Below are 57,671 nucleotides of genomic sequence, written 5' to 3'. Positions count from 1 at the left end.
AAGTCGCGGCCGGCGTCCATGAGACGCAGCACGTTGGCGTGGGTGAGGGCGACGCCCTTGGGACGACCGGTCGAGCCCGAGGTGTAGATGACGTAGACGGTGTTGTCGGGACCGGCCAGCGGGTCGGGGTTGGTGTCCGGGCAGGCGGCCAGCTCCGCACGGTCCCGGTCGAGGACCACCAGGTCCCCGGTGAACACCTCGGCCGGCAGCGGCGCGCCGGCCGACTCGGTCACCACCACCCGCAGCCCGGCGTCGGCCGTCACATGGCCCAGCCGGTCGGCGGGGTTCACCGGGTCCAACGGCACGTATCCTGCGCCCGACTTCAGCACGCCCAGCAGCGTCGGAATCAGGTCGGGTCCACGCTCCAGGCAGACGCCCACCAGCGACTCGGCGCCCACCCCCAGTGACCTCAGGTGATGCGCCAGCCGGTTGGCCCGTGCGTTCACCTCCGCGTAGCTCAGCTCCTGTCCGCCGGCGACGACCGCGACCGCGTCCGGCGCCTCGGCGGCCCGCTCCTCGAACACCTCGTGCACGCACCGCTGCTCGGGCTGCGGAAAGGCCTCGGCCTCGCCCGCGCGCACCAGCAGTTCACGCTCGCCGTCCGGCAGGTACACGGCCCGGGCGTCGCCGTCGGCGTCGGCGGCCATCGCCTCCAGGACCGCGCGGAACATCCCGGCGATCCGGTCGGCGTTGTCCTGGCTCAGGGTGTGCGAGGTGCTGCGAAGGCTGAGGATCCCGGACAGCGAGGTGACGGCGAGGGCGAACTCGTTCGGGGCGTCGTTGAAGCCCCAGCCGTCCTCGGCCACGTCGGAGTCCATGGCGTGGAAGTCCAGGTAGCCGAAGAAGACGTCGATCAGGCGTCCTCCGCCGGGGTGCCGGATCTCCGGCATCGGGAAGTGCCGGTGCGGCCAGGCCTCGATCTCCCGGTCGGACACCTGGCGTACCAGGTCCCGCCAGGTCGCGGCGGTGCGGTCGGCCGGGAACGGCAGTGTGTTGAGGAACGTGCCGTAGAGCCGCTCGGCGCCCGCGGCCTCGGGCCGGCAGTGGGTGACGAGGCCGGTGTGGAACGCGGGCTCGTCGGTGAGCTGGCTCATGACCTTGAGGTGGGCGGCGGTCATCACGCTCTTGAGCGAGACGCCGGCCGTCCTGGCCAGGGCGGACAGGCCCTGCTCCAGGTCCGCGAAGCGCGCCCCGGCCCGGATCGTCTCGGCGGGCCGGTCCCGGTCGCCGTGCCAGTGTGCGGGAAGCGTGAACGTGGCGTGGTCCGCGACGATGCCCTGCCAGTAGGCACGGTCCTCCGCGGAGTCCAGGGAGCCGAGTTCGGCGGCGACGGAATCGGCGAACCGCACCCGGGGCGCGTCGTACGGCTCGGGCTCCAGGCCGTCCCGGATGCGCTCGTAGCAGGCCACCAGGTCGACGAGGAACAGCTGGTTGCTCCAGCCGTCCATGATCGCGTGGCTCTGCGTGAAGGTGCACAGCCAGGAGTCGCCGCCGAGCTGGTGCGCGCACACCCGCAGCGGCGGGCGGGCCGCGGACAGGTCGAAGACGTCGGCGCGTTCGGCGGCCACGAACGCGGTCATGTCACGCCGCTGCGCCTCCTCGTCGAGGTGACCGAGGTCGCGCAGGTCCGTCGGTATGTCGGCCTGCGCGTGCACGAGCTGGAGCGGCACCGAGAATCCGCTCAGGTGCACGGAGGTACGCAGCACCTCGTGCCGTGCCACGACTTCCGCGACGGCCGCGCGGAGGGCGGGCAGATCCACGGGCCGGTCGTCGTGCACCCGGTAGACGTTGACGTTGTGGTAGTTGTTCCACGTGTCGTCGGCGAGGGTCTCCACGAGCATGCCGGTCTGGATCCGCGACAGCGGATACGCGTCGTCCAGCCCCTCGGGCAGCCGCTCCCGGTCCCCGTCCGGCACCAGCGCGAACGGCTCGACGAACGCCCCGTCCCCGTCCGACAGCACCGACCTTCCCGTCAGCGACTCCGCGAGACCCGCCACCGTCCGCCGCTCGAACACGTCCCGCACCGACACGTCGAGACCCTCGGCACGCAACGCACCGATCAACGCCACCGCACGGATCGAGTCCCCGCCCAGATCGAAGAAACCGTCCGTCACACCGACCCGGTCCACGCCGAGGACGCGCGCCCACACCGCGGCCACCCGCTCCTGAAGCGCCGTCCACGGCGCCACGAACTCCCGCCGGGCGAACGAGCCCTCCCCCGGCGCCGGCAGCGCGGCACGGTCCAGCTTCCCGTTCGCCGTCAACGGCAGCGCCGGCAGCACCACGAACGCCGACGGCACCATGTAGTCCGGCAGCGTGCGCGCGAGCACCTCGCGCAGCGGTCCCGGGGCCGGGTCCGCCGCGCCCTCCGGTACGACGTAGGCGACGAGCTGCTTGTCCCCGGCGGTGTCCTCGTGCAGCAGGACCCTGGCGTCCGCGATCTGCTCGTGGCCGCCGAGCGCGGCCTCGATCTCGCCGAGCTCGATCCGGTAGCCGCGGATCTTCACCTGTCCGTCGGCACGGCCCAGGAACTCGACGTCGCCGTCCGCGAGCAGGCGCACCACGTCGCCGGTGCGGTACAGGCGGGCCCCGGGTGTCCCGTACGGGTCGGGCAGGAACCGGTCGGCCGTCAGGGCCGGACGGCCGAGGTACCCGCGCGCCACGCCGGTCCCACCGACGTACAGCTCGCCCGGCACGCCCACGGGCAGCGGCTGGAGCCGTTGGTCCAGCACGTACATCGTCACGTTCGGCAGCGGCCGGCCGATCGGCATGACTTCGGCGGTGGCGTCCCGCGGTACCGGGAACGTGCAGGTTCCCACCGATGCCTCGGTCGGCCCGTACTCGTTCACCAGCCGGGTCGAGGGGGCCAGTGCACGCCAGGCCCGTACGACTCTGCGGGTCAGTGCCTCGCCCGCCACGACCAGGACCGGCGCGAGGGCGGCGGCCTGCTCCGCGGAGAGCTGATGGGTGAGGACCTCCAGGTGGGCGGGGGTCAGCTTCACGAAGCTGTACGGTCCCGCGGCGGCCAGGGTCTCGCCGAGCTCGCCCAGGTCGAGGTCCTGGGGCAGCAGACGGACCGCCTGGCCCGCGAGCAGCGGCGCCCACAGGTTGGGGACGACGAGGTCGAACGCGATGGACGAGAAGAGCGGCGCTCCGGTGCTGCCCTCGGCGGCGAGCTCGTCCACGGCCCAGCGCACGTGGTTGACCAGACCGCGGTGCGGTACGAGCACGCCCTTGGGCAGGCCCGTCGAGCCCGAGGTGTAGATGACGTAGGCGAGGTCGTCGGGGCGGGTCGCCCTGGACGGGGCGGTCCTGGGCAGGCTGCCGAGGGCGAAGCCGTCGCGGTCGGTGAGCAGACGGCGCGTCGTGTCCGACGCGGGCAGCCGGTCCTCGTGGTCCGAGTGCGTCACGACGGCCGCGGCGCGGGCGTCGGTCAGCATGTGCGCGATGCGTTCGGCGGGCAGGACCGGGTCCATCGGCAGGTAGGCCGCCCCGGCCTTCCAGATGCCGAGGAGCGCGGCGACCAGCTCCACGCCGCGGTCCAGGAGCACACCGACGACGGACTCCCGCCCGGCCCCGAGGGAGCGCAGGTGATGGGCGTAGCGGTTGGCGCGGGCGTCGAGGTCCGCGTACGACATCCGGGTGCGCGCGTGGACGACGGCGGTGGCGTCGGGGGTCCGCGCGACCTGCTCCTCGAACAGGTCGAGCACGGTCCGGTTCTCGGCCTCACCGGGGTTGACCGCCCAGTCCCGGAGCTGGCGGATCAGTTCGTCGGCCGCCACGAAAGTGCCCCGGGCGTCCGCGGCGGGGTCGGCCGCCATCGACTCCAGTACCGCCCGGTACATGGCGCCGACGCGCTCGGCGTGGGGACGGCTGAGCGCCCAGGAGTCGGCCGTCAGGAAGACGTGGCCGTTGCGGGAGGAGACGGTCAGCGGGAACTCGGTCGGGCTGTCGTCGATGCCCACGGCGGCGTCGACCAGGTCCGTGTCGACCTGCCGGAAATCCTGGTAGTTGAAGAACACGTCGATGAGCCGCTGGGTACCGCCGACGGCCCGTTGGACCGCGGGCAGCGGGTGCCTGCGGTGCGGCCAGGAGGCGACCTCACGGGCGAAGACCTGCCGTACCAGCTCCAGCCACGTGCCGGCCGACCGGTCGACCGGGAGCGGCAGGGTGTTGAGGTACATGCCGTACACACGGTCGGCGCCCAGGACTTCGGGGCGCACGTCGTACACGAGTCCCGTGTGGAAGGCCGGGGCGTCGGTGAGCTGGCTCAGCACCTTGGTGTGGGCGGCGACCATGACGCTCTTGAGCGAGGCGCCCGCCCTGGTGGCGAGGGCGCGCAGGCCGGGCTCCAGGTCGCCCCAGGGCACCATCACGTGGTGGGCCCGGCGCGGGGTGCCCGGGTCCTCGCCCCACCCGGCCGGCAGGGTGAACTTCGCGTACTCGTCGACGACGTCCCGCCAGTACGCGCGGTCCTCCTCCGAGGCCAGCGAGCCGAGTTCGGCGGCGATGGAGTCCGCGAAGCGCACCTCGGGCGGGTCGAACGCGCCGGGCCCGTCGCCGTCCCTGATCTCCCGGTAGCAGTCGAGGAGTTCCATCAGCATCGAGTGATGGCTCCAGCCCTCCAGGATGGGATGGCACTCGGTGGCCGAGATCCACAGGCCCTCGCCGGCCGTGGGATGGGCGTGGAAGCGCATCAGTGAGGGCGTGCCCAGGTCGAAGAGGGTGAGCCGTTCACGGGCCACGAACGCGCGCAACGCCGCGTCGGCCGCCTCGGCGTCCAGACCCGTCAGATCGTGTACGCCGACGACGATCTCCGCGGCGGCGTGGACGAGCTGCATCGGCACCGAGTAGTCGGTCAGGTGCAGCGAGGTGCGCAGCACTTCGTGGCGCTCCACCAGGGTCCTGGCCGCCGCTTCGAAGGCGGCGGCGGAGAACGGCCGGTCGTCGCGGATCCGGAACGAGGAGACGTTGTGGTAGTTGTTGCGGCCCTCGTCGGCCAGCATCTCGATGACCATGCCGGTCTGGATCTGCGAGAGCGGGTAGGCGTCGACGACCCCCTCGGGAAGCCGCTCGCGGTCCTCGGCGCCGATCAGCTCGAAGGGTTTGACGAAGGTCTGCGCCTCCGCGGAGAGGGCCGGCCTGCCGGTGACGAGCTCGCACAGCTCGGCCACCGAGCGCCGGTCGAAGACGTCGCTCACCGACACGTCGATGCCCTCGGCGCGCAGGGCACCCACGAGTGCCACGGCGCGGATGGAGTCGCCGCCGAGGTCGAAGAAGCTGTCGTGCACCCCGACCCGGTCAGCCTCCAGCACCCCGGCCCACACCGCGGCGACCCGCTCCTCGGTGGGGGTGCGCGGAGCGACGTACATCCTCTGGAGGAAGGCATCGGCGCCGGGCGCGGGCAGGGCACGCTGGTCGAGCTTGCCGTTGGCGGTGAGCGGCAGGACGTCCAGAGCCACGAACGCCGCGGGAACCATGTACTCGGGCAGATCACGGCCCAGCAGCTCACGCAGCTCCCGAGCACCGGGAACCACCGCGCCGCCCACGGGGACCAGATAGGCCGCCAGCCGCCGGTCCCCGGGAGTGTCCTCACGCACGACGACGACAGCCTCACGAACATCCGGGTGCGCGGCCAGCGCGGCCTCGATCTCCCCGAGTTCGACACGGTAGCCGCGGATCTTGACCTGATGGTCGATACGGCCCACGTAGTCCAGACCACCGTCGGGCCGGCGCCTGGCGAGGTCCCCACTGCGATACAGACGCGAACCCGCCGGCCCGAACGGATCCGGAACGAACCGCTCCGCCGTCAGCCCCGCACGCCCGAGATAGCCACGCGCCACACCAGGACCACCCACAAAGATCTCACCAGGCACCCCGACCGGCACCAACTGACCGTCACCGTCGAGGAGATGCACCGACAGATCACTCAAAGGCACACCCACCGGATTACCGACGGCAGCCCGCACATCCTCCTCGGTGACCCGGTAGAACGTCGTGTGCACGGTCGTCTCAGTGATGCCGTACATGTTGACCAGAACCGGGCTGTCCAGACCCAACCGGTCCGTCCACGGCCGCAGCTCACGAAACTCCAGCCGCTCCCCCGCGAAAATCACATACCGCAAGGCGAGCCGGTCGACACGCGGATCACCCTCACCCGCCGCAGCCACCAGCGCACGGAACGCCGACGGCGTCTGACTCAGAACCGTCACCCGCCGCTCCACCAGCAGATCCAGGAACTCCTCCGGAGCACGCGCCACATCCCGCGGCACCACCACCAACGTGCCCCCGTGCAGCAACGCACCCCACATCTCGAACACCGACACATCGAACGCGAACGAATGGAACAGACTCCACACATCCGACGCGCCGAACGAGTAGTGCACCTGAGCGGTACGCACCAGCCGGAGCACATTCGCGTGCGTGAGGGTCACACCCTTGGGACGACCCGTCGAACCCGACGTATAGATGACATAGATCGCACTGTCCGGCCCCGACACCACCTCCGGATCGGACTCCGGGCACTCCGCGAGCACCGCACCATCCCGGTCCAGCGCCACCACCCGACCCGAGAAACCACCCTCCTCCAGCAGCCCTTCGAGGGCCGAGGTGGTCACCGTCACCTCCACACCGGCATCCGCCAGCACATAACCCAACCGCTCCGCCGGATGCGCCGGATCCAACGGCACATAAGCCGCACCGGATTTGAGGACACCGAGCAAGGCCGGAACCAACTCGGCCCCACGCTCCAGACACAGCCCCACCAACGACTCCGCACCCACCCCCAACGACCGCAGATGATGCGCCAGCCGGTTCGCCCTCCGGTTCACCTCCGCATACGACAACTCCTCACCGTCCGCGATCACCGCCACCGCATCCGGCGCCACCGCCACCCGCTCCTCGAACACCTCCTGCACACACCGCGACACCACCTCGACCGGCCCCACAGGCCCACCCCACCCCAGCAACAACTCCCGCTCACCCTCGTCGAGCATGTCGAGCCGGGAGAGCGGTCGCTCGGGTTCGGCTACGGCGGACTCCAGCAGGCGCACGAAGTGCCGGGCCGTGCGCTCGACGGTGTCCCGGTCGAACAGGGAGGTGGCGTACACCAGTTGTCCCTGGAAGGAGTCCGGCGAGACGTCGTTGATCTGGAGCTCGAGATCGCACTTGGCGATCCGGCTCGTCATGGGGTACGTCTCCACGTCCAGGCCGGGCAGGGTGAGTCCGCCGTCCCCGCGCTGGTGCATGGTCAGCGCCACCTGGTAGAGAGGCGTGCGGGACATGTCGCGTTCCGGCCGCAGTTCGTCGACCAGTCCGGCGAACGGCACGGCCTGGTGGTCGTAGGCGTCGACGAGCGTGCCGCGGGCCCGCGAGACCAGTTCGGTGAAACTGGTGTCGGACTCCCAGCGCCCGCGCAGGACCAGGGTGTTGATGCCGTAGCCGATGAGCGTCTGCGACTGCGGGTGAGTGCGCCCCGACACGGTGGTGCCGACCGCCACGTCGCGCTGTCCGGTGTAGCGGCCGACGAGTGCCTGGAAGGCCGAGAGCAGCACGACGAAGGGGGTGGTGTCGTGGCGCCGCGCGATGTCCCGGACGGCGGCGGTCAGTTCCCCGGAGAGCTCGAAGGCGACCTCCGCTCCGTCATGGCCGCGCCGGGCAGGGCGTGGCCGGTCCCCGAGCAGGTCGACGGGGGCGTTGCCGTCGAGCTGGGTCCGCCAGTAGTCCAGATGCCCTTCCAGCGCCTCGCCGGCGACCTCCGCACGCTGCCAGGCCGCGTAGTCGGCGTACTGGACGGGGAGTTCGGGCAGCGCGGACGGGCGCCCGTCGCGGAACGCCTCGTAGAGGGCTGCCAGTTCGCTGCCGAACACGCGGGTGGACCAGGCGTCGAAGGCGATGTGGTGGAAGACCACGGTGAGGATGTGGTCATCCGGCGCCAGCCTGAGCAGCCGCGCCCGTGCGGGCCACTCCTGTTCCAGGTCGAAGGAGGTGACCGCCTCCCGGGCCACCACACCGTCCGCGGCGTCCCGGGGGTGGTCGGTGAGTGGAAGATCCAGGTTCTCGACGGGGTCGTCGACGATCTGCACCGGCTCGGTGGCGTCCAGTGCGTAGCGGGTGCGCAGGATCTCGTGGCGGGCCGTCAGCTGCGTCCAGGCCCGGCGCAGCGCCGCGGTGTCCAGTGCGCCGCGGATCCGGAACGCGAACGGAACCAGGTACTCGGCGCTGCCGGGTTCGAGCCGGTTGAGGAACCACATCTGCTGCTGCCCGTGCGACAGCCGCAGCGGAGTGCTCCGGTCCACGGGGCTGATGCCGGGACGGCCACCACGGGAGCTCCCGCCGAGCCGCCGGCGGAGGAGCCGCTCCCGAAGAACGTCGACGGCAGCGCTTCGCTCGTCATTCCCGGCGCTCATCTGTGTTGCTCCTCCTGCCATCGCTGGCACAGCAAAACCCGACGGGGAAAATTGATCACTTCGGCTCGACCGGCAGGTCCGCTGCCGGGAGTTCAGTGCGCGGCCCGCTCCTCCATGCGCCGACGCAGGCTGAGCGGACGCATGTCGGTCCACACCTCGTCGATGTGCGCCAGGCATGCGGCGCGCGGTCCCGTGGTGCCCTCGGCGCGCCAGCCGGCCGGCAGTTCCCGGTCGGCCCACCAGATGGAGTACTGCTCCTCGTCGTTGATCACGACGTGGTAGGTCTGGTCGTCGTCCCGCTCATCGGCCATCGGAGATCCTCACGTGAGAGACGGAGATGCCGCATTTCTCGAATGCGCTGCGATCAACGTCCAGAGCCTCATCGCGGACCCGATACTTCGGCTATAGCGGAGCTATGCAAACGCTCCGGCCCGGGAGCCGGCTGTTGCCGTCTCCCGGGCCGGAGCGCTTGGTTCACCCCCGGTCAGGGGTGAGGTGGGGCGGTACGCCCCGTCTGCAACGGGGGATTGGTCAGACGGGACGTACCGGTTCGGGGGTCTGCGCCTCGGCAGGTGCCGCCGCGGCGCCTTCGCGGCTGCCGTTCCTGCCGGGCCGGGGCGACCAGGCGCGGTCGCCGAGCAGGGCCATGGCGGCGGGCAGGAGCACGCCGCGCACGACGGTGGCGTCGATGAGGATGGCGGCCGCCATGCCGACGCCCATCATCTTGTACTCGATGGCGGAGAGGCTGACGAACACCGAGAACACACCGATCATGATCACGGCCGCGCTGCTCACCACACCCGCGCTGCTGCTGATTCCGCCGATGACCGCGGCACGCGAGTCGGCGCCGCCCGCCCAGCGCTCCTTGATCCGGCTGAGGATGAAGATGTGGTAGTCCATGCTCAGCCCGAAGAGGATGACGAACATGAACAGGGGCAGCCAGGCGACCACGCCTCCGTAGGAGGTGAAGCCGAGCAGCGACCCCAGATGTCCGCTCTGGAACACCCAGGTGAGGACGCCGTAGGCCGCGCCGATCGAGAGCAGGTTGAGCACGATCGACACCAGCGGGATCGCCCAGGAGCGGAAGGCCACCACCATCAGGACGAAGGCCAGGGCGAGAATGAAGACGAAGATCACCGGGGCCCGGCTGTTGAGCTGGTGGGCGAAGTCGTACGGCGTCGCCGTCTTGCCGCCGACCGCGTAGTCGATGCCCTGCACCTTGCCGAGGGTGGCGGGCAGCACCGTGTTCCTCAGTTTCTCCAGGGACGCGTTGGAGGTGTCGTCGGTGCCCTTGCCGACGAGCGGTACGCGCACCACCACCACGTCGCCGACGGAGACCCAGGTGATCGGCTCGGCGATGCCGCTGCCGGCCGTGGCGGCCTCCTGGTGCAGGGCGTCGATGGCCGTTCGCAGGGCGGGGGTGTCGGCGCTCGAGCCGTCGTCGGCGGCGATCGCCACCCGGGCCGGGCTCGCGGCACCCGGGAACGCGTCGTTCATGCGTACCGCGGCGTCCACCTGGGCGACGCTGCGCGGCAGGCTGTCGGTCGTGGCTGGGTCCTGGAGCCGCATCCCGAACGCGGGCAGTGCCACGAGCAGCAGGACCAGGGCGGCGACGCCGCCTGTCAGCGCGGGGCGCCGCACCACGGTGCGGGCCACCGAGGACCAGACGCGCGACTCGCGCGCCACGGTCCTGCGCCGGCCGAGCCAGGGGATGCGGGCCCTGTCGATCCGGTGCCCCAGGGCGGCGAGCGTCGCGGGCAGCACGGTGACGGAGCCGAGCACCGTCATGCCCACGACGATCACGGTGCCGGCGGTCAGGCCCTTGAAGACATCGAGTCCGGAGAACAGCAGGCCGAGCACGCACACCATCACGGTGAGGCCGGAGACCACCACGGCGCGGCCCGAGGTGCGGGCCGTGATCGCGAGCGCGTCCCGGGTGTCACGTCCCGCCAGCCGTTCCTCCCGCTCCCTGCGCAGGTAGAACAGCGAGTAGTCGATGCCGACCGCCATGCCGATGAGCAGCACGATGGAGGAGGCGGCGCTGTTGACCGGCACGAAGTGCCCGACGGTCTGCAGCAGTCCGAAGGTGCCGATCACCGCGGTCGCGGAGAGCAGCAGGGGAATGCCGGCGGCGATCAGCGAGCCGAAGACGACGAGCAGGATCACCAGGGTGAGGGGCAGCGAGGTGACCTCGGACTTCTTGAAGTCGTCCTTGATGGCGTCGTCGACCACGGCGTTCAGGCTGCGGTCGCCGGCCGGCACGATCCGCAGGTCCGGGTTGGCGTCCTGCACTTCCTTCAGCAGGCCGACGACCTTGACGTAGTACTCCTTCTGCTTCTCCAGCGGTCCGCCGAGTTCGAAGGTCACCAGGCCCGACCGGCCGTCGTCGGACAGCCATCGCCCGCCGTCGGCGCCGAGCGGCGAGCCGATGTCCCGCACCCCCGCGTCCGCGCTGCGCAGCTTGGACACCAAGTCCTTTGCAGCGCTCTGCAGTTGGCTGCTCTCGGTGAACTTGGGACCGTCGGCCTCGCGTGACTGGAACAGCACGTTCTCGCGGATCGAGTCACCGCTGTCCTCGGTGCGCACGATCTGCTGGGCCCGGCCCGCCTCACCGGGATCGGTGGACCGGGCGTCGGAGCCGCCGATCAGCGCGCTGGAGAGGATGGCGACGATCACCAGCGCGAGCCAGCCCGCGATGGCGAGGCCCTTGTGCCGGACCGACCATCCGGCGACGGACTCCACGACCCCACGAGCGGGTCCCACCGGCTCCAGGACCCGCGGTGCGTCCGGCCTCTCTTCTTCTGCGGGCAGCCCGCGGTCTGACTTGCCTTTGCGCAGCATGAGCTGCTCTCCTTAAGCGTGGAGGAGCGTATCCAGGGAAAACTCGCCGAGCGGCGAGGGACATGCCTTCCGAACACTGGGTCGTCGAGTTGCAGCTCGACGGCCCAGTCATGCGTCTACTCGACCTCTTTGAGGATCCGCTCCAACGACGCCATGCGGCCGTCGATGTCCGCCAGCCGGCGTTCCGTCTCCTGCTGGGCCGCGAGCGACTGCTCGGCCAGCTTGCGGTACTCCTCCTCGCGGGCCAGCACGGCCTTCGCGCGCCAGTTCGCGCCGAACTGCCAGATGATCACCGTGAGGACCACGGTGATCAGCAGGAAGACGCCGATGACGCCGAACACTTCCTGCCAGTCGGTACCGGTCTGATAGTCGGTGGCCTTCATCAGACAGTCCCCTCCCCGTCCCCACGGGTCGTGTCGACACCGGTCAGCTCCGGCACCACGGCCGCGATCGCCTCCGGTGTCAGGTGCACCGAGAACCGCGTCACCTCGTAGAACTTCATCGCTTTCCCATCAGGTGAGATCTCCAGCTGCGCCGACACCAGTCCCGCGGCCTCCAGCTTCTTCAGATGGACCTGGAGAAGCGCACGGCTGATCCCCATGTCCCGAGCCAACTGGCTCACGTACTTCCGCCCGCCGGCCAGCATCGCCACCACCCGCAGACGGTGCGGGTTGGCCAGCGTCGCCAGCGTGAGCACCAGCTCGTCTCCGCTCGGGAGCGGCGCTTTCATAGCAACATCCAGCACATGCAAAGAAAGATTAGCAGGTACCAATCCGAGTTGTCACATGCCATACAGAGATTGGGCGTGCCTGGCCACCACGGGCCGGACCCATCGCGGGGTGCTCCTTGTTCTCAGGACGGGCCGACGGGCTCCGATACTCGCGGCGCCGCCTATACCCGCCTCATATCCGGCCGCCGTATAGCGCCGGTATAGCCCTCCCTCCAACCCTGGACCGGTCCCGCCACCGAACCGAGGAGCCGCCCGTGTCCGCACCCGATCCGGTGACCGGCCTTCTGATCGCCGTCCCCACAGTGATCGTCGCCTGTCTGGCCGGGGCCGCCCTGGCCCGCCGGATCGGTCAGCCACCGGTGGTCGGCGAGATCTCCGCCGGCATCCTGCTCGGCCCGTCCCTGCTCGGCATGGTGTGGCCCGCGGGACAGACCTGGTTGATACCGCCGGCCTCGGTCCCGTACGTGGGGGCGCTCGGTCAACTGGGGCTGCTGGTCTTCATGTTCCTCATCGGCCTGGAACTGGATCCGGGGCTGCTGCGCGGTCTGGGCCGTACGGCGCTCGTCGTGAGCCAGGCCGGCATCGTCCTGCCGCTGCTCCTCGGGACGGCCCTCGCGACCGGCATGTACGGGTACCTGGCTCCGGACGGCGTCGGACAACTGCCGTTCGTGCTGTTCATCGCCGTGGCGCTGAGCATCACCGCGTTCCCCGTGCTGGCCCGCATTCTCACCGACCGCGGGATGTACCACACCTCGCTCGCCGCACTGGCGATGGCCTCCGCAGCTGTCAACGACGCCCTGGCCTGGTGCCTGCTCGCGATCGTCGTCACCGTCTCGCACAGCGGCTCCGCCCTCGACCCGGTCCGGACCGTGGCGGAATCAGCCTTGTTCGTCGCGGCCATGCTGTACCTGGTCCGGCCCGCCCTCGCACGCTGGACGCCGGGTGCGGGGCGGCCGGCGAAGAACGATGCGGGCCGACCCGTCCCGGACGCGCCGGGCGCCGGGCGGGACGGGCTGGTCCTCCTCGCCCTGTTCACCGGCATCTGCCTGTCCTCCTTCACCACCGACCGCATCGGGCTGCACGCGCTGTTCGGCGCGTTCCTCTTCGGCCTGGTGGTGCCCCGTCGGTCTCTCGTGATCGAGCGTGTCGCCACGCGGCTGCGCACGGTCGTCGTCCCGTTGCTGCTGCCGCTCTTCTTCGCCACCACCGGCCTGAGCACGGACATCGGCATGCTCGACAACGACCCGGCCCTGTGGCTCTGGGCCGTGGCCGTCCTCGCCGTCGCCGTCCTGGGAAAGTGGGGCGGCAGCACCCTGGCGGCCCGCGCCTGCGGGCAGAGCTGGCGGGATGCGCTGTCGCTGGGCGCGCTGATGGACTGCCGCGGCCTGACCGAGCTCGTGATTCTGAACATCGGCCTCCAACTGGGCGTGATCGGCCGGGACTTGTTCACCGTGCTGGTCCTGATGGCCCTGGTCACCACGGCACTCACCACACCGGCCCTGAATCGGCTGCGTGGGCGCGACGACGCGCCCGGCTTCGTTCCCGAACCGGAGCTCCTGCAGGACGTGGCCGCCCACGGCGACCGGGCATGAGCCCTATCCGTCCGTCTTGTCCCCCGCCGCGTCGTCGCCCTGCACTGCCAGGCGGATGATGTCGGCGTTCAGATAGAGGCCGAAAGGCACCAGTTCCCAGTACTTCAGCGGGGTCCCGTCCTCGCCCAGCTCCAGAGCGCCCACCACCAGACCCGCCTTCTCCAGCCGTTCCAGGTGCATGTACAGCAGCGGCCGGGACATGCCCAGACGGCGGGCCAGCTCGCTGACATACACCCGGCCGTCGGCAAGCTCGGCCATCACCCTCAGACGCTGCGGATGACCCAGGGCAGCCAGTAACGCCAGAAGCTCCTCGCTGCCCATGGCTCACCCCTGTCTGGCCGAAACATGAGGAGACTTGCCTACGATCTTTGCGGTTGTCAAATGATCAGGAGGAAGGTCCCACGGGCCGCCCAGAACCTCACGCCGAACTCGGCGTGCGGAGCGTTCTCACAAAAGGGGAGCCTGTGAGGGGGAATTCGGACTCCCCTCACAGGCTCCCTCTAGTGCATGTTCGCGCTGCGCCCCGGTGGCTCAGGAACCCGGCGCCAGCGTCGCGGCGAACGTCGGTGTGGCGAAGAGCTGGACGTACGAACCCGCGGCCCACAGGGTGCCGTCGGGGGCGCCGGAGAGTTCGTACACGTTCGTGACGTAGTAGCCGGTGGTCTCGGGCACGCGGGTCACCTGTTCCCAGGCGCTCCCCGTCCAGCGCAGAATTCCCGAGTGGCTGCTGCCGCTGTCCAGCCCGAGTCCGGCGTACAGCTTCCCGCCGGCCCAGGTCAGTTCACGGATCGCGTACGCACCCGACACCGACACGTCGGCCCCGCCGGTCCAGGCGGAGCCGTTCCAGCGCAGCACCTTCGTCCCCGCCGCGGCCCAGACCTCGCCGGAGGGGCCGGCCGTGATCTCCTCGATCCCGACGGTGCCGGTCGGAACGGCCACTTCCGTCCACGACGTGCCGTCGTAGTGGGTGACGTACCCGCGGCAGTTGCTCCCGCCCACGGCCGTGCACGTTTCACCGGCGGCCCAGATGTCGGTCGCCGACTTCACGTACACGGAGGTGAGTTCGGTCTGACTGCCGGCGGTCGGGGTGATCTTGGTGACCTGCCAGCTGCTTCCGGTCCAGTGGCCGATCGTGCCCGGGAGCGAGGAGGCGGACGACGAGCGGGTGGTTCCGACCGCCCAGACGTCGCTGGTGGAGACGGCCTTGATGTCCAGGAACCGCACCGTCGTGTCGGTGGGCGAACGCTGCTCCCAGGCGGTGCCGTTCCAGTGGTTGCCGACGGTCGCCGCGGACGCGGTCTGGCCGACCACCCAGAAGTCGTTGGCCGAGGTGGCCGTCCAGACGTCGTCGTCGCTCGTCTCCACGGTCTGGCTGGCGAAGGCCGGCAGCAACGTCCAGGTCGTGCCGTTGCGCTGCCAGTACCGGGCGACCTCGCCGCTGCCGGAGTCGCCGCCGGAATAGAAGCCGCTGCGGGCGAACACGGTGTCGCCACCGTTCGCGAGGAAGGCGTCGAACCAGCGGCTGCTGTCCGGGTCGGGAACCGCCGTCCAGGTGTCGGCCGCCGCTGCGGGACCCGCCGCGAGGCCGATGACCGCGCCGATCGCCGCCACGGCGACGGACACCCCGCGGAGCCGGGCGCGGATGCCCCTCGCATGACCGGACTGTCGTGTGAACACTGTTGTCCTCCCTGAGAAACCGAAGGACGACGCGAAGGTGTTGCCTGGCGCCGCGCCGTCTCGGGCGAGTGTCGGGACAACCGCTACGTCCGAGCTATACACACTGATCAGCGGTGTTCACGCCGGTCGGCCGCCGACGCGAAAGGCATGGCCGAGCCCGCGGCCCCGTGCGCTCGCTCGTGACCCCCTGCGTTCGCCCCTGATCGCCGGTCACCCTGCTCCTCAGCCCGCCGTCAGCCCGCCGTCAGCCACGCGCGCGTGCCGAACGAGGCGCACGCGCGGGAGGCCACCTCCGCGGCCCGGGCCAGGGCATCCGCGAAGGCCGGCCCGTCGACGCGGTCGGGTCCGCTCAGGTGGTGGGCGAGGGCTCCGTGCAGGACGTCACCCGCGCCCAGCGTGTCCACCACGCGGGTCTCGGGAACGCCGACGAGGCCACCGCCGCCGGGGCCCGCCCACCGGATCGGCGCCCCGCCACCGGTGACCGCCGCCCAGGTCACCCCGTGGTCCCGGAGGAACTCCAGGGTCTCGGCGGGCGTGCCGGTACCGGGCGGGTGGAAGTCCGCCGAGCACACGGCGATGTCGGTCGACGCCAGCAGCCTCTCGGTGCCGTCCTTCCAGCTGCCCGCGTCGAGCAGGGTGCGGCGGCCGGCCGAACGGGCGGCGTGCGCGACCTCGACGGCCAGGTCCATGTGATGCCCGTCGAACTCGGCGACGTCGCACGACACCACCAGCTCCTCCAGGCCGGCCGGGGCCCGCAGCCGGTGCCCGGTCGCGTTGGTCGAGGCGACCGCGCGCTCTCCGGTCGACGCGGTCACGAGGATCGAGGACACCGCGGGCGGGTCCACGCGCCCGGCGGCCAGGTCCGTGACGTGCACGCCGAGCGCGTCGAGGTCCGCCCGGACGCCCAGGGCCAGCGGATGCGAGCCGAGGCCCGTGAGCAGCCGGGGCAGGCCGCCCAGCCGGCCGAAGGCCACCGCCGCGCCCGTGGCCGGACCGCCCGCGGCGGCCACCTGGTCACGGGCCGTCAGCTTCTCGTCCGGCCCCGGTACATGGTCCACCAGCTGGATGACGTCCAGGGTGCACAGCCCCACGAACAGGCCCGCGGGCCGCCGCCCCGCCACCGGACCCGTCGCCACCAGCGCCTCCTCCGGCCTCGGCATGCGCCCAGCGTACGTGCGGCCTCCCGAGTCCGAGGAGTCCCGAGCGTCCTGGGCGGGTTCCGGAGGCCGATGTTCCCCCAGGGGCTACCGATCAGTAACCGTCTGCTTCTACGCTGCCGCCAACTCACCACGAACCCAAGGGAGTTGGGACATGCGCGTACTGAGACGGCTGGCGGCGGTCGTGGGTGCCGGGGCCCTGTTCGTGATGGCGGGCTCCGCCGCGCACGCGGACACCGGCCTGAACGCGGCGAAGTTCTCCGAGACCACCGCCATCGGCACGCACAACGCGTACGAGAAGGACAAGTACACCTACTGGGCGCAGGCCCTGGACTCCGGGGCCTCGCTGCTGGAGCTGGACGTCTACGTCGACAGCATCAGCAAGCGGTGGCGGGTCAGCCACAGCAACCCCTGGGGCGACAACAACAACTGCGAATACGCCAACACGCCCGGCCAGTTGTACAGCCAGGCCACCAGCCAGGACCTCGGGAGCTGCCTGGACAACATGGCGGCCTGGGAGCAGCTGCACCCGGACCACGCGCCCATCGTCGTCAAGGTCGAGATGAAGGTCGGGTTCAACCAGACCATCGGCCTCGGCCCGACCGCGTTCGACACGCTCGTCTCGCAGAAGCTGGGCAGCAGCGTGTACAAGCCGGCCGACCTGCTCGGCTCCTCGTACTCGACGCTCGACGCCGCCGCGAAGGCCAACGCCTGGCCCACCCGCGACCAGCTCAAGGGCAAGTTCATCTTCGAGGTGATCCCGGGCACGGTGGAGCAGGCCAACCCGTTCGACCACTACTGGACGGACCAGGAGTACGGCGACCACCTGCGGGACCTGTACGCGGCCGGGAACATCTCCCAGGCCCAGGCCTTCCCCGCCGTACTGGGCGCCGCGAGCGGGGATCCCCGGACCAGCAGGTACGACGCCTCGATCCAGCCCTGGTTCGTGTTCTTCGACGGGGACGCGGCGACGTACGTGAACAACGGCTACGACACGTCGTTCTACTCCGCGAACCACTACATCCTGATCATGACGGACGCCTACAACGTCTCACCGGCGATCTCCTCGACCGCTCCGACCGACGCCGAGGTCTCGGCCCGGCTGGCGCTGCTCGCCGCCGACCACGCCAGCATCATCACCTCGGACTGGTCGACGAAGTCGGCGGCCGTGCTCAACGGGGTGGCGGCCCGCAGCTGACAATTCACGCGCCCACGCGGATCCCTCTCGGCGCGGCGGGGAATAGGACATACGCAGTTGCAACTCGTGTCACCCCACTGGCACCCAGGAGTCCCCCCATGCTGCACGGAATCGACGTGAGCGCGTACCAGACCTCCGGTTACGACACGGACGGCCTCTCCTTCGTCTTCATCAAGGCGACGGAGGGGCGTTCGTACGTCAACCCCAAGCTCGCCGCCCAGACCAAGACCGGACGCGACGCCGGACTGGTCGTCGGCTTCTACCACTTCCTCTGGCCCGGCAACCTCACCGCCCAGGCCGAGTACTTCGTCCAGCACGCCCCCGAGAAGGCGGGCGAGATCCTCGCCGTCGACTGGGAGACCACCGGCGACGGCACGCACGCGAGCAACGCCGAGAAGGACTCCTTCATCCGCAGGGTGAAGGCACTCCGGCCGAACCATCAGGTGATCCTCTACACGAACCGCAACTTCTGGCTCACCGTCGACACGACCTCGTACGCCGGCGACGGCCTCTGGATCGCCGACTACGTCAGCGCCGGTCACCCGCGCATCCAGGCCGACTGGCTCTTCCACCAGTACACCAGCGACCCGCACGACAAGGACGTCGCCGACTTCGCCGACAAGGCCGCCCTCAAGGCCTGGGCGTCGAAGGAGGACTGACCCTCCGTCCCTCCCCCGACGCCCCCTGCGGGTGCCGTCAGCCCCGGAAGCCCTCCGGGCGCTCCGGGGACGCCTCCGCCAGGGCCTTCCGTACGCCCTCGACGTCCGCACGCAGGCCGTACACCGGGGTGCCCGGCTGCTGGCGCCAGGAGTCGTCGATGCCGCCGTTGTCGACGGTGTCGAAGCCGAGTTCGTCGATCAGGGCGCGGACGGCCCGCTTGGCCGCCTCGTCGTCGCCGGAGACCGGGAGGGCCTGGCGGTCCGGGTCCCCGGCGGGGAGGTGGCGGTCCAGGATGTCCTGGGCGAAGGTGCCGTTGAAGGCCTTGATCACGGCGTGGCCGATCTGCCGCTCGGTCCAGCGGCTCTCGGTGATGCCCTCGTCCTCGATGCCGGCGATCCGGCCGTCCCGCTCGCGGGGGTAGTAGTTGTTGGTGTCGATCACGGCGACGTTGTCCGCGGCGCCGTCCAGGAGGCCGGACGGCAGGCTCGGGACCGCCTTCACCGGGACCGTGACCACCACGACCTCGGCGCCCCGCGCGGCCTCCTCGGCCCGTACCGCCGTCGCTCCCGTCTCCTCGGCCAGCGCGGCGAGCGTCTCGGGGCCCCGCGAGTTCGCCACGGACACGTCGTGGCCGAGGGCGGTGAGCCGCCGGGTGAGGTTGCCGCCGATGTTGCCCGCCCCGATGATGCCGATCTTCATGACACGCCTTTCGAGAGTCCATGCACTTGCATGCATACGCTGCTGTGCGGCGACAACCCCGGGCGCGCACGACCTATTCCGCGGCAGGGCCGACCGGGTGAGGCCCCGGTTCCGGCCCCCGCGACGGCACCGGCCGGCCGCCGAACGGATCCGCCAGCTCCGCCCGCAGTACCGCGGCCGCCGCCTCCGCGTCGCCCTCGGACACCGCGCGTGCCAGCGCCTCGTGGGCCGCGTCCCCGGTGTCCGGGTCGGCGGTGCGCAGTCCGGTCAGGGCCAGCAGCTCGATCAGCCCGTCCCGGAGCACCGGCCTGAACTCGGCGAACAGATCGGTGAGCACGGGATTGTGCGCGGCGGCGACCACGGCCGCATGGAAGGCGATGTCGGCGTCGACGAAGGCCGCGTCGTCCGCACTCCCCGCCGCCCGGCGGTCCGCCAGCGCCGCCTCGATCGCCGCCACGTCCTCGGCCGTACGGCGCTCCGCGGCCAGCCGGGCCGCGTGCACCTCGACCGCCGTCCGGACCTCGTACACGTCGGTCACCGCGGCCCGGCGCAGCCGCGTCGGCCAGTCCTCGGCGGCCTCGGTCGCGATGACGAAGACGCCCGAGCCCTGCCGGGGCTGCACCAGCCCGGCCCCGGCGAGCGCGCGCAGCGCCTCCCGGACCGTGGAGCGGCCCACGCCGAGCTCCTTCGCCAGGGTCGTCTCGCCGGGCAGCCGGGTGCCGACGGGCCAGGCGCCGCCGGTGATCTGCGCCCGCAGCCGGGCGGCGGCCTGTTCGACCAGGGGGCTCGGACGGACGGGACCGAGGGCCATGCGGTGTCACCAACTCCTCTGCGGACGAACACGCTGCACAGGAATTCTCACTTGTCTGAGGACCTGAGGAGTCGCTAGCGTACCGGTCATGACGCTCCGCGGTCTTCTTCTCGGCTGCCGCGGCGGGGCCTGACGCGACCGGCACCCCGCCGCGGGTCGCCGTGCTGCCGGTCACCGTCCCGAAAGACGCGCCGAGAGGCAGCAGCACCGATGACCCTCCTGTGGAATCCCCAGCAGCCCAGCCCCATGCCGTACCACCGCTACCGCCCCTTCCAGGAACGGGTGCGGGTGCCGGTGGCGGACGGCCGCGACTGGCCCGCCGCCCGGATCGAGCGCGCCCCGCTGTGGGTGCCGGTCGACCTGCGCGACGGCAACCAGGCGCTCGCCGAGCCGATGGACACCCCGCGCAAGCGCCGCTTCTTCGACCTGCTGGTCCGGTTGGGCTTCAAGGAGATCGAGGTCGGCTACCCGTCCGCGAGCCGGACCGACTTCGACTTCGTACGGCACCTGGTGACCAGCGGTGCGGTGCCCGGCGACGTGACGCCCGTCGTCTTCACCCCGGCCCGGCGGGACCTGATCGACCGGACCTTCGAGGCGGTCGAGGGGATGGAGCGGGCCGTCGTCCACCTCTACATCGCCACCTCTCCGGTGTGGCGGGAGGTGGTGCTGCGCCGCGGCCGCGCCGAGGTGTGGCGGACCGTGCGCGAGGCGGCCGCGCACATGGCCCGCCGGGCCGGGGACGCGCCCGGCATCCGCTTCCAGTTCTCCCCGGAGACCTACAACCTCACCGAGCCCGACTTCGTCCTCGAACTCTGCGACGGACTCAGCGAGTTGTGGGACGCGAGCCCGGACCGGCCGGTCACCCACAACCTCCCGGCGACCGTCGAGATCGCCACCCCGAACGTCTACGCCGACCAGATCGAGTACGCCCACCGCCACCTCGCCCGCCGTGACTCGGTGATCCTCTCCGTGCACCCGCACAACGACCGCGGCACCGGGGTCGCCTGCGCCGAACTCGCCGTGCTGGCCGGCGCCCAGAGGGTGGAGGGCTGCCTGTTCGGCAACGGCGAACGCACCGGCAACGTCGACCTGGTCACCCTCGCGCTGAACCTGTTCGCCCAGGGGGTCGATCCCATGGTCGACCTCGGTGACATCGACGCGGTCCGGGAGACCGTCGAGGAGTGCAACCGGCTCCCCGTGCACCCGCGCCACCCCTACGCCGGCGAGCTCGTCCACACCGCGTTCTCCGGCACCCACCAGGACGCGATCGGCAAGGGGTTCGAGGAACACGCCCGCCGGGCGGCGGAGTCGGGGGTGCCCGAGGCCCGGGCCCCCTGGTCCGTCCCCTACCTGCCGGTCGACCCGGCGGACCTGGGCCGGACGTACGAAGCCGTGATCCGCGTCAACTCACAGTCGGGCAAGGGAGGTTCGGCGTACCTGATGCGCACCCACCACGACGTCGACCTGCCGGAGCGGATGCGCCCCGAGTTCGCCCGCCTCGTCCAGGAGGTGACGGACGCGAGCGGCCGGGAGGCCGTGCCGAAGGAGCTGTACGACCTCTTCCGCACCGCCTACCTGTCCGAGGGCACCGGCGGCGAGGTCCGGCTGGACTCCTGGTCGGTGCACGAGGAGGCACCGGGCCGGCACCGCTTCGTCTGCACCCTGCGCACGGCCGACCGCAGCGGCGACCACGAGGGCACCGGCTCCGGCCCGCTCACCGCGTTCGCCGACGCGCTGGCCGGCGCCGGACACGCGACGGAGATCCTGGAGGTCACCGGCAGCGGGCCGTACCGCTTCGCCGAGTGCCGGGTGAACGGTGCGGCGGCGGTCTGGGGCGCGGCGGAGGATCCCTCCCCGCTCGCCGCCTCGGTGGGCGCGGTGCTGTCCGCGGTGAACCGGGCCGCGCTGCGATGAGCGTCGTACTGCACGCGGACGACGTGCACGTGGTCCTCACCGGTGACCGGGTCGGCACGTGCTTCGGCCTGTCACTGACCCTGGAACGGCACGGCGGCCGCTGGACCGTGCGCGTCGAGACCGGGGCGTGAGGGCCGCCCCCGGCACGGGAAAGGGGGCCCGCGGTCCGGCGGGCCCCCTGCGCTCTTGGCGCCTACTTGCTCAGGTAGGCCCAGAACTCGTCGAACGACAGGACCTTGTCACCGTTGAGGTCCCGGGTCTTGATGATGGCCTCCGCGACCGTGTCGGTCACGTTCCAGTCGCCCCCCTGCGCCAGGGCGGTCTTGAACTCGGCCGCGGTGATGACGCCGTCACCGTCCGTATCGATCCGCTCGAACTGCTTGCGTGCTTCCTCGATGTCCGCCACCGGATCCGCCCCTTCGTACGCTTTACTGCCTGTTGACGGAGGTCAGATTAACCGGCCGCGCGAGCGCGCAGTGCGGCGACCACCCAGGCGAACTCCGCACGGTGTGCGGCCGCGGGCCCCGTACCCCTCACCTCGCACAGCAACTGCCGGTACCGGGCGAGCCGGTCGTTGGACGCCGACTCCATCCGTTCGAGTACGGCGGTCAGGTCCCCGCTCCCCAGCACCTCCCGCACGATGGCCTCCGCCTCCGGCGACTCGGGTGCGACGCCCCGCTCCAGGGCCTCCCCGCCCAGCTGCACCAGCCGCATGGGAAACCACATGGACCGCCCGGAACCGGCGGAGCCTCCCTGGTCCGCCGCGTTGAACTCGACCACCCGCCGCATCTGCGCCCGGAACTCCGGGTCCTGGACCATCTCCGCCAGCTCCACCCAGGCGTCCACCTGCTCGTTGGTGGGCTCCTCCGGCAGGTCGACCGCGATGGAGCGCATCCGTTCCTCGATGGCCGGGTCCACGGCGTCGAGCCCGTGGAACAGCTCCGCCACGAACTCCTCCATGATCCGCTTCCGTTCGGCCGCCGACAGCCGCGCCAGCTTGTTCATGAGCGTCATCTCCTCCGCGTTCGAACCACGTCGCGCCACCGTCGACAGCACCGCACGGGTCACCTTCAGCGACCTGATCTGCGCGTCCAGCGCCGCCACGTGCGCGGCCGCGACCTCGGCCACGGTCTGCTCGCCGGAGAGCACCGCACGCACGTGCCCGAGGCCGAGCCCCAGCTCGCGCAGGGTGCGGATCAGCTCCAGGCGGGCGAACGACCCGGCGTCGTACAGCCGGTAGCCGCCCGGCGACCGGGTCACCGGGGTGAGCACACCCTCGTCGGACCAGTAGCGGATGGTGCGCACGGTCAGCCCGGTGGCCCTGGCCAGCTCGCCGATGGTGAAAAGTCCGGTGCTGTCTTCGATCACGTCTGCGAGTGTGGGCCTTCCAGTGGGTGGAGACTCAAGGAGTCCCGGGGAGTCGAGGAGCACGGTGGCGGAGAACAGCCTGCGGGACATTCTGGACGCGGCGGCCCGGGGTGTCTTCCCGCCGCCCGACGGCCGTACGACGGTCGTGCCCCAGCCGTCCCCGCGGGACGCGGGCGTCCTCTCCTTCACCGCCCACTCGGTCGTCTTCGTCGACGAGGACCCGGAGTGGGTGTACGACACCCTGCGCGCCACCCCCAGCGACCCGCTGGCCGCCACGATGAACTCGCGCTTCCTCACCGCCCTGATGGACCGCACCGGCCGCGAGCAGGAGACCATCGACGCGCTGCTGGTGGCCGACCCGCTGCCCGGCCGCCCGGACCTGCCCCTGACCGAGCTCACCGGCCCCGACCACTCCCGGGTCGCCTACGCCCGGGCCCGCCGGGACGAGGTCCGCGCCTGGGCGGCGGACGGCGGGGTGCTGGTGCTGGGCCGGGGCGTCGCGGGACGTCTGGAGGTCTCCCTGGAGGTGGACGAGGGGGTACGCCAGCGGGGGCTGGGCCGGGCCCTGCTGACCGCCGCCCGGCAGCTCGCCGCGGAACCCCTGTGGGCACAGATCGCCCCGGGGAACGCCCGCAGCATGCGGGCGTTCCGGGCGGCCGGCTACGTACCGGTCGGCGCCGAGGCGCTGCTGCTCAAGGCCTGAGGCTCAGTGCCAGGGCACGTAGTTCGGGTTGTCCTGGCAGTCGTCCATGATCTCGGTCTTGGTCTTCTTGTCGACCGGGCAGACCCCGATGACGTACTGGCGCAGGATCCCGCCGGGGAAGGCGACCTCGACCTGGTCGGCCCACTTGTGGGTGTCACCGATGGTCTTGTTCACGTCGACGCCGCCGGGCGCGTCGACGTAGTAGTTGTAGCCGGACTTGTACCAGGTCTTGTACAGGTCGTGGTCGTAGGTCGTGGAGACGTACGGCGACGGCTGGTTGACCAGGACGTACTGCTCCACGTCGTACTGCCCGTTCACCACGTCCTTGGGCAGGAAGCCCTCCTCGAAGATGACCGAGGGCGCCCGGCTGTCGCTGCGGTAGAGGGTGCCGCAGGTGGTGCGCCAGACGGGGGTCGGCGTGATGCGGTCGACGTCGACGTGGCGGTCGGCGGCGGCCTTGACCTTGTCCTCGAACTGGGGGCAGGCAGGCGCGGCGGCCTTCGCGGAGACGGCGGGCGCCGCGGTCGACGGTACGGCGGCCGTGGTCGCGAGGACGCCGGCGAGGGACAGGACGGCGGCAGCGGCACGCCGCCCGAGGCGAGTGGTGATCATGGGCAGCACGATGTCGGTTCGGTGACGGCGTGCCGGGGATCGTCACTCGATCGGCGGCGTGTCCGACCGGCCCGCGGTCAGCGGAAGATGCCGGTGTGGCCGAGCGAGTAGCGGCCCGGCTGCGGGTAGACGGCGAGGCCGTGCGGGCCGCTGCCGACGCGGATGCGGGCCAGTTCGGTGCCGGTGCGGGTGTCGATGGCGTACACCTCGGAGTTGTACCGGCCGGACAGCCACAGCACCTTGCCGTCCGCCGAGACCCCGCCCATGTCGGGGCTGCCGCCGCCCGGCAGCCGCCACTTCCCGGTCAGCCGGTTCCGGGTGAAGTCGAAGAGGGAGATGGTGCCCTCACCCCGGTTGGAGATGTACATCACGCGGGAGTCCCGGCTGACGTACAGCCCGTGCGCGCCCTTCCCGGTGGGCAGCAAGGTCGGCTTGGTGAAGGCGTCGCCGTCCAGGATCCACACCCCGTCGGCCATCATGTCGGCGATGTAGAACCGCTTGCCGTCCGGCGAGACCTTGACGTCCTGCGGCATGGCGCCGTGGAACGGCAGTTTCTCGTGGCGGAGCACCTCCATCTTCTCCGTGTCCACCTTGAGCAGTTCGCCGCTGAACTCGCAGGAGACGATGAAGTACCGGCCGTCGAGGGAGAAGTCGGCGTGGTTGACCCCGTAGCAGCCGACCGGGACGGCCTTGACGGTCTTCATGGTGTGCGCGTCCCGGAAGACCAGCTGACGGTCGTTGGACGCCATCACGATCGCGTACCTGCCGTTGGGCGTGAAGTACAGGTTGTACGGGTCGTGGACGGGAACCGGCTTGCCGGCCCGGCCGGTCCGCGGGTCGATGGGGGTGAGGCTGTTGCCCAGGTCGTTGTTGACCCAGAGGGTCTTCAGGTCCCAGGACGGCACGACGTGCTGCGGCTGCCGGCCGACCCGGATGGTCCCGATCACCTTGTACGTCCTCGGGTCGATGACCGAGACCGTGTCGGAGTTGGTGTTCGGGACGTAGACCAGGGACGGGAAGCCCTTGACCACGGGTGACAGGTTGCCGGGGCGGTCGGCGGCGTACACGTCCTTCGGGTCGAGGACCGGGGGCATGCCCGGCAGCCCGACGGCGACCGGCTCCACCTTCTTCGCCGGCGGCTGCACGGCCGCGGTGGTGGCGGCCGGTGCCGCGGGGCCCTCGGATCCGCCGCTGCACGCGGGCAGCAGCGCCAGGGCGGCGAGGACGGCACCGGCGGACAGCAGACGGGCGGCGTTCGTGGTTCGCATCAGCTGAGCAGCTCCGTGGTGGTGACCGCGCGCAGTCCACGGCGGTGCAGTTCTTCGAGGACGGCGGGGAGGGCGGCGACCGTGTCCGGATACCCGAAGTGCATGCTCACCACCGAGCCGCCGGTGACCTCCGCGAGCACCTTGCGGGTGATGGCCGGCGCGCCGGGCCGGGTGTAGTCGAGCGAGTCGACGTCGTACGACAGCACGTGCGGGTAGCCGGCCTCGGCCGCGAGCCGGGCGACGAGCGGGGAGGCGGTCGGCGCCCGGGAGGGGCGGAACCAGCTCCCGATCGATCCGGTGAGCCGCTTGAGGCGGTCCGCGCAGTCGGTGATCTCCTTGCGGGCGTCCGCCTCCGCCATGGCGTTGATGGAGATGTGCCGCTGGGTGTGGTTGCCCAGGTCGTGGCCGCCGTCCAGGATGCGGCGGGCCATGGCGGGGTACGCGTCGAGCCAGCTGCCGACGGCCAGGACCGTGAGGTGGGCGCCGTGCTGCTCGGCGGTGGTGAGGAGCCGGGTGGCGAGCGCGGGGTCGCCCTGGCCGTGGAAGGTGAGGGCGACGGAGGCGCGGGTGCGGGGGCCGTGGGTGACCTGGAAGGGGAGCCGCTTGGGGGAGGCCGAAGGTGACGTGGGGGATGTGGCGGGCGGTGCTGCAGTGGCCGTACCGGTGCTACCGCAACCGGTGGCGAATGTGCCTCCGGCGGTGAAGGCGGCGCCTGCGCGGAGGAGGTCGCGTCGGTGGGTGGGGGTCACCTGCACCATTTAAGGTGGGATGAGTAAGAAAGTGGGCTATTGACCCGATAAGGGTTGTGTTTGCGATTACAGGCCGGTGGGGGCTTGTCGCGCCCACGCGGCGGCAGCCGCACATCGATACAGCCCCGCGCCCCCTTGGGGCGCGCTTCACTGGGCCTCTATCGATCAGCCACCCGCATCTCGAACCACGTCGTCTTGCCTCTCGGCAGCAGATCGACGCCCCACCGGTCCGACAGCTTGTCCACCAGGAACAGGCCGCGGCCGCTGATGTCCGTCTCCTGAACCGGCATCAGGCAGGGCAGTCCGCGCGACGGATCGCGTACCTCCACCCGGATCCACCCGGGGCGGCGGCGCATCCGGAGGCCGAAGACCCGGGCTCCCGTGTGCCGTACGGCGTTGCCCACCAGTTCCGAGACGAGTAAAACCGCGTCTTCCGTCATCTTGGGACTGAGCCGCCACTGGCGGAGAACGACGACCTGGGCGAGCCGGCGGGCGGTGGCCGCGGACTCGGGGCGGGACGGCAGCGGAACCTCCGCGTCCGTGGGATTGCCGAACAGTTCGATCGCCTTGAGTGCCCGCTCGTCCTCGACCGCAGGCGACCAGCGCGCCGCGGCCGCACGGCTGTGTCCCCGCGGCTGTTCGATGCCCTCCAGCCCCGCCATGCCCCCATCATGGCCGCCCAGAGCACCCTCCGGGGCCGTTCCCGAGGAATACGCCCCCGGGAAGCTTCCGCCCGATGCCGGGCTCGCGGCATATGCCGAAGGCATTTCGGAAGCCTCAACAGCCCGTCCGACCTGCGAAGATGTTCCGTCTCCGGGCAATCGCCAGACCCCCTCGACAAGGCGGGCTTAGGGTTGCCTTAAGGCTCCCATAATCCGCCCCATCGGGGGACCCGGAATCAGACATCGCGTCAATTGCAAGCGGTTCGGAACATTCACAGCAGGGCGAAGATCACAGGAACTTGGCCTTGCCAGGCCCCTCTTCCACGAAGCTCCGCATCCCGCGCTCCCGGTCCTCGGTCGCGAACAGCCCGGCGAACCAGTTCCGTTCGACGGCCAGTCCCGTCTCCAGGTCGGTCTCGACGCCGGTGTCGATCGCCTCCTTGGCGGCCCGCAGCGCGATCGCCGGCCCCTGCGCCAGCTTCGCCGCCCAGGCGTGCGCCTCGGTGTAGACGTCGGCGGCGGGCACGACACGGTCGACCAGGCCGATGGCGAGCGCCTCGTCCGCCTTGACCATCCGGCCCGTGAAGATCAGGTCCTTGGCCCTGGACGGACCGACCAGCCGAGGCAGCCGCTGGGTGCCGCCGGCCCCCGGGATGAGCCCGAGCAGGATCTCGGGCTGACCGAGCTTGGCGTTGTCGGCGGCGATCCGGTAGTCCGCGCAGAGGGCGAGCTCGCAACCGCCGCCGAGCGCGTAACCGGTGACGGCGGCGACGACCGGCTTGGGGATCCGGGCGACGGCGGTGAAGGAGTCCTGGAGGTCACGGGCGCGCAGAACCATGGCGGCATGGTCCATGTTCTGCATTTCCTTGATGTCGGCTCCCGCCGCGAAGACCTTCTCGCCGCCGTAGACGACGACGGCACGAACGTCTTCACGACGGGTGGCCTCTCCCGCCAGCTCCTTGATCCGGTCCTGGGTGGCGACGTCGAGCGCGTTCATCGGCGGCCGGTCCAGCCGGAGAGTGCCCACGCCTTCGGAGACTTCGAGGGTTACAGTCATGCCCCGCAGGTTAGCGGGCGTTCACGCAGTCCATTCCTTCCAGGACATGTTCCACCCGTTGAGCCCGTTGTCAGGCGAGACCGTCTGGTCGTTGGAGTGCTTCACCGTCACCACGTCGCCGATGATCGAGTGGTCGAAGAACCAGGCGGCCGGCACCGACCGGTCACCCCCGCCCCGGATGTCCCGAAGGCCGACGCATCCGTGGCTCGCGTTGTAGTTGCCGAACGCGTCGCCACCCCAGTAGTTGCCGTGGATGAACGTCCCCGACGTGGTCAGCCGCATCGCATCCGGCACGTCCTTGATGTCGTACTCGCCGCCGTAGCCGACGGTCTCGCCGTTCATCCGCGTCACGCGCAGCTTCTCGCTGATGACCATCTGGCCGTTCCACGTGTCGTAGCCCGGCTTGCCGGTCGTGACCGCGAGGGTCTTCACGACCTTGCCGTCCTGCATGACCTTCATCGTGTGCTTCTTGGCGTCGACGATCGACACCTGGTTGCGGCCGATCGTGAACTTCACGGTCTTGGCCTGCTCGCCGTACACGCCGTCACGGCCCTCGACGCCGTTGAGGTTGAGGGAGACGGAGACCTTCGTGCCGGACTTCCAGTAGTTCTCGGGGCGGAAGTCGAGGCGGTCGTTGCCGAACCAGTGGCCCTCGACGTCGACCGCCGGCTCGGTCTTGATGGTGATCGCCTTCTCGACCGCGTCCGGGTCGGTGATGCCCCGGGTGAAGTGGACGGAGAACGGCATGCCGACGCCGACCGTGGAACCGTCCTCCGGCGTGAAGTAGCCGACGAACGTGTTCTTCGGGGTCAGCGTGGTGAAGCTGGAGTCCTCCGCCGACTCACGGCCGTCGGCGTCCTTCGCGACCGCGTGCACCGTGTACTTCGTGGAGTTGGCGAGGTGCGTCGAGGGCGTCCAGCTGGCGCCGTCCGCGGCTATCGCCCCGTCGATCTTCTTGCCCTTGGCGTCCTCGACGTCGACGTCGGTCAGCTTGCCCTTGGCGGCGCTGACCTTGAGTGCCCCGCTGGTGTCCACGCCGGTCGCGCCGGACTTGGGGCTGATGCTGACGGTGGCCACGGACTGCTTGCCGGCCTGGGTGGTGGAGTCCTTGGCCTTGGCGTTGCCCTCGTCCGCCCCCTTGCCGGAGGAGGAGCCGCCACCGCAGGCGGTGACGGCCATCAGCAGGACACCGGCGACGACCGCCATTCCCTGCTTCCTCCGCGTCCCCCGAACCGACGCCCCCGATATCGGCCGCTCGTTCAAAGTGGTTCTCCCCTCCCAGGGCCTGGTCAGGCCCACCCCGGCGCGTCAGGCGCGCGCTCTGGCGCATATTAACCGCAGGGTTTTGAGGTTGGTGTTGGGCGAATGTCACCGTTGCGTCGCAACTTCCCGCCCCCGCCGACCCGCCCCTACCTGGTCACTTGACCGCGCTGCCCGCCTTCCACTCCTTCCATCCCATGTTCCACCCTCCGAGGCCGTTGTCGGGAGAGACCGTTTTGTCCTTGCTGTTGACGACCTCGACCACGTCCCCGATCAGGCTGCGGTCGTAGAACCAGCCCGCGGGCGTGTCCGAGCCGCCGCCCTTCACGTCACGCAGGCCGACGCAGCCGTGGCTGACGTTGACGTGGCCGAAGGCGTCCGGCGCCCAGTAGTTGCCGTGCAGGAAGGTGCCGGAGTCGGTGAGCTTGAGGGCGTGCGGGACGTCGGGGATGTCGTACTCGCCGCCGAAGCCGACCGTGCGGCTGTTCATGCGGGTCACGTCGTGCATCTCCATCACCACCATCTTCCCGTTGTAGGTGGTGTGCTCGGGCGCCCCCGCGGTGATCGGCACGGTGGCGAGCAGTGCGCCGTCCCGGCGGACCTGCATGGTGTGGGCGGCCGCGTCGACGAGGGAGACCTGGCTGCGGCCGACGGTGAAGGTGAACGTCTTGTACTGCAGGCCGTAGACGCCGCGGGCGCCCTCGACGTCGCGGAGCCCGAGGCCGACGGTGACGACCGTGCCGGGCTGCCAGTAGTGCGCGGGGCGGAAGTCGAGGCGGTTCTTGCCGAACCAGTGCGGGCGGATCTCGACCGCGGGCTTGGCGGTGACCTGGACGGCGCGTTCGACGGCGGCGCGGTCCTCGATGTCGCGGCTGAAGGCGAGGGAGACGATCATGCCGGTGCCGACGGTGGCCCGGTTCTCCGGGGTGACGTACCCGATGAAGCGTTCGTCGGGGACGAGCGTGGTGAAGGTGGTGTGCCGGGCGGAGCGGCGGCCCTCGCCGTCCACGGCGACCGCGTCGACCGAGTACTTGGCGGCGAGCGCCAGTTTCGGGTCGTCGGGCCGCCAGGTCCTGCCGTCCGTGGCGATGTGCCCGGGGACCGGGGAGTCCTGGGCGTCCTGGGACCTGACGACGCTGACGGACTCCAGGTGGCCGTGGGCCACCCGTACCGTCAGCCGTCCGTCGGGCCGTACGGCCTTGGTGCCGTCGTCCGGGGTGATGCGGATGACGTCCTCGGGGGCCGGGGGTTTGCCGCCGAGGACGTGGCCGACGCCCAGTGCGCCGGTGTCGTCCGAGGAGCAGCCGGCGGCTCCCGCGAGCAGCCCCGTCCATGTCAGTACCGCCGCCAATGCGGCCCCCGCGCGCCGTGCGCGCCCTTGTGCATGCCTCACGTGCGGCTCAACGAGCGGGCATGCCCCTGGGAAACGTGAGTGCGACCCCGGCACTGGGCAGAACAGAGGGAAGGACGACGAGCTGGGGAGCCGCCGTGCCCGCGGGAGAGCCGTCGCGGGCACGTCCGTAGCGAGCCGCCGACCGTGCCCGGGACCGGGAGTCCGGGCGCCGTCGGCCGCTCGGACGCGGGTGCGTGCGCCCCGGTGGTCGGCGAGCCGCGGGACACGAATAAGGGGCCGACAGGTGACGAGCGCAGCCGAGCAGCAGGGGGCACGGGCGCGGGCCCCGAGGGTGGACGGCCCGGCGGTGGACGGCCCCGAGGCCAACGGCCGTGCGGTGAACGGGACGCCGCTTCCCGTCCCGTCGGCGTGGCCGGGGGCGTCGACACCGCTCGGCGCAAGGTTCCGGGTGGGTCCGGACGGGGTGGCCGGCACCAACTTCGCGCTGTGGGCGGCCGGGGCGGAGGCGGTCCGGCTGTGCCTCTTCGACGAACAGGGGCGGGAGACCCGCATCCCGCTGACCGAACTCACGCACGAGATCTGGCACGGGTTCGTCCCCGGAGTGCTGCCGGGACAGCGGTACGGCTACCGGGTCGACGGCCGCTGGGACCCGTGGACCGGCGCCCGCTGGAACCCGGCGAAGCTGCTCCTGGACCCGTACGCGCGTGCGGTGGACGGCGAGTTCGCGCTGCCGCCCGAGGTGTACGGGCACGTCCGGGACTGGCCGGACCAGCAGGTCGCCGACACCGTCCGCGACGACCGCGACTCGGCGCCGTACGTCCCGAAGGGCGTGGTCGTCCACGATGACGACGACTGGTCCGACGACCACCGCCCGAAGACGCCGTGGGCGGACTCCGTCATCTACGAGCTGCACGTGCGCGGCTTCACCAGACTGCACCCGGGGATACCCGAGGAACTCCGCGGCACCTACGCGGGCCTGGCCCACCCGGCCGCCATCGACCACCTGGTCAACCTCGGCGTGACGGCCGTGGAACTCCTCCCCGTCCACCAGTTCGCCCACGAGGACCACCTGCTCAGGCGCGGCCTGAAGAACTACTGGGGGTACAACTCCATCGGCTACTTCGCCCCGCACGCGGCCTACGCCGCCTCCGGTACGACGGGGCAGCAGGTCGGCGAGTTCAAGCGGATGGTGCGGGCGCTGCACGCGGCGGGCATCGAGGTCATCCTCGACGTCGTCTACAACCACACGGCGGAGGCCGGCGAACTGGGCCCGACGCTCTCGCTCAAGGGCATCGACAACCGGGCCTACTACCGCCTCCAGGACCACGACGCCCGGCGCTTCGCCGACTACACCGGCTGCGGCAACACCCTGCACGTGGTCCGCCCTCACGTCCTGCGCCTCATCACCGACTCCCTGCGCTACTGGGTCACGGAGATGGGCGTGGACGGCTTCCGCTTCGACCTCGCGGCCGCGCTGGCCCGCTCGATGCACGACGTCGACATGCTCTCCCCCTTCCTCGCCGTCATCGCCCAGGACCCGGTGCTGCGCCGGGTGAAGCTGATCGCCGAGCCGTGGGACGTCGGCTCGGGCGGCTACCAGGTGGGCGCCTTCCCACCTCTCTGGACCGAATGGAACGACCGCTACCGCGACGCCGTCCGCGACTTCTGGCGCGGCGCCCTGCCGGACGTGCGCGACCTCGGCTACCGCCTCTCCGGCTCCAGCGACCTCTACGCCTGGGGCGGCCGCCGCCCCTACGCCTCCGTCAACTTCATCACCGCGCACGACGGTTACACCCTGCGCGACCTCGTGTCGTACCAGCGCAAGCACAACGAGGCCAACGGCGAGGACAACCGGGACGGCACCGGCGACAACCGCTCCTGGAACTGCGGGACGGAGGGCGAGACCGACGACGAGAACGTACGGACCCTGCGCCGGCGCCAGTTGCGGAACCTCCTCACCACCCTTCTCCTCTCGACGGGCGTCCCCATGCTGGTGGCCGGCGACGAACTGGGCCGCACGCAGCGCGGCAACAACAACGCCTACTGCCAGGACAACGAGATCAGCTGGCTGGACTGGAGCCTGCTGGACGACCCCGCCTGGCGCCCGCTCCTCGACCTCACCTCCCGCCTCGTCCGGCTCCGCCACCGCCACCCGGTGCTGCGCCGCCGCGCCTTCTTCTCCGGGCGCGCGCACTCGGCGGACGGCCTGCGCGACCTGGCCTGGTTCACCGCGCACGGCGAGGAGATGACCGAACGCGACTGGTACGCCCCCGCCGCCACCCTCGGCATGTACCTCTCCGGCCGCGACATCCCCGGCCGCGACGAGCGGGGCGCCCCGATCCTGGACGACAGCTTCCTCACCGTCCTGCACGCCGGCGACCACCCGACCCAGTTCACCCTGCCGGGCCCGCCGTGGGCGGAACGCTACGAGGTCCTGGTGGACACGGGACGGGAGGAACAGGCGGAGGCACCGGGGGTGGTGCACGAGGCGGGGACGGTGATCACGGTCCAGGGGCGGGCGGTGCTCTTCCTCAGAGTGGCCGACTGACGAGTGGCCGGCTGGGGCAGCGTTTCGGGCGCATAAAATCAGCGCCCTGATCCTGACGCCCCGGACGGCCCGGCTCCCGCCGGGCTTCTCCCGTACCCGAGCTAGGCTCTGGGAGCGAAGGATTGAGGGCCGAGTGCTCGGAGAGCAGCCAGTATCGCCCTTATCCGGGGAACTTCGTGAGTACGGTAGACGCCTGTTCCCCCTAGATGCGCCAGAACTGTGAAGAAGCCTTCGGCGGTTCGGAACTCGTCCTCGAAGAGACTGAAGGCATGCGGCAAGGAGTGGCAGATGGGAAGACCTATCCGTCGAAGCCGGAACGTGTTCAAGAGGGCACGGCCCTGATAGTGAACACGGGCGTCAGCGGATATGTGCCGGTCGTGGGAGAAGCCGATCCCGGGGTCGATGACGATTCGGTCGACCCCGGCCGAGCGAGCGTGATCCACACGCCTCTCGAAGTGGTCGAGCATCCTGGGGACGGGATCGTGGTCGATGCCCTTGGCGTGCACGTCCCGGGAGTTCTTCCCTTCGACATGGCACAGGACCACTGTCGCTTCGTGGTCGGCCAGCACCGGGAACATCTCACCGTCCGATGCCGGCCCGCCGGAGTAATTGACCACGAGTGCCCCGGCGTCCAGGCACGACCGGGCAACGGCGGGCTCGTAGGTCTCGACCGATACGGCGATGCCTTCCGAGGCGAGCCCCTTCACGACCGGCACCAAGGCGGCCACCTGTTCCTGCACGGAGACCTGCGCGGTGCGGGGATTGCTTGACTCGGCGCCGATGTCGACGATGTCGGCCCCTTGTGCGGCGAGGATGCGACCTTTTCTGACAGCGGACTCGGTCGAGGTAGCGACGCTCTCCCGATAGGTGGAGTCCGGAGAGAGGTTGACGCATCCCATGACGGCGGGGGTGGTGTCGACGTCGATTACCCGATCCCCCACTCGAAGTGGTTCCACGGGTAAGGAAAGATCACCCTCGAATCGCCGCGCCAGATCCATCAATTGAGCAAGGGAAATCATCCGACCTCATTCCAGTACGACCGCCCGCGAAGGCACCGCGCTAGCCCAGGATCCCCCGCTGATACCCCGTCGCCACCGCCGCCGCGCGGTCGTTGACGCCGAGCTTGGCGTACAGGTGGGTGAGGTGGGTCTTCACTGTGGCCTCGCTGATGAACAGTTCGCGGGCTATCTCGCGGTTCGAGGTGCCGCGGGCGACCAGGGCCAGCACCTCGCGTTCCCGGGCGGAGAGCGGTTCGTTGCCGGGGGCGGCGGGCGTGCGGACGGCGGAGACCAGGCGGGAGGCGACGGCCGGGGAGAGAACGGTACAGCCCTGGGCGGCGGCGCGGACGGCGGTGAAGAGCTCCTCGCGCGGAGCGTCCTTGAGCAGGTAGCCGGTCGCGCCCGCCTCGATCGCGGGGAGGGTGTCGGAGTCGGTGTCGTACGTCGTGAGGACCAGGACCTGGGCGCGGGCGCCGCGCCGCGTCAGTTCGCGGATGGCGTCGACCCCGCCGCCGCCCGGCATGCGGAGGTCCATGAGGATCACGTCGGGGTCGAGGGTGCCGGCGAGCGTGACGGCTTCTGCGCCGTTGGACGCCTCGCCGAGGACCGTGAAGCCGGGGGCGGACTCGAACATGCCGCGCAGGCCGTCGCGGACGACAGGGTGGTCGTCGACGACGAGCAGCGAGATCGGGGGCTCAGTTGTCATGGCGGACCAACGGTACGCGCGCCGACAGGGCAGTGCCGAGCCCCGGTTCGGACTCCACGGTGAGGGAGCCGGCGATGCGTTCGGCGCGGGCCCGCATGCCGTCCATCCCGAAGCCGCCGACCCGGCTGCGGGCGGGCACGGCGAGCGGGTCGAAGCCGGTGCCGTCGTCGCGGATGTCGAGGATGACCTCGCCGCCCGGGAAGTCGCCCAGATAGGAGAGGGTGACGCCGACGCGGGAGGCGCGCGCGTGCCGGGCGGCGTTGGAGAGGGCTTCCTGGGCGATGCGCAGGAGGGTGGCCGCGACCTCCTCGTGCAGGTGCTCGGCGGTGCCGGTGAGGGTGAACTCGGCGCGTATGGCGGTCCGTTCGCCCCATTCGGCGACCGTCTTCCGCAGCGCCTCGGGCAGCCCGTCGTGCTCCAGGGCGACCGGGGCCAGGTTGTGCACGGAGCGGCGGGCCTCGCCCAGGCTGTGCCGGGCCAGCGCGAGGGCGCGGCCCACGTGCTCCTCGGCCACCTTCGGCTCGGGGGTGTTGGTGACGACCTGGAGCTGGGCGATGATCCCGGCCAGCCCCTGGGCGATGGTGTCGTGGATCTCGGCGGCCAGCCGCCTGCGCTCGTCGGCGACCCCGGCCTCCCGGGCCTGGACGAGGAGCTGGGCGTGCAGGGCCGCGTTCTCGTCCAGGGCCTGGCGCAGGGCGGCGATGGTCTCGGTGCGCTCGCGGGACCGCTGTTTCTCCTGCTCGTTGAGGTGGGCGATCCCCACCTGGAGCGCGGAGTTGACGACCAGCAGCACGGCGAAGAGGAGCCACTGGAGCACGCTCCGGAACGGCATCCCGCCCGTCTGCGCACCGGCCACGGTGACCGCGCCGGCCAGCAGTCCGAGCCGCCGCCACCGGCGCGGCAGCAGCTCGTCGGCGTCCATGTAGCCGGTGGCGGCGTAGAACGCGCAGAACGGGCTGAGCCAGGTGAGCGCGAAGGCGAGGGCCCAGCGGACCACGTAGTACGCGCTCCCGGCCGCGGAGGGTGTACGGCCGTGGTCGGGGCGGCGGGACCGGGTGCCGTGCCACCACAGCTGGAGCACGAGCGCCGCCCCGACCAGGGACCAGGCGGTCAGCCACGTCGCCCGGGAGGTGCCGGGGGCGGCGGAGGCGACCCCGAGGACGATGCTGATGCCGAGAAACCCGTACGGCCCCCAGGTGTGCAGCTGCTCCCAGCGCCGGTCGATCCGGTTGTCCTCCGCGGTCATGTCCCCAGTCTGCACAGTGGGCCGCCTCCTACTCCCAGCGGAACCAGCGGGCGGCCCCGGCCGTCAGCAGGATCGTCCAGGCCGCGAGCACGCCCAGGTGCTCCCAGCCGGGCCAGTGTCCGGCGGCGGCCCGGTCCAGGGCACGGGCCGCCGCGCCGAACGGGGTCAGCTGCACCACCCGGGCCATCGCGTGCGGCATCTCCCGCACCGGGATCCACACGCCCGCGCAGAACATCATCGGGAAGAACACCGCCGAGCCGATCGCGCCCGCGATCTTCGTGGTGCGGGACACCGCCGAGACGACGGAGCCGAGGGCGAGAGCGGCCGCGGCCGCGAGCAGCAGCGCCAGCAGGTACCCGCCCGGCTGCTGCGGCAGCCGTACGTCGAAGGCGAGCCGGCCGACGACGAGCGCGAGCAGTGCCGAGCCCAGCGCGACCGTGCCCTGCACCACCATCTGCGCGGACAGCAGCGCGGAGGGCCGTACGGGGGTGAGCCGCATCCGGCGCAGGATGCCCCGCTCCCGGTGGCCGGTGAGCGCCTGGGGCAGGGTCTGCACGCCGGACATGATCAGGGCGATCAGGACGGCGATGGGGACGTACGCGTCGACCGGCCGCAGCCCGCCCAGGGACGTGTCGGCGTCCCGGAAGGAGGGGATCGAGCCGAGGACCACCAGGAGCAGTGTCGGGAACAGGAAGACCCAGAAGACGGCGCCCGGTTCGCGGCCGAACAGCCGGAACTCGGTGCGCAGGACGGCGGTGTTCATGCTGCGTCTGCCTCCTTCGTGAGGTCCAGGAACGCGTCGTCGAGGGTCGCGTCCACGACCCGGAGCTGGTGGGCGGTGATGCGGTGCCGGGCGAGCAGGGTGATGACGGCGTTGACGGTCTCGTCGGTGCCGGAGAGCGTGATCCGGCCGTCCTTGCGCTCGATCGAGGCGAGGGCCGGGAGGGCGGCAAGGTCGTGGTCGTCCAGGGGGGCGGACGGGGTGAAGCTGATGACGGTGGCGCCGGCGCTGCGGCGGATCAGCCCGGCCGGGGTGTCCAGGGCGGCCACCCGGCCCTTGTCGATCACCGCGATCCGGTCGCAGAGCCGCTGCGCCTCCTCCATGAAGTGGGTGACGAGCAGGACGGTGACCCCGCGGTCCCGGACGTCCTCGATCAGCTCCCAGGTGTCCCGCCGGGCCCGCGGGTCGAGCCCGGTCGTCAGCTCGTCGAGGACGACGACCCGGGGGTTCCCGATCAACGCCAGTGCGATGAAGAGCCGTTGCTTCTGCCCGCCCGACAGCTTGCCGAACCGGGTGGCGAGCTTGCCGGTGAGCCCGAGGCGCTCGGCGAGCGGCGCCCAGTCGAGCGGGCTCGGATAGAAGGAGGCGTACAGCTCAAGGGCCTCGCGGACGGTGAGCTTGGGCTGCAGCTCGCTCTCCTGGAGCTGGGCGCCGAGGACGCGGGCGACCTGCTCGTGGTCGGCGACGGGATCGAGCCCGGTGACCCGGACCCGCCCCGCGTCGGGCACCCGCAGCCCCTCCACGCACTCCACGGTGGTGGTCTTGCCGGCGCCGTTCGGCCCGAGGATCCCGAAGATCTCGCCCTCCTCGACGGCGAGACTCACCCCGTCGACGACGGCCCGGCCGCCGTACGACTTCCGCAGGTCTGTCAATTCGATGACGGTTGGCATGCTCCGAGGGTCCCGTCACGGCCGGGTCCGCCACATCGCCCGCCCCGCTGGAACCGGCATCGGCCGATCGGCTGATGCCGCGCATCCTCCTGTACGACCCCTCGAACGTTCCCCCAGGTCGTAGGTCTGGCGGCGGATTCCGGTCCGGCCAAAACTCGGTGGGCGTTGTCAGTGCCGGTCCGTAGGCTCGCCCGTGATGCCTCCGACACGTGCAACCACCAGGGAACGCTCCGCCGTCCGTATCCTGCTGCGCCTGTGGCCGTACGTACGGCCGGTGCGGGTACGGCTGTCCGTCGCCGCGTGCGTGGCGATCGTCGCCTCCTGTACGGGGCTCGTGATCCCCCTCGTCCTCAAGTGGATGGTGGACGGCCCGGTCGCCGACCACGACCCGGCCGGGGTATGGCTCGGCGCGCTGTACCTGCTGCTGCTCGGCATCGCGGAAGCACTCCTCTTCGGCCTGCGCCGCTGGCTGGTCGCCAGGCCTCTCTCGCGTGTCGAGGCGGGGATGCGGGCGGACCTGTACGGCCATCTCCAGCGCCTGCCGGTCGCCTTCCACGACCGCTGGGCCTCCGGCCAGCTGCTCTCCCGGGCCACCACCGACCTGATGCTGCTCCGCATGTTCCTCGCCTTCCCGCTGACCTTCCTCCTCGTCAACGGGGTGACGATCCTCGTCGGCGTGCTGATCATGCTGGCGCAGGACTGGACGCTGGGCCTGGTCATCCTGGTCCCCGCCGTCCCCATGGTGTGGACCTGCGTGCTCTTCGAGAAGCGGTACGCGGAGGTGGCCCGGCTCGCCCAGGACCAGGTGGGCGACCTGACGACGGTGGTCGAGGAGAGCGTGCTCGGCATCCGCATCATCAAGGGCTTCGGCCGGCATCGCAGCCAGGCCCGCGCCTTCCGCGACCTGGTCCGCACGCTGCGGACCACCGAGCTGCGCAAGGCGCGGATGCTGGCCGCCATCTGGGCCGTCATCGTGACCCTCCCCGAACTCGCCATCGGCGCCGCCCTCTTCTGGGGCTCCATCCAGGTCGCCGACGGCGACCTCAGCGCCGGCACCCTGGTCGCCTTCCTCTCCACCGCCCTCGCCCTCCGCTGGCCGGTGGAGTCGATCGGCTTCCTGCTGGCGATGAGCCAGGAGGCGGCCACGGCGACGGAAAGGTACTTCGAGGCACGGGACGCTTTGCAGGAGGACGTCGATTCAGCTGCGGCTGAGTGGGGGCTGAGCGCAAGCCCCCACCGGCCCGCATCCGACAACGATGGCATCCGCTTCCAGTCAGTCTCCTTCCGCTACCCCGACGCCGACCCCGAATCCGCCCCCGCCCTCGCCCACATCGACCTCCACATCCGCCCCGGCGAATCCATGGCCCTCGTCGGCGCCACCGGCAGCGGCAAGACCACGCTCACCGCCCTCATCCCCCGCCTGCATGAGACGACCTCCGGCCGGATCACCCTGGACGGCACCGACATCACCGCCCTGTCCCGCGAGGAACTCCGCACCCTCGTCGCCGTGGCCTTCGAGGAACCCACCCTCTTCTCCGCCTCCGTCGGCGAGAACGTGCTGATGGGAGCCGACGACAGCGCCGGCGAGCCCGAGCTGGCCCGTGCCCTCGCCGTCGCCCAGGCCGACTTCGCGCACGCCCTCCCCCAGGGCACCGCGACCCAGGTCGGCGAGCAGGGCCTCAGCCTCTCCGGCGGCCAGCGCCAGCGCCTCGCGCTCGCCCGGGCGGTCGTCGGCCGGCCCCGCTTCCTCGTGCTTGACGACCCCCTCTCCGCCCTGGACGTCCACACCGAGGCCGCCGTGGAGGCGGCCCTGCGCGACGTGCTCGCCGACACCACGGCGCTGATCGTCGCCCACCGCCCCTCCACCGTGCTGCTCGCCGACCGCGTCGCCCTACTCTCCGGCGGCCGTATCACCGCCGTCGGCACCCACCAGGAACTGCTACGCGGTAACACCGAGTACGCCCATCTGATGTCCGGGGAGGATCACCGCCGTTGACTTTCCACCCCCTCGTGAACGAGGGGGGTTCCTACGGCTCGCGCCGTGGGGTTTTCTGCTTCGTCGCCGACTGCCCGCCCGGAGTTCTCCGTTGAGGTCTTACACCGGCTCCACAGACTGTCACCGCCAGCCCGGCGGCCAGAAGGTTGTTCGCCGCGTTCACGTCCCGGTCATGGGTCGTGCCGCAGCTGTCGCACGTCCATGTACGGACGCTGAGCGGCATCTTCTCCTGCAAGGTGCCGCACGAGGAGCACAGCCTGGAGGAGGGGAAGTAGCGGTCCACCGCGATCACTTCCCGTCCGTACCAGGCGGCCTTGTACTCCAGCATGGAGCGGAACTCGCTCCAGCTCGCGTCCGAGATCGCCCGGGCGAGCGTGTGGTTTTTGACCATGTTGCGCACAGTCAGGTCCTCGATCACGAGCGTTTGGTTTTCACGCACGAGTCGGGTGGTGAGCTTGTGGAGCATGTCCCGGCGCCGGTCGGCGATCCGGGCGTGGATCCTGGCGACCTTGCGCCGGGCTTTGCGGCGGTTGGCGCCGTTACCCCTGGCCTTGCGGGACAACTCCCGCTGGGCTTTGGCGAGGCGGACGCGGTCACGGCGCTCATGCCGGGGATTGGCGATCTTCTCCCCGGTGGAGAGGGTCAGGAGGTGGTCCAGGCCGACGTCGACCCCGACCGCTGTGTCGAGGGCGGGAAGCGGCCGGACGGTGGGGTCGTCGCACAGCATGGAGACGAACCAGCGTCCGGCTGCGTCTTGGGACACGGTCACGGTGGACGGCTGCACTCCGTCGGGCAGCGGCCGGGACCACACGATCTCCAGCGGTTCCGCCATCTTCGCCAGCGTCAGCGTGCCGTCCCGGAAGCGGAATCCGCTGGTGGTGTACTCGGCGGACTTGCGCGACTTCTTCCGCGACTTGAAGCGCGGGTACTTCGCCCGCTTGGCGAAGAAGTGGGTGAACGCGGTCTGCAGGTGCCGCAGTGTCTGCTGCAACGGCACCGACGAGACGTCACTGAGGAACGCCAGTTCCTCGGTCTTCTTCCACGCCGTCAGCATGGACGAGGTGGCGTTGTAGTTGACCCTCTCCTGCCGCGCCCACGCCTCAGTACGGGCCGCCAGCGCCAGGTTGTAGACCTTCCGCACGCACCCGAACGTGCGCGACAGCTCGGCTGCCTGCGCATCGGTCGGATGGAAGCGGTACTTGAACGCCCGCTTCACATGATTCGTGGGCATTCTCACAAACTAGCTTGGTTGCAGGTGAGGATCAAACCTACCGGTCAGAGCATTGCGATCCGTCTTGGCAGCGAATCCCAGCTCCCTGCCCTGCTCCGCAGGGGGTCTCGTTTCCTCCCCCGGCTGAAGCCGGGGATATCCGCGAAAGGGCGCCCGATGACCGCCGCCACCTCCCTGTCCGCCCCCGACGAGGACGACCGACTCGCCCGGCCGGCCGAAGCCGCCGTCGGCGACCCCTTCGACCGGGACGTCCTGCCCACCCCGCCCGGCGCCACGGCCACCCTGCTGCGTTCGCTCCTCGCCCCCATGAAGGCGCGGGTCGCCTTCACCTCGTTCCTCCTGCTGCTCCAGCAGGCGGCGGTCCAGGCGGGCCCGCTGCTGGTGGCGTACGCCATCGACACGGCCGTACCGGCGTTCCGCCGCCACGACCACGGCCCGCTGATCGCGGTCGCGGTCGGCTACGGCCTGAGCGCGCTGCTCTCCGGCGGCCTCCAGTACGCGTTCGTCCGGGCGTCCGCCCGCGTCAACCAGGACGTGCTTCTCGACCTGCGCGGCCGCATCTTCCGCCACGCGCAGGCGCTGAGCATCGACTTCCACGAGCGCTACACGTCGGGCCGTCTCATCTCCCGCTCCACCACGGACGTCGAGTCGCTCCGCGAGCTGCTGGCCGAGGGGCTCCAGGAGCTGGTCACGGTCATCCTCTCCTTCCTCTACATCTCGGCGATGCTGCTCTGGCTGGACCTGGGCCTCGGCGCGGTCGCGGTGGCGAGCTTCGTACCGCTGTACCTGCTCGTGCGGCTGTACCAGCGGCGTGCGGTACGGGTGTACAAGGCGCGGTCCACGGCGATCGCCGCGGTGATCGTGAAGTTCGTGGAGACGATGAACGGCATCCGCCCGGTACGCGCGTTCCGCCGGGAGGCCGCCAACGACGCCGAGTTCGCCGTACTCAACCACCGCCACGAGCGGACGAACGGGGACGCGCTCCTCGAAATGGCGCGGTACGTGGTCGGCTCGCGGCTGGTCGCCAACACCTCGGTCGCGGTGATCGTGCTGTGGGGCGCCTACCGGGTGGCGTCCGGCTCGCTGGAGCTGGGTGTCCTCGCCGCGGCCGTCCTCTACCTGCGGCGGCTGTACGACCCGATCGACCGCCTCGGCATGTTCCTCAACTCGTACCAGTCGGCGTCCGCCTCGCTGGAGAAGATCGCGGGCCTGCTGGCCCAGACCCCGTCCGTGCCCGAGCCCTCGGTCCCCCGGGAGCTGCCCCCGCTCGCGACCGAACTCCCCGGCCGCGAGGTCGTCTTCGACGGTGTCCGCTTCGCCTACCGCACCGGCGGCGAGGTGCTGCCCGCCTTCGACCTCGCCCTCCCGGCCGGGCAGACCGTCGCGGTCGTCGGCTCCACCGGCGCCGGCAAGTCGACGCTCGCCAAACTGCTCGCCCGCTTCTACGACCCGTCCGACGGCCGGGTCCTCCTCGACGGTGTGAACCTGCGCGAACTGACCGTGCCGGAACTGCGGCGCGGGGTCGTGATGGTCACCCAGGAGGCGTTCCTGTTCTCCGGCACGGTCGCCGAGAACATCGCCATCGGCCGCCCGGACGCCACCCGCGAGGAGATCGAGCAGGCCGCCAAGGCGATCGGCGCCCACGAGTTCATCGCCGCACTGCCCGACGGCTACGACACGGACGTCCGCAAGCGCGGCGGGCGCATCTCGGCGGGGCAGCGCCAACTGGTCGCGTTCGCACGCGCCTTGCTCGCCGACCCGGCGGTGCTGATCCTCGACGAGGCGACCAGTTCCCTGGACATCCCCGGCGAACGGGCCGTGCAGCGCGCGATGTCGACCGTGCTCAAGGGCCGTACGGCGGTGGTGATCGCGCACCGGCTCTCCACCGTGGAGATCGCCGACCGGGTGCTGGTGATGGAGCACGGCCGCATCGTCGAGGACGGCCCCCCGGCCGAACTCATCGCGGGCACGGGCCGGTTCGCGGATCTGCACCGCGCCTGGCGGGACAGTCTGGCCTAGCCGGGAGAAGCAGGGAGAAGCCAGGGAAGCCGGGAGAAGTCGGGAGAACGGGGGTCGCAGGGTGATCGACGCGTACGAGGATCCGGGCACGCCCGACACGCGCGGCGGCTGGTCCTACCTGTGGTGGCTGGTGGCCTGCCAGCCACGCCGCTCGCTCGCCGGGGCGCTGCTGGCCAGTGTCTGGCTGACGCTGATGGCCGCGACGCCGTACATGATGGCCCGGGCGGTGGACGACGGCCTGGTGCCGGGCCGCATGGCGGTGCTGGCCGGCTGGACGGCGGCGATCTTCGTCCTCGGGGCGGGCAACGCGTGGATCAGCATCATGCGCCACCGCACGATGACCCGGGTGCGGATGGACGCGTACTTCCGCACCATCAAGGTGCTGGTCGGGCAGACGGTACGGCTCGGCGCCGAGCTGCCGCGCCGGGCCGGCGCCGGGGAGGTCGTCACGATCGGCGTCGGCGACGTGCACACCATCGCCCAGGCGCTGACCGTCGTCGGCCCCGGGGTGGGCGCGGTCGTCGTGTACGGGGTGGTGGCGGGCCTCCTCCTGACGATCTCGCCGCTGCTGACCGGCGTGGTGCTGCTCGGGGTGCCGGTGGTGGCTCTCCTCGCGGGCCCGCTGGCCCGGCGGCTGCAGGGCAGGGAGACCGAGTACCGGGAACGCCAGAGCGTGCTCACGGCCCGTATCGGCGACCTCGCGGGCGGCCTGCGCGTCCTCAACGGCCTCGGCGGCAAGGGCCTGTTCGCGGACGCCTTCCGCCGCGACTCCCAGCACCTGCGCGCCCAGGGCTACCGGGTGGGCGCGGTCGCCAGCTGGGTCCAGGCGCTGGGCATGGGCCTGCCGACGGTGTTCCTCGCGGTGGTCACCTGGATCGCGGCCCGGATGGCCGCCCACGGCGACATCACGGTCGGCCAGCTGGTGTCGGTGTACGGCTATGTCGCCGTCCTGATCGGCCCGGTGGCCTTCTTCCTCGACATGGGCTACCAGCTCAGCCGGGGCGTGGTGGCCGCCCGCCGGGTCGTCCGCTTCCTGCGCCACGAGCCGTCCCCGGACAAGGGCACCGGCCACCCCCCGACCGACCCGGCCGTCCTGCACGACCCGCAGTCCGGGGTACGGCTCCGCCCCGGCAGGCTCACGGCCCTGGTGGGCGCCAGCCCGACGGAAACGGGCACGGTGGTGGACCGCCTGGGCCGCTACACACCGTCGGACGTGACCTGGGGAGACGTACGCCTGGACGCCGTACCCCTACGGGAAGTGCGCAGCCGAATCCTCGTCGCCGACAACGACGCGGATCTGTTCGCCGACACCTTGCGCAATGCAATCGGCGCTGGACTGCATGAAGAGGGCGCCCGCAACGCGCCCCAAAGGGGCGCGGGGCCGCATCAAATCTGCGGCTGCCGCCGCGCGGGTGCGACCAGCCCCCACGGCGCCGCACCCGCCACCCCACATCACGAGGTACCCCCTGACGCGCAAACAGCCCAAGCCCTCCACGCGGCCGCGGCCAACGACATCGTCCAGGCCCTCCCCCACGGCCTCGACTCCGAACTCACCGCCCAGGCCCGCAACCTCTCCGGCGGCCAACGCCAGCGCGTCCGCCTCGCCCGCGCCCTCCTCGCCGACCCCGAGGTCCTCCTCGCCGTGGAACCCACCTCCGCCCTCGACGCCCACACCGAGGCCCTCGTGGCAGAGCGCCTCCGCACCGCACGCGACGGCCGCACCACCCTCCTGACCACCACCTCCCCGCTGATGCTGGCCCACGCCGACGAGGTGATCTTCCTGGTGGACGGCAGGGTCGCCGCGACCGGCACCCACGAGGGGCTGCTGGAGTACGAACCCGGCTACCGCGCCCTCGTGGCCCGGGACACCGAAGAGGAAGAGGTCGTCAGGTGACGACGAGTCAACTCCCGGTCGCCGGCCGCGCCGAGGTACGCCGGGCCACCCTCCGCCTGGTGACGGCGGACCGCGGCCCGTTCGCCGCCGCCCTGCTGCTGAACGCCGCGGCGGCCGCCACCGGCCTCGCCGGCCCCTGGCTGGTCGGCCGGATCGTGGACGAGGTACGGGCCGGCCGTGGGGTCGGCGCCGTGGATCACCTCGCCAAGTGGATCCTGCTCTGCTCCCTCGCCCAGCTGCTGCTCGCCCGCTCCGCCCGCTATCTCGGCCACCGCTTCGGCGAACGGATCCTGGCCCGCGTCCGCGAGGAGTTCGTGGACCGGGCGCTGGCGCTGCCCGCGTCGGTCGTGGAGCGGGCCGGCACCGGCGACCTGACCGCGCGCGGCACGGGCGACGTGGCCACCGTCGGCACCACCCTGCGGGACGCCGGGCCCGAGCTGCTGGTCAGCACGGTGCAGGCGCTGTTCGTGATGGGCGCGGTGTTCGTCCTAGACCCGCTGCTGGCCGCGTTCGGCGTGCTCGGGCTGACCCCGATCTGGTTCGCGCTGCGCTGGTATCTGCGCCGGGCCCGGGACGGCTACCTCGCCGAGGGTGCCAGCACCTCCGGGGTCGCCGAGATCGTCACGGCGACGGTGGCGGGCGCCCGCACGGTGGAGGCGTTCCGGCTCCAGGAGCAGCGGATCTCGGCGAGCAGGGACGCGCTGGAGACCAACCGGAAGGCCCGGTTCTACACGCTGTACCTGCGGACCGTGTTCTTCCCGGCGGTCGAGGTGTCGTACTCCGTACCGGTGGCGGGGGTGCTGCTGGTCGGCGGGCTGCTGCACGCGGGCGTCGGGGTGGTGGTGTCGGCGGCGCTGTACCTGCGGCAGTTCACGGAGCCGCTGGACCAGATCCTGCTGCGGGTGGAGCAACTCCAGGCCAGCAGTGCCTCGTTCGCGCGGGTGGAGGGGCTGGCGGGGGCCCCGCGGGCGGCGGCGGACGGCGCGGCACCCGCGCCGGCGGACGACCGGATCGACGTGCGCGAGGTGCGGTACGCCTATGAGCGCGGCGGTGAGGTGCTGCGCGGGGTGGACCTCACGGTGCGGCCCGGGGAACGGCTCGCGGTGGTCGGGCCGTCCGGCGCCGGGAAGACGACGCTGAGCCGGCTGCTGGCGGGCGTCGACGCGCCCGGGTCGGGCACGGTGACCGTGGGCGGGGTGCCGGTCGCGGGGCTGGCACCGGAGCGGCTGCGCCGCCAGGTCGTCCTGGTCACCCAGGAGCATCACGTCTTCCTCGGCACGGTCCGGGACAACCTGCTGATCGCCGAACCGGCCGCGTCCGACGCGGACCTGTGGGCGGCGCTCACCGCCGTCGGCGCCGACGACTGGGTGCGCGGCCTGCCCGACGGCCTGGACACCCCGCTCGGCACGGACGGCACGGTCGCCGACGGCTCCCGGGCCCAGCAGCTCGCGCTGGCCAGGGTGGTGCTGGCCGACCCGCACACGCTGATCCTGGACGAGGCGACCGCGCTGCTGGACCCGACGACCGCCCGGCACACCGAGCGCGCCCTGGCGGCCGTGCTCGAAGGCCGTACGGTCATCGCCATCGCGCACCGGCTGCACACCGCCCACGACGCCGACCGGGTGGCGGTGATGGAGGACGGCCTCCTCACCGAACTCGGCACGCACGAGGAGCTGGTGGCAGCGGGCGGGGCATACGCGGCGCTGTGGACGACCTGGCACGGAGACCCCTCCTAGGGCCCCTCCTGAAGCCCCTCCTCACAGGACGTCCGGAGGTGCCGGCGGACCAGGGTTACTCCACCCCTCACTCGGACCGCGTCGACCAACGGTCCGCATACCGGACCTGAACATCCGGTCAACGAACGATTTCCGGCCAAGTTCCTGACGCGGTCCTGACAGGTGGCGTTTTCTGCTGCCACTCTTCCCACGGCCGACTCACAGCAACCCCACAGCTCCACCCCGCCGCTGCTGTCGAGTCCGGTACTGCACACGCACACGGTTCCGCGCTTCGCCGAGTTCTGCCCGGCCGGCCCACCCGCCGTCCGGATCTCCCCTGGCCGTGAGACCCGCGGCCACGCAGAAGGAGTCAGTGTTGAGAAGCAGTTCCTCTCGCAGACGCACCCCCCACAGCACGTACCGCCGTACCGCAGCAGTGGCCCTCGCGGGCGTCACCGCCCTGATCGCCGCGGCCGTCCAGTCGGGCGCCGCCAGCGCCGCCCCGGCCGCCCCGCAGCTCGGCCGGGTCAAACCGGCCCACGCGGCCGTCAAGCTCTCCCCCTCGCAGCGCGCGGAACTGCTCCGCGACGCGAGCGGCGAGCGGGCCGCCACCGCCAAGGCGATAGGCCTCGGCACCAAGGAGAAGCTGGTCGTCAAGGACGTCGTGAAGGACGCCGACGGCACCCTGCACACCCGCTACGAGCGCACCTACGCCGGTCTGCCGGTGCTCGGCGGCGACCTGGTCGTGGACACCGCCAAGTCGGGTGCCACCGAGCGGGTCGTCAAGGCGAACAACGCCACGCTGAAGGTCGCCGACCTCACCCCGGCGAAGACCGCGGCGAGCGCCGAGAAGACGGCCCTCACCGCCGCGAGGACGCTGGGCTCCACCAAGTCGGCCGCGGACGGCGCCCGCAAGGTGATCTGGGCCGGCTCGGGCAAGCCCGTCCTCGCCTACGAGACCATCGTCGGCGGCTTCCAGGACGACGGCACGCCCAACCAGCTGCACGTCATCACCGACGCCGCCACCGGCAAGAAGCTCTTCCAGTACCAGGGCATCGAGAACGTCACCGGCACCGGCAACACCCAGTACAGCGGGACGGTGTCGCTGTCGACGACCCAGTCGGGCTCGACGTACAACCTGACCGACGGCGACCGTGGCGGCCACAAGACGTACAACCTGAACCACGGCACCTCGGGCACCGGCACGCTGTTCTCGCAGTCGAGCAACACCTGGGGCAACGGCACCACGTCGAACGCCGCCACCGCGGGTGCCGACGCGCACTACGGGGCCGCCGAGACCTGGGACTTCTACAAGAACACCTTCGGCCGCAGCGGCATCAAGAACAACGGCGTCGGCGCCTACTCCCGCGTGCACTACGGCAACTCGTACGTGAACGCGTTCTGGGACGACGGCTGCTTCTGCATGACCTACGGCGACGGCTCCGGCAACGCGGACCCGCTGACCGCCCTCGACGTGGCCGGCCACGAGATGAGCCACGGCGTCACGTCGAACACGGCCGGCCTCAACTACAGCGGCGAGTCCGGCGGCCTCAACGAGGCCACCTCGGACATCTTCGGCACCGGCGTGGAGTTCTACGCGGCCAACTCCTCCGACGTCGGCGACTACCTCATCGGCGAGAAGATCGACATCAACGGCGACGGCACCCCGCTGCGCTACATGGACAAGCCGAGCAAGGACGGCGGTTCGGCCGACTACTGGTCCTCGTCGGTCGGCGGCCTCGACGTGCACTACTCGTCCGGCGTGGCGAACCACTTCTTCTACCTGCTGAGCGAGGGCAGCGGCGCCAAGGTCATCAACGGCGTCAGCTACAACTCGCCCACGAAGGACGGTCTTCCGGTCACCGGCATCGGCCGGGACAAGGCGCTGCAGATCTGGTACCGGGCGCTCACCACCAAGTTCACCTCGACCACCAACTACGCGGCGGCCCGCACCGGCACCCTCGCGGCGGCGGGTGAGCTGTACGGCACCACCAGCACCGAGTACAAGGCGGTGCAGGACGCCTGGGCGGCCGTGGCGGTCGGCGCGCGCTCCGGTGGCGGCGGCGGTACGGGCACCTCGTACGAGAGCACCACGGCCGTGTCGATCCCGGACAACGGGCCCGCGGTCACCTCGTCGATCACGGTCTCCGGCCGGACCGGGAACGCGCCGAGCACCTTGCAGGTAACGCCGAATATCAGCCACACGTGGCGTGGCGACCTGGTGATCGACCTCGTCGGTCCGTCCGGGACGTCGTACCGCCTGAAGAGCTTCAGCTCCTCGGACTCGGCGGACAACGTGACGGACACCTACACGGTGAACGCCTCGTCGGAATCGGCCAATGGAACCTGGAAGTTGAAGGTCCAGGACCAGGCCGCACAGGACGTCGGCACCATCAACGGGTGGAAGCTGACCTTCCCGTAACCGCAGGTAACAGTCGCGCGCACCGGGCGCCGTCCGCGGGGGTCCCCCCCTCGGGCGGCGCCCGTTTTACATGCCCGCAACGTTCACCCAACACCTGCTTTTCGGCCAACATCACTTCAGGGTCCTGACATGTACGCGACCTTGATGTCACTCTTCCTTCACCCGTCGCACAGCACAGCAACTTCACACCCCACAGCCGGGCCGGTAACCCCACTCCGCCCGGACTCCCCACATTCTGAAGGAGCTTCAGTGAGCCCCCTCTACGCGCGTCACAAGCGCACCACGCTGGCCATCGCCACCGCTGTCGCCGCCGGCGCCCTGCTCACCACGGGTATGACCGCGAACGCCTCGGCCGTCGACAAGAAGCCGCTGGCCGCCGCCCCCACGCTGCTCTCCAACTCCGCCCGCACCGCCCTGATCCAGAAGGCGGACGCGAACGTCGCCGAGACGGCCAAGCAGATAGGCCTCGGCACCAAGGAGAAGCTGGTCGTCAAGGACGTCGTGAAGGACGTCGACGGCACGGTCCACACGCGCTACGAGCGCACCTACGCGGGCCTGCCCGTCCTCGGCGGCGACGTCGTCGTGCACACCTCGAAGGCCGGCAAGACCGAGGGCGTCACCAAGGCGACCAAGGCGACCATCAAGGTGGCTTCGCTCAAGCCGCAGGTCACCGCCGCCAAGGCCGAGAAGACCGCGCTCACCGCGGCGAAGACCCTCGGCTCCACCAAGCAGGCCGCCGACGGCGCCCGCAAGGTGATCTGGGCCGGCTCGGGCACCCCGGTCCTCGCCTACGAGACGGTCGTCGGCGGTTTCCAGGACGACGGCACCCCGAACAAGCTGCACGTCATCACCGACGCGGCCACCGGCAAGAAGCTCTTCGAGTACCAGGGCGTCGAGAACGCCACGGGCACCGGCAAGACCCTGTACTCCGGCACGGTCAGCCTCACCACCTCGCTGTCGGGCACGACGTACTCGCTGACCGACGCCTCCCGCGGCAGCCACAAGACGTACAACCTGAAGCACACCACCAGCTCCGGCACCGGCACCCTGTTCACCAACACCACCAACACCTGGGGCACCGGCGCCGCCTCCAGCTCCACCACGGACGTCACCGCGGCCGCCGACGCCGCCTACGGCGCGCAGGAGACCTGGGACTTCTACAAGGCCACCTTCGGCCGCAGCGGCATCAAGAACGACGGTGTCGGCGCCTACTCCCGCGTCCACTACGGCAGCTCGTACGTCAACGCGTTCTGGGACGACGACTGCTTCTGCATGACCTACGGCGACGGCTCCAGCAACACCCACCCGCTGACCTCGCTGGACGTGGCCGGCCACGAGATGAGCCACGGCGTCACCGCCAACACCGCGGGCCTCAACTACAGCGGCGAGTCCGGCGGCCTCAACGAGGCCACCTCGGACATCTTCGGCACCGGCGTGGAGTTCTACGCGGCCAACTCCTCCGACGTCGGCGACTACCTCATCGGCGAGAAGATCAACATCAACGGCGACGGCACCCCGCTGCGCTACATGGACCAGCCCAGCAAGGACGGCGGCTCCGCCAACTACTGGTCCTCCTCGGTCGGCAACCTCGACGTGCACTACTCGTCCGGCGTCGCGAACCACTTCTTCTACCTCCTCTCGGAGGGCAGCGGTTCGAAGACGATCAACGGGGTGTCCTACAACTCCCCGACGTACAACGGCTCCACGGTCACCGGCATCGGCCGGGACAAGGCGCTGCAGATCTGGTACAAGGCGCTGACGACGTACTTCACGTCGACCACCAACTACAAGTCGGCCCGCACCGGCACGCTGTCCGCGGCGGCCGCGCTGTACGGCTCCGGCTCCACCGAGTACAACGCGGTGGCGGCGGCCTGGACGGCGGTCAACGTCAGCTGACCCCGCCCCCGGCACCGTGGGCGGGCCCCCGGGGACAAGTCGTCCCGGGGGCCCGCCCTACGCTCTCTCCCATGTCCTTCACGTACGAGGCGGTCGGCGCCACCCGGGAGAACCTCGCCGCCTGCCCGCCGGGCTTCCACCCCCTGCATGTGCGCACGCGCATCGGCGAGGGCCAGGAAGTCTTCCACCGGGCCGCCGAGGCGGTCCTCACCTGGGAACTCCACCGCGCCCTGGGCGTGGGCATCGACGCCGCCGCCGACCGCGCGGCCCCCGGCGTCGACGTCACCGTCACCCTGGCCGGACTCATCAAGGCCCCCTGCCGAATAGTCTGGACCGCCGAGGAGTCCCGCCGCGCCGGCTGGGCCTACGGCACCCTCGCCGGCCACCCGGAAAGCGGCGAGGAGGCCTTCGTCGTCGACCGCACCGGCGACGGCACGGTCTGGCTCACGGTCGCGGCCTTCAGCAGACCCGCCAAGTGGTACGCCCGCGCAGGCGGCGCGGCGACCCGGGGGTTGCAGCAGGCGTATGCGCGCAGGTGCGGGGCGGTGCTGCGGAGGCTGTGCGCGGATGCGGAGCCGGAGTTCTGACGGTCAGACAGGCATGGCCCGGGCGTGCTGGTCCCGCAGTACAGCCCAGGCCCGTTCCTGATCCGGACCGGGCATGGCGGGCGCCGGCTGTCCGGCGCGGTCCATGAGGACGAGCGCGGTCGCGATGAAGCCGAGGGACAGGGAGCGCCTGATGCGACGCCGAAAACCTGGGAATAGACCTCAGCAGTTCCCACGAATGTCTGGGCGACCTCGGCGTTCGGGCACCAGATGTCGCGCCCGGGCATATCGGTCGCGTGAAACCGGAATCGCACGTGCCGGCTCACTCCGCGTCCATGCTGTGGGTTTCCCTGCGGTAGGGCTGCGTCATCAGGGCCAGCCGCTGCGACGGCCAGATGTCGTCCCGCTCGTTGAGGCTGAGCTCGCCGTTGCGGCGAAGCAGCCAGATCACCTCGTACTGGAAGTGGAGGACGGCGTCGCCCTCGACGCGCTCCAACAGAGGTGACACCAGGCGGATCATGTCGTCCTGCTGGTCCGAGACCTCGACGCCTTTGGCCACGCGGAACCCGACACCGACAGTGGGCGTGAAGCCGAGCCCCTCGACGATGGGGTGCCACGGGTGTGGTGTCGCCTGCGGGAGGACACTGATGCTGGTTCCCAACCGGCTGAGTGCGAACATCCCCCGTTCCGCCAGCCGCCCGGCAGTGGCCGACGCATCGAACACGCCGTTCCCTCTGCCGATCTCCGAGAGCCGAGCAGCGACATCGACCGCGGATACCGACGTCGCGATGTCGAGGTCGTAATCGATTGCCATAGAGAAGTTCCCCTGGTACTGCGGATGCCATCGGCAAGCAACCCGATGCGCCAAGGGCAGGCAAACCCCGCCCTTGGCGCATCGGCTCCGGCGTGGTCAGCGCATCAGCAGCCCGGCCCCCGTCACCGCTCCTTCCGACGGTGCCACCACCAGGCCCAGTTCCGCGCCGGACGCCAGTAGCCGGTGGGTCGGGAGGATGCGGACCGTGTAGCCGTAGGGGCCCGTGCGGTCCAGGGACAGGGGGCCCTCGTAGGTCCAGTGGCCCTCCAGGTCCGGGCCGCTCGTCGGCTTCAACGGCACCGTCGTCGCGTCCGTGATGCGGTCCTCCGGGTCGACCCGGCCGGAGACGGCCTGGACCTCCACGTCGTCGGGGGCGAGGTCGCCGAGGCGGACGCGGACGCGGAGGGCCAGGGTGGTGCCCAGTTCGGCGGTGGCCGTGGCGGTGGTCGTCTCGACGTGGTCCACCGAGACGCCGTGCCAGGCCGCCCGCACCCTGCCCTTCCAGGCGGACAGTTCACGGGCCGTGTCCGAGGTCATGGACCGGTGGGCGTGGGCCGCCGGGGTGTAGAGGCGCTCCACGTACTCCCGGACCATGCGGCCCGCCAGCACCTTGGGGCCCAGGAGGGTGAGGGTCTGGCGGACCATCTCGATCCAGCGGTCCGGCAGGCCGCTGCGGCCGCGCTCGTAGAAGCGCGGGGTGACCCGCTGTTCGAGGAGGTCGTACAGCGCGGCGGCCTCGATGTCGTCCCGGCGGTCGGGATCGGTGCCGGCGCCGTCCGCCGTCGGGATCGCCCAGCCGAAGTCCGGCTGGAACCACTCGTCCCACCAGCCGTCCAGGACCGAGAGGTTGAGGCCGCCGTTGAGCGCCGCCTTCATCCCGCTCGTCCCGCACGCCTCCAGGGGCCGGAGGGGGTTGTTCAGCCAGATGTCGCAGCCGGGCAGGAGCTTCTGCGCCATCGCCATGCCGTAGTCGGGCAGGAAGACGATCCGGTGCCGGACGCGCGGGTCGTCGGTGAAGCGGACGAGTTCCTGGACCAGCCGCTTGCCTCCGTCGTCGGCCGGGTGCGCCTTGCCGGCCACCACGATCTGCATCGGCCGCTCGGGATGGAGCAGCAGGTCCATCAGCCGGTCGCGGTCGCGCAGCATGAGCGTGAGGCGCTTGTACGAGGGGACGCGCCGGGCGAACCCGATGGTCAGGACGTCGGGGTCGAGGACACCGTCGATCCAGCCCAGCTCGGCGGTACCGGCGCCGCGCTGCCGCCAGGACGCCCGCAGCCGCTCCCGCACCTCCAGCACCAGCTGCTCCCGCAGGCTGCGGCGCAGCTCCCAGATCTCCTCGTCGGCGACGGAGGCGACCGCATCCCAGCGCTCCGGGCCGCCGACGGTCAGCGCCTCCTCGGTACGACGGTCGCCGAGCTGCCGGGCGCCCAGCCGCACCACCTCGGGAGCCACCCAGGTCGGGGCGTGCACCCCGTTGGTCACGGAGGTGATCGGCACCTCGTCGGGGTCGAATCCCGGCCACAGCCCGGAGAACATCTCCCGGCTGACGTTGCCGTGCAGCAGCGAGACCCCGTTGGCGCGCTGGGCCAGCCGCAGCCCCATCACGGCCATGTTGAAGAGGTTGGGCTCGCCGCCGGGGTAGGTCTCCATGCCGAGCCGCAGGATGTGCTCGACCCCGATCCCGGGGAGTTCGGCGTCGGCGCCGAAGTGGTGGGCGACGAGTTCCCGGTCGAAGCGGTCGATGCCGGCCGGGACGGGGGTGTGGGTGGTGAACACGGTGCCCGCGCGGACCGCCTCCAGGGCCGCGTCGAAGTCCAGCCCGGCGGCGACCAGCTCGGCGATCCGCTCCAGGCCCAGGAAGCCGGCGTGCCCCTCGTTGGTGTGGAACACCTCCGGCTCGGGGTGGCCGGTCAGCCGGCAGTACGTCCGTACCGCCCGCACACCCCCTATCCCGAGCAGCATCTCCTGGAGCAGCCGGTGCTCGCTGCCGCCGCCGTAGAGCCGGTCGGTGACCCCGCGTTCGCCGACGTCGTTCTCCTCCACGTCCGAGTCCAGCATCAGCAACGGCACCCTGCCGACCTGCGCCAGCCAGATCCGGGCGCGCAGCAGTCTGCCGCCGGGCAGCGCGAGGGAGACGTGCGCGGGCGTGCCGTCGGCCTCCTTCAGCAGCGCCACGGGGAGTTCGTTGGGGTCGAGGACGGGATAGTGCTCCTGCTGCCAGCCGTCCCGGGACAGGCTCTGCCGGAAGTAGCCGTGCCGGTACAGCAGGCCGACGCCGATCAGCGGCACGCCGAGGTCGCTGGCCGACTTGAGGTGGTCGCCGGCGAGGATGCCGAGGCCGCCGGAGTACTGGGGCAGGGCGGCCGTGATGCCGAACTCGGGTGAGAAGTAGGCGACCGCGGCCGGGAGTTCGGCCGACTGCGGGCGGGTCTGGTACCAGCGGTCGCCGGTCAGGTAGTCGCCCAGATCGTCGGCTGCCGCGGTCAGCCGGCGCAGGAATCGTCGGTCCCCGGCCAGTTCGGCGAGCCGCGCCGGCGGCACGCTGCCGAGCAGCCGTACCGGGTCGCCCTCCGAGGCGGCCCAGCGCTCGGGGTCGACGGCCTGGAAGAGGTCACGGGTCTCGGTGTGCCAGCACCAGCGCAGGTTACGGGCCAGGTCGCTGAGGGGGCTGAGGGGTTCGGGGAGAACGGGACGGACGGTGAACCGACGGATCGCCTTCACATTCCACCTCGTGCAGTTCGCAAGGGGAGCCGTACAACCCTGTGCGGCTCGGCGTCTGTCCGACAGTACCGGTGCGGGGGTGCCACTGGGGGCTGCCGCCCCCAGACCCCCGCTCCGGCCTGAAGGGCCTCGTCCTCAAACGCCGGACGGGCTGGGATGCAGTGCGGACCGGCTGCCGTCCCCGTATGCCTTCTTGTCGGCATTCGCCCCGTACGAGACGCTGCCTCCCTGAGCTGAGGAGGGGGACTCGCAGCCATGGCACGGACGTGTATCCGGCGTCTGCGTCTGGTGGGGGGCTTGACCGCGGTCGTCACGGCCGCGGTGCTGTCGACGGCCACCCTGCCCGCGCACGCCGTACCGGAGGGGATCGTCGTCGACGCCGGCCGGGCCGGTTCGGTCCACGGGAGTTATCTGGTGACGCTCAAGGAGGGGATCAAGGGGACGTCGGCGGCCGGGAAGGACGTCGCCGCCCGCTATGGGGCGAAAATAAGCCATACTTACGACAGTGTGCTGAACGGCTACGCCGTCGAGGCGAGCGCGAGACAGGCCCGGCGGCTCGCCGCGGACTCGCGGGTCGCCTCCGTCGTCCAGGACAGCCGGGTGCGGCTGGAGCGCACCCAGAAGAACCCGCCGTCGTGGGGCCTGGACCGCGTCGACCAGGCGGGGCTGCCGCTCGACAGGTCGTACACCTCGCCGGAACCGGCGGGCGCGGGCGTCACCGTGTACGTGATCGACACCGGTGTCCGCATCACGCACGCCGACTTCGGCGGACGCGCGAGCTACGGCTGGGACTTCGTCGGGAACGACAGATCCGCAGGTGACGGCAACGGGCACGGCACCCATGTCGCCGGCATCATCGCCGGCACCCGGTACGGCGTCGCCAAGAAGGTCCGGATCGTCTCCGTGCGGGTCCTGGACAACACCGGGGCGGGCACCACCGCCCAGGTCATCGCCGGTGTCGACTGGGTCACCGCGCACGCCCGCGGACCCGCGGTCGCCAACCTCAGCCTGGGCGGCTACCACAGCACCCAGCTCGACACCGCCGTACGGAACTCGATCAGGGCCGGCGTGACCTACACGGTCGCCGCCGGCAACGACGGCCTCCCGGCCGCCCGCTACTCGCCGGCCGGCGTGCCGCAGGCCCTCACCGTCGGCGCCACCGACCGCGCCGACGCCCGCGCGGGCTTCTCCAACTACGGTTCCGCCGTCGACCTGTTCGCCCCGGGTGTGGCGATCACCTCGGACTCGTTCGCGAGCGACACCGCCAGGGCGACCTACTCGGGTACGTCGATGGCGGCACCGCACGTGGCGGGCGCCGCCGCCCTCTATCTCGCCGGGCACCGGAAGGCCACCCCGGCCCAGGTCGCCAGGGCCCTGATTGCGGGGGCGGCGAGCGGGAAGGTGTCCGGTGCGGGGCCGGGCTCGCCGAACAGACTCCTCCGGGTGCCGAAGTCGTAAAGCGGTTTCTGGTATGCGATCACGCCACCGGCCCCGTTCGCCGAGAACGGGGCCGGTCTTGTGCGTAGACATACGGCTGAGTAGTTAACAAAGTGCCGGATTGCCCACCCGAATAGGGTGGGAAGGCTCCTCCGGTACACCCCACAGACACAGCCCTGACACCACTCAGCGGTAAAACACCAGGTACACCCGCAGGACCCACCTCCCCACCATCCAGCCGCCCACACCCACGTTGTCGCGGACAGGAGCGGTCATGCCCGCCACGCACCCTTCCTCAGCACCTCCGACCCGGCGCACGTCACCCCCTGCGCCACCTCCCGCGGACGAGGCCACCGCCGTCGGCCGCATACCCGTCCTCGACGTCCGCCCGCTGATCCAGCAGGGGCGCCGGCCCGCCAAGGCGGTCACCGGGGAGTCGTTCGAGGTCACCGCCACCGTCTTCCGCGAGGGCCATGACGCCGTCGCCGCCAACGTCGTACTGAAGGATCCGAAGGGCCGACCGGGCCCCTGGACCCCGATGCGGGAGCTGGCCCCCGGCACCGACCGGTGGGGCGCCACCGTGACCGTCGACGGGAAACCGGGCCGCTGGACGTACCAGGTCGAGGCGTGGGGAGATCCGGTCAGCACCTGGCGCCACCACGCGGAGATCAAGATCCCGGCGGGCATCGACACCGATCTGGTCCTGGAGGAGGGCGCCCGGCTCTACGAACGGGCCGCCGCCGGGGTCCCGAAGGCAAAGAAACGGGAAATCCTGCTGACCGCGGTCGCCGCCCTCCGCGACGAGGAACGGCCCGCACCCTGGCGCCTCGCCGCCGCCCTCACGCCCGAGGTCGACAAGGTCCTGGCGCGGTTTCCGTTGCGGGAGTTGGTGTCCGTCTCCGAGGCGCTGCCGTTGCTGGTGGAGCGTGAACGGGCCCTGTACGGCTCCTGGTACGAGTTCTTCCCCCGCTCCGAGGGCACCCCCGAGCGGCCGCACGGCACGTTCCGGACAGCGGCCCGCCGGCTGCCGAAGATCGCCGAGATGGGCTTCGACGTCGTCTACCTCCCGCCGATCCATCCCATCGGCACCAC

Annotated in this window: 44 protein-coding genes (1 of these 44 running past the window's edge); 16 read left to right on the top strand and 28 right to left on the bottom strand. The window is 71.1% G+C overall.

The annotated features are described in order from the left end of the window. The 5 genes from ABZ887_RS42055 to ABZ887_RS42035 form a co-directional block, all read right to left on the bottom strand. A protein-coding gene (locus tag ABZ887_RS42055) for an amino acid adenylation domain-containing protein (protein WP_361302529.1) crosses the window boundary here: on the bottom strand, positions 1–8,408 show its 5' portion. 11,938 nt of this gene lie to the left of the window's left edge; only the first 8,408 of its 20,346 coding nucleotides appear in the window; it begins with the start codon at positions 8,406–8,408; its stop codon lies off the left edge, out of view. Positions 8,409–8,500: 92 nt separating this feature from the next. After that, on the bottom strand, positions 8,501–8,719 hold the full coding sequence (locus ABZ887_RS42050) for an MbtH family NRPS accessory protein (protein ID WP_361302526.1): 219 nt from the start codon (positions 8,717–8,719) through the stop codon (positions 8,501–8,503). 220 nt (positions 8,720–8,939) lie between these two features. After that, on the bottom strand, positions 8,940–11,249 hold the full coding sequence (locus tag ABZ887_RS42045) for an MMPL family transporter (RefSeq protein ID WP_361302523.1): 2,310 nt from the start codon (positions 11,247–11,249) through the stop codon (positions 8,940–8,942). 116 nt (positions 11,250–11,365) lie between these two features. After that, positions 11,366–11,632, bottom strand: a complete 267-nt coding sequence (locus ABZ887_RS42040) for a hypothetical protein (protein WP_361302520.1) — start codon at positions 11,630–11,632, stop codon at positions 11,366–11,368. Beyond that, the gene (locus ABZ887_RS42035) at positions 11,632–11,979 is read right to left on the bottom strand and encodes an ArsR family transcriptional regulator (protein WP_361302517.1); all 348 of its coding nucleotides are present in this window, start codon (positions 11,977–11,979) and stop codon (positions 11,632–11,634) included. Before ABZ887_RS42035 ends, ABZ887_RS42040 begins: the two co-directional genes overlap by 1 nt. A 254-nt stretch (positions 11,980–12,233) precedes the next feature. Here ABZ887_RS42035 and ABZ887_RS42030 point away from each other — a divergent pair, with 254 nt between their 5' ends. Beyond that, positions 12,234–13,571, top strand: coding sequence for a cation:proton antiporter (locus tag ABZ887_RS42030; RefSeq protein WP_361302514.1), 1,338 nt, complete (start codon positions 12,234–12,236; stop codon positions 13,569–13,571). 3 nt (positions 13,572–13,574) lie between these two features. On the opposite strand, the gene ABZ887_RS42025 is transcribed toward ABZ887_RS42030, so the two are convergent. The 3 genes from ABZ887_RS42025 to ABZ887_RS42015 all read right to left on the bottom strand — a co-directional run bounded on the left by ABZ887_RS42025 (position 13,575) and on the right by ABZ887_RS42015 (position 16,408). Continuing rightward, positions 13,575–13,892: a winged helix-turn-helix domain-containing protein gene (locus ABZ887_RS42025; RefSeq protein WP_361302511.1), complete on the bottom strand. Its 318-nt coding sequence runs from the start codon at positions 13,890–13,892 to the stop codon at positions 13,575–13,577. A gap of 210 nt (positions 13,893–14,102) precedes the next feature. Further along, complete coding sequence (locus tag ABZ887_RS42020; RefSeq protein ID WP_361302508.1) at positions 14,103–15,248, bottom strand: hypothetical protein; 1,146 nt, start codon at positions 15,246–15,248, stop codon at positions 14,103–14,105. A gap of 233 nt (positions 15,249–15,481) precedes the next feature. Then, positions 15,482–16,408, bottom strand: a complete 927-nt coding sequence (locus ABZ887_RS42015; protein ID WP_361302505.1) for a PfkB family carbohydrate kinase — start codon at positions 16,406–16,408, stop codon at positions 15,482–15,484. 151 nt (positions 16,409–16,559) lie between these two features. On the opposite strand from ABZ887_RS42015, the gene ABZ887_RS42010 reads away from it, so the two are divergent. Further along, positions 16,560–17,603 (top strand): phosphatidylinositol-specific phospholipase C domain-containing protein, encoded by a 1,044-nt coding sequence (locus ABZ887_RS42010; protein ID WP_361302502.1) that lies wholly within the window; start codon positions 16,560–16,562, stop codon positions 17,601–17,603. A gap of 98 nt (positions 17,604–17,701) precedes the next feature. Beyond that, positions 17,702–18,262 carry a glycoside hydrolase family 25 protein gene (locus ABZ887_RS42005; RefSeq protein ID WP_361302499.1) on the top strand — a complete coding sequence of 187 codons (561 nt, stop codon included), beginning with the start codon at positions 17,702–17,704 and terminating at the stop codon, positions 18,260–18,262. Between the two features lie 37 nt (positions 18,263–18,299). Here ABZ887_RS42005 and ABZ887_RS42000 read toward each other — a convergent pair whose 3' ends face one another. Beyond that, positions 18,300–18,998, bottom strand: a complete 699-nt coding sequence (locus tag ABZ887_RS42000) for an NAD(P)-binding domain-containing protein (RefSeq protein WP_361302496.1) — start codon at positions 18,996–18,998, stop codon at positions 18,300–18,302. A 37-nt stretch (positions 18,999–19,035) separates the two neighbouring features. Further along, positions 19,036–19,773, bottom strand: coding sequence for an FCD domain-containing protein (locus ABZ887_RS41995; protein WP_361302493.1), 738 nt, complete (start codon positions 19,771–19,773; stop codon positions 19,036–19,038). Positions 19,774–19,983: 210 nt separating this feature from the next. Here ABZ887_RS41995 and ABZ887_RS41990 point away from each other — a divergent pair, with 210 nt between their 5' ends. Further along, positions 19,984–21,687 (top strand): 2-isopropylmalate synthase, encoded by a 1,704-nt coding sequence (locus ABZ887_RS41990; RefSeq protein ID WP_361302490.1) that lies wholly within the window; start codon positions 19,984–19,986, stop codon positions 21,685–21,687. Next, positions 21,684–21,818 (top strand): hypothetical protein, encoded by a 135-nt coding sequence (locus tag ABZ887_RS41985; RefSeq protein ID WP_361302487.1) that lies wholly within the window; start codon positions 21,684–21,686, stop codon positions 21,816–21,818. The genes ABZ887_RS41990 and ABZ887_RS41985 overlap by 4 nt, the downstream gene beginning before the upstream one ends. A gap of 62 nt (positions 21,819–21,880) precedes the next feature. Here the strand turns inward: ABZ887_RS41985 and ABZ887_RS41980 are convergent, their stop codons facing one another. Beyond that, the gene (locus ABZ887_RS41980) at positions 21,881–22,093 is read right to left on the bottom strand and encodes an EF-hand domain-containing protein (RefSeq protein WP_089098659.1); all 213 of its coding nucleotides are present in this window, start codon (positions 22,091–22,093) and stop codon (positions 21,881–21,883) included. A 47-nt stretch (positions 22,094–22,140) separates the two neighbouring features. Then, complete coding sequence (locus ABZ887_RS41975; protein ID WP_361302483.1) at positions 22,141–23,055, bottom strand: MerR family transcriptional regulator; 915 nt, start codon at positions 23,053–23,055, stop codon at positions 22,141–22,143. A gap of 64 nt (positions 23,056–23,119) precedes the next feature. Between ABZ887_RS41975 and ABZ887_RS41970 the strand changes: the two genes are divergently transcribed. Continuing rightward, positions 23,120–23,758 (top strand): GNAT family N-acetyltransferase, encoded by a 639-nt coding sequence (locus tag ABZ887_RS41970; protein WP_361302480.1) that lies wholly within the window; start codon positions 23,120–23,122, stop codon positions 23,756–23,758. Between the two features lie 3 nt (positions 23,759–23,761). Here ABZ887_RS41970 and ABZ887_RS41965 read toward each other — a convergent pair whose 3' ends face one another. The 7 genes from ABZ887_RS41965 to ABZ887_RS41935 all read right to left on the bottom strand — a co-directional run bounded on the left by ABZ887_RS41965 (position 23,762) and on the right by ABZ887_RS41935 (position 30,759). Beyond that, positions 23,762–24,370, bottom strand: coding sequence for an ADP-ribosyltransferase (locus tag ABZ887_RS41965; RefSeq protein WP_361302477.1), 609 nt, complete (start codon positions 24,368–24,370; stop codon positions 23,762–23,764). A gap of 77 nt (positions 24,371–24,447) precedes the next feature. After that, positions 24,448–25,638: a hypothetical protein gene (locus ABZ887_RS41960; protein WP_361302474.1), complete on the bottom strand. Its 1,191-nt coding sequence runs from the start codon at positions 25,636–25,638 to the stop codon at positions 24,448–24,450. After that, on the bottom strand, positions 25,638–26,396 hold the full coding sequence (locus ABZ887_RS41955; RefSeq protein ID WP_361302471.1) for a polysaccharide deacetylase family protein: 759 nt from the start codon (positions 26,394–26,396) through the stop codon (positions 25,638–25,640). The genes ABZ887_RS41960 and ABZ887_RS41955 overlap by 1 nt, the downstream gene beginning before the upstream one ends. Positions 26,397–26,545: 149 nt before the next feature. Beyond that, positions 26,546–27,049 (bottom strand): ATP-binding protein, encoded by a 504-nt coding sequence (locus tag ABZ887_RS41950; RefSeq protein ID WP_217547724.1) that lies wholly within the window; start codon positions 27,047–27,049, stop codon positions 26,546–26,548. 289 nt (positions 27,050–27,338) lie between these two features. Then, the gene (locus ABZ887_RS41945; protein ID WP_361302466.1) at positions 27,339–28,106 is read right to left on the bottom strand and encodes an enoyl-CoA hydratase-related protein; all 768 of its coding nucleotides are present in this window, start codon (positions 28,104–28,106) and stop codon (positions 27,339–27,341) included. 21 nt (positions 28,107–28,127) lie between these two features. Further along, positions 28,128–29,312 carry an Ig-like domain-containing protein gene (locus ABZ887_RS41940; protein ID WP_361302463.1) on the bottom strand — a complete coding sequence of 395 codons (1,185 nt, stop codon included), beginning with the start codon at positions 29,310–29,312 and terminating at the stop codon, positions 28,128–28,130. A 211-nt stretch (positions 29,313–29,523) separates the two neighbouring features. Continuing rightward, on the bottom strand, positions 29,524–30,759 hold the full coding sequence (locus ABZ887_RS41935) for an Ig-like domain-containing protein (RefSeq protein WP_361302460.1): 1,236 nt from the start codon (positions 30,757–30,759) through the stop codon (positions 29,524–29,526). Between the two features lie 337 nt (positions 30,760–31,096). Here ABZ887_RS41935 and glgX point away from each other — a divergent pair, with 337 nt between their 5' ends. Further along, positions 31,097–33,268: a glycogen debranching protein GlgX gene (gene glgX, locus ABZ887_RS41930; protein WP_361302580.1), complete on the top strand. Its 2,172-nt coding sequence runs from the start codon at positions 31,097–31,099 to the stop codon at positions 33,266–33,268. A gap of 101 nt (positions 33,269–33,369) precedes the next feature. Here glgX and ABZ887_RS41925 read toward each other — a convergent pair whose 3' ends face one another. The 5 genes from ABZ887_RS41925 to ABZ887_RS41905 are packed head-to-tail and all read right to left on the bottom strand — an operon-like array spanning position 33,370 to position 37,889. Continuing rightward, entirely contained in the window at positions 33,370–34,287 is a 918-nt protein-coding gene (locus tag ABZ887_RS41925; RefSeq protein ID WP_361302458.1) for a dihydropteroate synthase, read from the bottom strand. A 40-nt stretch (positions 34,288–34,327) separates the two neighbouring features. Next, positions 34,328–34,972: a response regulator transcription factor gene (locus ABZ887_RS41920; RefSeq protein WP_361302456.1), complete on the bottom strand. Its 645-nt coding sequence runs from the start codon at positions 34,970–34,972 to the stop codon at positions 34,328–34,330. Beyond that, on the bottom strand, positions 34,962–36,218 hold the full coding sequence (locus ABZ887_RS41915; protein ID WP_361302454.1) for a sensor histidine kinase: 1,257 nt from the start codon (positions 36,216–36,218) through the stop codon (positions 34,962–34,964). Before ABZ887_RS41915 ends, ABZ887_RS41920 begins: the two co-directional genes overlap by 11 nt. Positions 36,219–36,246: 28 nt before the next feature. After that, positions 36,247–36,981 (bottom strand): ABC transporter permease, encoded by a 735-nt coding sequence (locus tag ABZ887_RS41910; RefSeq protein WP_361302451.1) that lies wholly within the window; start codon positions 36,979–36,981, stop codon positions 36,247–36,249. Further along, positions 36,978–37,889 (bottom strand): ABC transporter ATP-binding protein, encoded by a 912-nt coding sequence (locus tag ABZ887_RS41905; RefSeq protein ID WP_361302448.1) that lies wholly within the window; start codon positions 37,887–37,889, stop codon positions 36,978–36,980. Before ABZ887_RS41905 ends, ABZ887_RS41910 begins: the two co-directional genes overlap by 4 nt. Positions 37,890–38,085: 196 nt before the next feature. On the opposite strand from ABZ887_RS41905, the gene ABZ887_RS41900 reads away from it, so the two are divergent. Beyond that, positions 38,086–39,885, top strand: a complete 1,800-nt coding sequence (locus ABZ887_RS41900) for an ABC transporter ATP-binding protein (RefSeq protein WP_361302445.1) — start codon at positions 38,086–38,088, stop codon at positions 39,883–39,885. 31 nt (positions 39,886–39,916) lie between these two features. Here the strand turns inward: ABZ887_RS41900 and ABZ887_RS41895 are convergent, their stop codons facing one another. Continuing rightward, positions 39,917–41,116 (bottom strand): RNA-guided endonuclease TnpB family protein, encoded by a 1,200-nt coding sequence (locus ABZ887_RS41895; RefSeq protein ID WP_361302443.1) that lies wholly within the window; start codon positions 41,114–41,116, stop codon positions 39,917–39,919. 156 nt (positions 41,117–41,272) lie between these two features. On the opposite strand from ABZ887_RS41895, the gene ABZ887_RS41890 reads away from it, so the two are divergent. From ABZ887_RS41890 to ABZ887_RS41865, 6 genes are all read left to right on the top strand, one after another. Continuing rightward, positions 41,273–43,135 carry an ABC transporter ATP-binding protein gene (locus ABZ887_RS41890; protein ID WP_361302440.1) on the top strand — a complete coding sequence of 621 codons (1,863 nt, stop codon included), beginning with the start codon at positions 41,273–41,275 and terminating at the stop codon, positions 43,133–43,135. A gap of 61 nt (positions 43,136–43,196) precedes the next feature. Then, entirely contained in the window at positions 43,197–45,029 is a 1,833-nt protein-coding gene (locus ABZ887_RS41885; protein WP_361302437.1) for an ABC transporter ATP-binding protein, read from the top strand. Then, positions 45,026–46,765, top strand: a complete 1,740-nt coding sequence (locus ABZ887_RS41880) for an ABC transporter ATP-binding protein (protein ID WP_361302434.1) — start codon at positions 45,026–45,028, stop codon at positions 46,763–46,765. Before ABZ887_RS41885 ends, ABZ887_RS41880 begins: the two co-directional genes overlap by 4 nt. A 355-nt stretch (positions 46,766–47,120) precedes the next feature. Then, positions 47,121–49,166, top strand: a complete 2,046-nt coding sequence (locus tag ABZ887_RS41875; protein ID WP_361302431.1) for a M4 family metallopeptidase — start codon at positions 47,121–47,123, stop codon at positions 49,164–49,166. A gap of 249 nt (positions 49,167–49,415) precedes the next feature. Further along, positions 49,416–51,062, top strand: coding sequence for a M4 family metallopeptidase (locus ABZ887_RS41870; protein ID WP_361302428.1), 1,647 nt, complete (start codon positions 49,416–49,418; stop codon positions 51,060–51,062). 71 nt (positions 51,063–51,133) lie between these two features. Next, a complete protein-coding gene (locus tag ABZ887_RS41865) occupies positions 51,134–51,649 on the top strand; it encodes a DUF1990 domain-containing protein (RefSeq protein ID WP_361302425.1) in 516 nt (171 codons plus the stop codon). Positions 51,650–51,652: 3 nt separating this feature from the next. Here ABZ887_RS41865 and ABZ887_RS41860 read toward each other — a convergent pair whose 3' ends face one another. The 3 genes from ABZ887_RS41860 to ABZ887_RS41850 all read right to left on the bottom strand — a co-directional run bounded on the left by ABZ887_RS41860 (position 51,653) and on the right by ABZ887_RS41850 (position 55,142). Continuing rightward, complete coding sequence (locus ABZ887_RS41860; protein WP_361302577.1) at positions 51,653–51,802, bottom strand: DUF6086 family protein; 150 nt, start codon at positions 51,800–51,802, stop codon at positions 51,653–51,655. 127 nt (positions 51,803–51,929) lie between these two features. Continuing rightward, a complete protein-coding gene (locus tag ABZ887_RS41855; RefSeq protein ID WP_361302422.1) occupies positions 51,930–52,421 on the bottom strand; it encodes a SitI3 family protein in 492 nt (163 codons plus the stop codon). A 96-nt stretch (positions 52,422–52,517) separates the two neighbouring features. Further along, positions 52,518–55,142, bottom strand: coding sequence for a glycosyltransferase family 1 protein (locus ABZ887_RS41850; RefSeq protein ID WP_361302419.1), 2,625 nt, complete (start codon positions 55,140–55,142; stop codon positions 52,518–52,520). A gap of 255 nt (positions 55,143–55,397) precedes the next feature. Between ABZ887_RS41850 and ABZ887_RS41845 the strand changes: the two genes are divergently transcribed. Next, a complete protein-coding gene (locus tag ABZ887_RS41845; RefSeq protein WP_361302417.1) occupies positions 55,398–56,600 on the top strand; it encodes a S8 family peptidase in 1,203 nt (400 codons plus the stop codon). Between the two features lie 253 nt (positions 56,601–56,853). Further along, positions 56,854–57,671: maltotransferase domain-containing protein (locus tag ABZ887_RS41840; RefSeq protein WP_361302414.1), on the top strand; the 818-nt coding region annotated here is incomplete at its 3' end.

The sequence above is a fragment of the Streptomyces sp. NPDC047061 genome, assembly GCF_040643955.1.
In the GTDB taxonomy this organism is placed as follows: domain Bacteria; phylum Actinomycetota; class Actinomycetes; order Streptomycetales; family Streptomycetaceae; genus Streptomyces.
This window is presented reverse-complemented; position numbering and strand designations above follow the sequence as displayed.

Coding starts and splice junctions, on each gene's coding strand:
- ABZ887_RS41950 (WP_217547724.1), bottom strand. CDS start 27,049: ATGGCGGGGCTGGAGGGCATCGAACAGCCGCGGGGACACAGCCGTGCG.
- ABZ887_RS41900 (WP_361302445.1), top strand. CDS start 38,086: ATGCCTCCGACACGTGCAACCACCAGGGAACGCTCCGCCGTCCGTATC.
- ABZ887_RS41955 (WP_361302471.1), bottom strand. CDS start 26,396: ATGGTGCAGGTGACCCCCACCCACCGACGCGACCTCCTCCGCGCAGGC.
- ABZ887_RS41925 (WP_361302458.1), bottom strand. CDS start 34,287: ATGATTTCCCTTGCTCAATTGATGGATCTGGCGCGGCGATTCGAGGGT.
- ABZ887_RS41985 (WP_361302487.1), top strand. CDS start 21,684: ATGAGCGTCGTACTGCACGCGGACGACGTGCACGTGGTCCTCACCGGT.
- ABZ887_RS41895 (WP_361302443.1), bottom strand. CDS start 41,116: ATGCCCACGAATCATGTGAAGCGGGCGTTCAAGTACCGCTTCCATCCG.
- ABZ887_RS41905 (WP_361302448.1), bottom strand. CDS start 37,889: ATGCCAACCGTCATCGAATTGACAGACCTGCGGAAGTCGTACGGCGGC.
- ABZ887_RS42015 (WP_361302505.1), bottom strand. CDS start 16,408: ATGCCGAGGCCGGAGGAGGCGCTGGTGGCGACGGGTCCGGTGGCGGGG.
- ABZ887_RS42010 (WP_361302502.1), top strand. CDS start 16,560: ATGCGCGTACTGAGACGGCTGGCGGCGGTCGTGGGTGCCGGGGCCCTG.
- ABZ887_RS41960 (WP_361302474.1), bottom strand. CDS start 25,638: ATGCGAACCACGAACGCCGCCCGTCTGCTGTCCGCCGGTGCCGTCCTC.
- ABZ887_RS42005 (WP_361302499.1), top strand. CDS start 17,702: ATGCTGCACGGAATCGACGTGAGCGCGTACCAGACCTCCGGTTACGAC.
- ABZ887_RS42035 (WP_361302517.1), bottom strand. CDS start 11,979: ATGAAAGCGCCGCTCCCGAGCGGAGACGAGCTGGTGCTCACGCTGGCG.
- ABZ887_RS41995 (WP_361302493.1), bottom strand. CDS start 19,773: ATGGCCCTCGGTCCCGTCCGTCCGAGCCCCCTGGTCGAACAGGCCGCC.
- ABZ887_RS41845 (WP_361302417.1), top strand. CDS start 55,398: ATGGCACGGACGTGTATCCGGCGTCTGCGTCTGGTGGGGGGCTTGACC.
- ABZ887_RS41890 (WP_361302440.1), top strand. CDS start 41,273: ATGACCGCCGCCACCTCCCTGTCCGCCCCCGACGAGGACGACCGACTC.
- ABZ887_RS41965 (WP_361302477.1), bottom strand. CDS start 24,370: ATGATCACCACTCGCCTCGGGCGGCGTGCCGCTGCCGCCGTCCTGTCC.
- ABZ887_RS42040 (WP_361302520.1), bottom strand. CDS start 11,632: ATGAAGGCCACCGACTATCAGACCGGTACCGACTGGCAGGAAGTGTTC.
- ABZ887_RS42050 (WP_361302526.1), bottom strand. CDS start 8,719: ATGGCCGATGAGCGGGACGACGACCAGACCTACCACGTCGTGATCAAC.
- ABZ887_RS41855 (WP_361302422.1), bottom strand. CDS start 52,421: ATGGCAATCGATTACGACCTCGACATCGCGACGTCGGTATCCGCGGTC.
- ABZ887_RS41915 (WP_361302454.1), bottom strand. CDS start 36,218: ATGACCGCGGAGGACAACCGGATCGACCGGCGCTGGGAGCAGCTGCAC.
- ABZ887_RS42045 (WP_361302523.1), bottom strand. CDS start 11,249: ATGCTGCGCAAAGGCAAGTCAGACCGCGGGCTGCCCGCAGAAGAAGAG.
- ABZ887_RS42025 (WP_361302511.1), bottom strand. CDS start 13,892: ATGGGCAGCGAGGAGCTTCTGGCGTTACTGGCTGCCCTGGGTCATCCG.
- ABZ887_RS41940 (WP_361302463.1), bottom strand. CDS start 29,312: ATGGCGGTCGTCGCCGGTGTCCTGCTGATGGCCGTCACCGCCTGCGGT.
- ABZ887_RS42000 (WP_361302496.1), bottom strand. CDS start 18,998: ATGCATGCAAGTGCATGGACTCTCGAAAGGCGTGTCATGAAGATCGGC.
- ABZ887_RS41865 (WP_361302425.1), top strand. CDS start 51,134: ATGTCCTTCACGTACGAGGCGGTCGGCGCCACCCGGGAGAACCTCGCC.
- ABZ887_RS41910 (WP_361302451.1), bottom strand. CDS start 36,981: ATGAACACCGCCGTCCTGCGCACCGAGTTCCGGCTGTTCGGCCGCGAA.
- ABZ887_RS41920 (WP_361302456.1), bottom strand. CDS start 34,972: ATGACAACTGAGCCCCCGATCTCGCTGCTCGTCGTCGACGACCACCCT.
- ABZ887_RS41990 (WP_361302490.1), top strand. CDS start 19,984: ATGACCCTCCTGTGGAATCCCCAGCAGCCCAGCCCCATGCCGTACCAC.
- ABZ887_RS41945 (WP_361302466.1), bottom strand. CDS start 28,106: ATGACTGTAACCCTCGAAGTCTCCGAAGGCGTGGGCACTCTCCGGCTG.